This window comes from Streptomyces sp. TRM70350 (assembly GCF_019219825.1).
Taxonomy (GTDB): Bacteria; Actinomycetota; Actinomycetes; order Streptomycetales; family Streptomycetaceae; genus Streptomyces.
The window spans coordinates 114,607-171,864 of sequence record NZ_JAHUXH010000003.1 but is presented as its reverse complement, the minus strand read 5'-3'; the positions used below and the strand labels follow the sequence as shown (position 1 = coordinate 171,864).

49 protein-coding genes, 1 tRNA gene and 3 pseudogenes (2 of these 53 cut by a window edge) are annotated in these 57,258 nt (G+C 71.2%); 26 read left to right on the top strand and 27 right to left on the bottom strand.

Going from position 1 to position 57,258, the window contains the following annotated elements; genetic code table 11:
• The 4 genes from KWI83_RS40205 to arc form a co-directional block, all read right to left on the bottom strand.
• A protein-coding gene (locus KWI83_RS40205) for an endonuclease VII domain-containing protein (RefSeq protein WP_374106280.1) crosses the window boundary here: on the bottom strand, positions 1-170 show its 5' portion. 103 nt of this gene lie to the left of the window's left edge; the window shows 170 of its 273 coding nt (coding positions 1-170); the start codon lies at positions 168-170; its stop codon lies beyond the left edge, outside the window.
• A 319-nt stretch (positions 171-489) separates the two neighbouring features.
• Positions 490-708, bottom strand: coding sequence for a ubiquitin-like protein Pup (locus KWI83_RS06750; RefSeq protein WP_141309446.1), 219 nt, complete (start codon positions 706-708; stop codon positions 490-492).
• A 181-nt stretch (positions 709-889) separates the two neighbouring features.
• On the bottom strand, positions 890-2,401 hold the full coding sequence (gene dop / locus KWI83_RS06745; RefSeq protein WP_374106279.1) for a depupylase/deamidase Dop: 1,512 nt from the start codon (positions 2,399-2,401) through the stop codon (positions 890-892).
• A gap of 228 nt (positions 2,402-2,629) precedes the next feature.
• A complete protein-coding gene (gene arc / locus KWI83_RS06740) occupies positions 2,630-4,396 on the bottom strand; it encodes a proteasome ATPase (protein WP_218513363.1) in 1,767 nt (588 codons plus the stop codon).
• A gap of 244 nt (positions 4,397-4,640) precedes the next feature.
• On the opposite strand from arc, the gene KWI83_RS06735 reads away from it, so the two are divergent.
• A complete protein-coding gene (locus KWI83_RS06735; RefSeq protein WP_218513362.1) occupies positions 4,641-4,946 on the top strand; it encodes a ferredoxin in 306 nt (101 codons plus the stop codon).
• Positions 4,947-5,004: 58 nt separating this feature from the next.
• Here KWI83_RS06735 and KWI83_RS06730 read toward each other — a convergent pair whose 3' ends face one another.
• The 3 genes from KWI83_RS06730 to KWI83_RS06720 all read right to left on the bottom strand — a co-directional run bounded on the left by KWI83_RS06730 (position 5,005) and on the right by KWI83_RS06720 (position 8,200).
• On the bottom strand, positions 5,005-5,574 hold the full coding sequence (locus KWI83_RS06730; RefSeq protein WP_218513361.1) for a hypothetical protein: 570 nt from the start codon (positions 5,572-5,574) through the stop codon (positions 5,005-5,007).
• Positions 5,575-5,780: 206 nt separating this feature from the next.
• Positions 5,781-6,683 carry a tRNA (adenine-N1)-methyltransferase gene (locus tag KWI83_RS06725; protein WP_218513360.1) on the bottom strand — a complete coding sequence of 301 codons (903 nt, stop codon included), beginning with the start codon at positions 6,681-6,683 and terminating at the stop codon, positions 5,781-5,783.
• A gap of 38 nt (positions 6,684-6,721) precedes the next feature.
• Entirely contained in the window at positions 6,722-8,200 is a 1,479-nt protein-coding gene (locus KWI83_RS06720) for a site-2 protease family protein (protein ID WP_218513359.1), read from the bottom strand.
• 174 nt (positions 8,201-8,374) lie between these two features.
• Here KWI83_RS06720 and KWI83_RS06715 point away from each other — a divergent pair, with 174 nt between their 5' ends.
• Positions 8,375-9,391 (top strand): RecB family exonuclease, encoded by a 1,017-nt coding sequence (locus tag KWI83_RS06715; protein WP_218513358.1) that lies wholly within the window; start codon positions 8,375-8,377, stop codon positions 9,389-9,391.
• Positions 9,392-9,405: 14 nt separating this feature from the next.
• The gene (locus tag KWI83_RS06710; RefSeq protein WP_218513357.1) at positions 9,406-10,077 is read left to right on the top strand and encodes a response regulator transcription factor; all 672 of its coding nucleotides are present in this window, start codon (positions 9,406-9,408) and stop codon (positions 10,075-10,077) included.
• A gap of 115 nt (positions 10,078-10,192) precedes the next feature.
• On the opposite strand, the gene KWI83_RS06705 is transcribed toward KWI83_RS06710, so the two are convergent.
• The 4 genes from KWI83_RS06705 to metH form a co-directional block, all read right to left on the bottom strand.
• Positions 10,193-11,773, bottom strand: a complete 1,581-nt coding sequence (locus KWI83_RS06705; RefSeq protein WP_218513356.1) for an ABC transporter substrate-binding protein — start codon at positions 11,771-11,773, stop codon at positions 10,193-10,195.
• Positions 11,774-11,843: 70 nt separating this feature from the next.
• Positions 11,844-13,448, bottom strand: coding sequence for an ABC transporter substrate-binding protein (locus KWI83_RS06700; RefSeq protein WP_218513355.1), 1,605 nt, complete (start codon positions 13,446-13,448; stop codon positions 11,844-11,846).
• A gap of 438 nt (positions 13,449-13,886) precedes the next feature.
• Positions 13,887-14,579: an HAD family phosphatase gene (locus KWI83_RS06695; protein WP_218513354.1), complete on the bottom strand. Its 693-nt coding sequence runs from the start codon at positions 14,577-14,579 to the stop codon at positions 13,887-13,889.
• Positions 14,580-14,708: 129 nt separating this feature from the next.
• Complete coding sequence (gene metH / locus KWI83_RS06690) at positions 14,709-18,221, bottom strand: methionine synthase (RefSeq protein WP_218513353.1); 3,513 nt, start codon at positions 18,219-18,221, stop codon at positions 14,709-14,711.
• 336 nt (positions 18,222-18,557) lie between these two features.
• Here metH and KWI83_RS06685 point away from each other — a divergent pair, with 336 nt between their 5' ends.
• The 6 genes from KWI83_RS06685 (at position 18,558) to KWI83_RS06660 (ending at position 25,684) form a co-directional block, all read left to right on the top strand.
• Entirely contained in the window at positions 18,558-19,322 is a 765-nt protein-coding gene (locus KWI83_RS06685; protein WP_218513352.1) for an IclR family transcriptional regulator, read from the top strand.
• Between the two features lie 353 nt (positions 19,323-19,675).
• Complete coding sequence (locus KWI83_RS06680) at positions 19,676-20,470, top strand: MIP/aquaporin family protein (protein ID WP_218513351.1); 795 nt, start codon at positions 19,676-19,678, stop codon at positions 20,468-20,470.
• A gap of 81 nt (positions 20,471-20,551) precedes the next feature.
• A complete protein-coding gene (gene glpK, locus KWI83_RS06675) occupies positions 20,552-22,093 on the top strand; it encodes a glycerol kinase GlpK (RefSeq protein ID WP_218513350.1) in 1,542 nt (513 codons plus the stop codon).
• Between the two features lie 50 nt (positions 22,094-22,143).
• Positions 22,144-23,760: a glycerol-3-phosphate dehydrogenase/oxidase gene (locus tag KWI83_RS06670; RefSeq protein ID WP_218513349.1), complete on the top strand. Its 1,617-nt coding sequence runs from the start codon at positions 22,144-22,146 to the stop codon at positions 23,758-23,760.
• A gap of 122 nt (positions 23,761-23,882) precedes the next feature.
• Positions 23,883-24,554 (top strand): FadR/GntR family transcriptional regulator, encoded by a 672-nt coding sequence (locus KWI83_RS06665; RefSeq protein ID WP_218513348.1) that lies wholly within the window; start codon positions 23,883-23,885, stop codon positions 24,552-24,554.
• 155 nt (positions 24,555-24,709) lie between these two features.
• Positions 24,710-25,684 carry a PAC2 family protein gene (locus tag KWI83_RS06660; RefSeq protein ID WP_218513347.1) on the top strand — a complete coding sequence of 325 codons (975 nt, stop codon included), beginning with the start codon at positions 24,710-24,712 and terminating at the stop codon, positions 25,682-25,684.
• A 68-nt stretch (positions 25,685-25,752) separates the two neighbouring features.
• Here KWI83_RS06660 and mshC read toward each other — a convergent pair whose 3' ends face one another.
• The 6 genes from mshC to KWI83_RS06630 form a co-directional block, all read right to left on the bottom strand.
• Positions 25,753-26,982 (bottom strand): cysteine--1-D-myo-inosityl 2-amino-2-deoxy-alpha-D-glucopyranoside ligase, encoded by a 1,230-nt coding sequence (mshC, locus tag KWI83_RS06655; RefSeq protein WP_218513346.1) that lies wholly within the window; start codon positions 26,980-26,982, stop codon positions 25,753-25,755.
• Positions 26,983-27,098: 116 nt separating this feature from the next.
• Positions 27,099-27,917 carry an SCO1664 family protein gene (locus KWI83_RS06650; protein ID WP_218513345.1) on the bottom strand — a complete coding sequence of 273 codons (819 nt, stop codon included), beginning with the start codon at positions 27,915-27,917 and terminating at the stop codon, positions 27,099-27,101.
• A complete protein-coding gene (locus tag KWI83_RS06645) occupies positions 27,881-28,471 on the bottom strand; it encodes a DUF3090 domain-containing protein (protein WP_218513344.1) in 591 nt (196 codons plus the stop codon). The genes KWI83_RS06650 and KWI83_RS06645 overlap by 37 nt, the downstream gene beginning before the upstream one ends.
• Positions 28,472-28,592: 121 nt before the next feature.
• Positions 28,593-29,279, bottom strand: a complete 687-nt coding sequence (locus tag KWI83_RS06640; RefSeq protein WP_218513343.1) for a histidine phosphatase family protein — start codon at positions 29,277-29,279, stop codon at positions 28,593-28,595.
• Between the two features lie 131 nt (positions 29,280-29,410).
• Complete coding sequence (locus KWI83_RS06635) at positions 29,411-30,199, bottom strand: ferritin-like domain-containing protein (RefSeq protein ID WP_218513342.1); 789 nt, start codon at positions 30,197-30,199, stop codon at positions 29,411-29,413.
• 227 nt (positions 30,200-30,426) lie between these two features.
• Entirely contained in the window at positions 30,427-31,482 is a 1,056-nt protein-coding gene (locus KWI83_RS06630; protein ID WP_218513341.1) for an LLM class F420-dependent oxidoreductase, read from the bottom strand.
• Between the two features lie 125 nt (positions 31,483-31,607).
• On the opposite strand from KWI83_RS06630, the gene KWI83_RS06625 reads away from it, so the two are divergent.
• Both KWI83_RS06625 and KWI83_RS06620 read left to right on the top strand, forming a co-directional pair.
• On the top strand, positions 31,608-32,594 hold the full coding sequence (locus KWI83_RS06625; RefSeq protein ID WP_218513340.1) for an aldo/keto reductase: 987 nt from the start codon (positions 31,608-31,610) through the stop codon (positions 32,592-32,594).
• Complete coding sequence (locus KWI83_RS06620; protein WP_218513339.1) at positions 32,591-34,900, top strand: helix-hairpin-helix domain-containing protein; 2,310 nt, start codon at positions 32,591-32,593, stop codon at positions 34,898-34,900. The genes KWI83_RS06625 and KWI83_RS06620 overlap by 4 nt, the downstream gene beginning before the upstream one ends.
• A 95-nt stretch (positions 34,901-34,995) precedes the next feature.
• Here the strand turns inward: KWI83_RS06620 and KWI83_RS06615 are convergent, their stop codons facing one another.
• Positions 34,996-35,700 (bottom strand): hypothetical protein, encoded by a 705-nt coding sequence (locus tag KWI83_RS06615; RefSeq protein ID WP_218513338.1) that lies wholly within the window; start codon positions 35,698-35,700, stop codon positions 34,996-34,998.
• 47 nt (positions 35,701-35,747) lie between these two features.
• Here KWI83_RS06615 and KWI83_RS06610 point away from each other — a divergent pair, with 47 nt between their 5' ends.
• Positions 35,748-35,936: a DUF5703 family protein gene (locus KWI83_RS06610; protein ID WP_043499282.1), complete on the top strand. Its 189-nt coding sequence runs from the start codon at positions 35,748-35,750 to the stop codon at positions 35,934-35,936.
• Between the two features lie 95 nt (positions 35,937-36,031).
• Here the strand turns inward: KWI83_RS06610 and KWI83_RS06605 are convergent, their stop codons facing one another.
• The 3 genes from KWI83_RS06605 to KWI83_RS06595 form a co-directional block, all read right to left on the bottom strand.
• A complete protein-coding gene (locus tag KWI83_RS06605; RefSeq protein WP_218513337.1) occupies positions 36,032-36,859 on the bottom strand; it encodes a chaplin in 828 nt (275 codons plus the stop codon).
• Positions 36,860-36,972: 113 nt separating this feature from the next.
• Positions 36,973-37,206: a chaplin ChpH gene (gene chpH / locus KWI83_RS06600; RefSeq protein WP_218513336.1), complete on the bottom strand. Its 234-nt coding sequence runs from the start codon at positions 37,204-37,206 to the stop codon at positions 36,973-36,975.
• A gap of 157 nt (positions 37,207-37,363) precedes the next feature.
• Complete coding sequence (locus KWI83_RS06595; RefSeq protein ID WP_218513335.1) at positions 37,364-38,689, bottom strand: M20/M25/M40 family metallo-hydrolase; 1,326 nt, start codon at positions 38,687-38,689, stop codon at positions 37,364-37,366.
• A 154-nt stretch (positions 38,690-38,843) separates the two neighbouring features.
• Here KWI83_RS06595 and KWI83_RS06590 point away from each other — a divergent pair.
• The 3 genes from KWI83_RS06590 (at position 38,844) to KWI83_RS06580 (ending at position 44,510) form a co-directional block, all read left to right on the top strand.
• Positions 38,844-38,931: transfer RNA gene (locus tag KWI83_RS06590), tRNA-Leu, on the top strand.
• A 282-nt stretch (positions 38,932-39,213) separates the two neighbouring features.
• Positions 39,214-43,080: a Pls/PosA family non-ribosomal peptide synthetase gene (locus KWI83_RS06585; RefSeq protein WP_218513334.1), complete on the top strand. Its 3,867-nt coding sequence runs from the start codon at positions 39,214-39,216 to the stop codon at positions 43,078-43,080.
• A 59-nt stretch (positions 43,081-43,139) separates the two neighbouring features.
• Positions 43,140-44,510 carry a M1 family metallopeptidase gene (locus KWI83_RS06580; RefSeq protein WP_218513591.1) on the top strand — a complete coding sequence of 457 codons (1,371 nt, stop codon included), beginning with the start codon at positions 43,140-43,142 and terminating at the stop codon, positions 44,508-44,510.
• Positions 44,511-44,656: 146 nt separating this feature from the next.
• Here KWI83_RS06580 and KWI83_RS06575 read toward each other — a convergent pair.
• A pseudogene (locus tag KWI83_RS06575) lies at positions 44,657-44,983 on the bottom strand (peptidoglycan-binding protein); the annotation flags it as partial.
• A pseudogene (locus KWI83_RS06570) lies at positions 44,962-46,056 on the bottom strand (phage tail sheath family protein); the annotation flags it as partial. The pseudogenes KWI83_RS06575 and KWI83_RS06570, both read right to left, overlap by 22 nt.
• A 147-nt stretch (positions 46,057-46,203) precedes the next feature.
• Here KWI83_RS06570 and KWI83_RS06565 point away from each other — a divergent pair.
• Positions 46,204-46,626, top strand: a complete 423-nt coding sequence (locus KWI83_RS06565) for a YchJ family protein (protein ID WP_256361893.1) — start codon at positions 46,204-46,206, stop codon at positions 46,624-46,626.
• A gap of 5 nt (positions 46,627-46,631) precedes the next feature.
• Here KWI83_RS06565 and KWI83_RS06560 read toward each other — a convergent pair whose 3' ends face one another.
• The gene (locus KWI83_RS06560; RefSeq protein WP_218513332.1) at positions 46,632-47,333 is read right to left on the bottom strand and encodes a FadR/GntR family transcriptional regulator; all 702 of its coding nucleotides are present in this window, start codon (positions 47,331-47,333) and stop codon (positions 46,632-46,634) included.
• A 141-nt stretch (positions 47,334-47,474) separates the two neighbouring features.
• Here KWI83_RS06560 and KWI83_RS06555 point away from each other — a divergent pair, with 141 nt between their 5' ends.
• From KWI83_RS06555 to KWI83_RS06545, 3 genes and pseudogenes are all read left to right on the top strand, one after another.
• Complete coding sequence (locus KWI83_RS06555; protein WP_218513331.1) at positions 47,475-48,002, top strand: gluconokinase; 528 nt, start codon at positions 47,475-47,477, stop codon at positions 48,000-48,002.
• Positions 48,003-48,037: 35 nt separating this feature from the next.
• Positions 48,038-49,435: a GntP family permease gene (locus KWI83_RS06550; protein ID WP_218513330.1), complete on the top strand. Its 1,398-nt coding sequence runs from the start codon at positions 48,038-48,040 to the stop codon at positions 49,433-49,435.
• A gap of 48 nt (positions 49,436-49,483) precedes the next feature.
• Positions 49,484-49,805: pseudogene (locus tag KWI83_RS06545) on the top strand (SDR family NAD(P)-dependent oxidoreductase); the annotation flags it as partial.
• Positions 49,806-50,069: 264 nt separating this feature from the next.
• Here KWI83_RS06545 and KWI83_RS06540 read toward each other — a convergent pair.
• From KWI83_RS06540 to KWI83_RS06530, 3 genes are all read right to left on the bottom strand, one after another.
• On the bottom strand, positions 50,070-50,699 hold the full coding sequence (locus KWI83_RS06540) for a cytochrome b/b6 domain-containing protein (RefSeq protein ID WP_218513329.1): 630 nt from the start codon (positions 50,697-50,699) through the stop codon (positions 50,070-50,072).
• Positions 50,683-51,408, bottom strand: a complete 726-nt coding sequence (locus KWI83_RS06535; RefSeq protein WP_218513328.1) for a molybdopterin-dependent oxidoreductase — start codon at positions 51,406-51,408, stop codon at positions 50,683-50,685. Before KWI83_RS06535 ends, KWI83_RS06540 begins: the two co-directional genes overlap by 17 nt.
• Positions 51,409-51,475: 67 nt before the next feature.
• Positions 51,476-52,462 (bottom strand): hypothetical protein, encoded by a 987-nt coding sequence (locus KWI83_RS06530; protein WP_218513327.1) that lies wholly within the window; start codon positions 52,460-52,462, stop codon positions 51,476-51,478.
• A 342-nt stretch (positions 52,463-52,804) separates the two neighbouring features.
• On the opposite strand from KWI83_RS06530, the gene KWI83_RS06525 reads away from it, so the two are divergent.
• The 7 genes from KWI83_RS06525 to KWI83_RS06495 form a co-directional block, all read left to right on the top strand.
• Positions 52,805-53,713: a DMT family transporter gene (locus KWI83_RS06525; protein WP_218513590.1), complete on the top strand. Its 909-nt coding sequence runs from the start codon at positions 52,805-52,807 to the stop codon at positions 53,711-53,713.
• A 328-nt stretch (positions 53,714-54,041) separates the two neighbouring features.
• Positions 54,042-54,551 carry an NUDIX hydrolase gene (locus KWI83_RS06520; protein WP_218513326.1) on the top strand — a complete coding sequence of 170 codons (510 nt, stop codon included), beginning with the start codon at positions 54,042-54,044 and terminating at the stop codon, positions 54,549-54,551.
• A gap of 37 nt (positions 54,552-54,588) precedes the next feature.
• Positions 54,589-54,981: a DUF202 domain-containing protein gene (locus tag KWI83_RS06515; protein ID WP_218513325.1), complete on the top strand. Its 393-nt coding sequence runs from the start codon at positions 54,589-54,591 to the stop codon at positions 54,979-54,981.
• A complete protein-coding gene (locus KWI83_RS06510) occupies positions 54,978-55,301 on the top strand; it encodes a DUF202 domain-containing protein (protein ID WP_218513324.1) in 324 nt (107 codons plus the stop codon). The genes KWI83_RS06515 and KWI83_RS06510 overlap by 4 nt, the downstream gene beginning before the upstream one ends.
• Before the next feature lie 295 nt (positions 55,302-55,596).
• Complete coding sequence (locus tag KWI83_RS06505) at positions 55,597-55,893, top strand: hypothetical protein (protein WP_218513323.1); 297 nt, start codon at positions 55,597-55,599, stop codon at positions 55,891-55,893.
• Between the two features lie 197 nt (positions 55,894-56,090).
• Positions 56,091-57,113 carry a phosphotransferase family protein gene (locus tag KWI83_RS06500; RefSeq protein WP_218513322.1) on the top strand — a complete coding sequence of 341 codons (1,023 nt, stop codon included), beginning with the start codon at positions 56,091-56,093 and terminating at the stop codon, positions 57,111-57,113.
• A gap of 6 nt (positions 57,114-57,119) precedes the next feature.
• Positions 57,120-57,258, top strand: partial view of an acyl-CoA dehydrogenase family protein gene (locus KWI83_RS06495; RefSeq protein WP_218513321.1) — the 5' portion only. It continues 1,076 nt past the right edge of the window; the window shows 139 of its 1,215 coding nt (coding positions 1-139); its start codon is at positions 57,120-57,122; its stop codon lies off the right edge, out of view.

The window sequence follows — 57,258 nt, the reverse complement described above, 5'->3', positions numbered from 1 at the left end:
AACTGCCCCAGTGCAGCGTTGCAGCTGAAGCACAGTACGCCACGGACCCTACCCGTCTCATGGCAGTGATCCACATGCTCGGCCGGGGCGGCAAGGCATATACAGCAGACGCCTTGCTGCTGTGCAACCAGCGCATCGAACTCCGCTGGCGTGAGGCCGTACTTGCGCATCAGGTGACCTGCACGGTTGTCGACCGCGCGGCACGATCGGCAGCGCGATGCCAAGCCGTCCGGCGACGACTTCTTCCTGTGCCACTCAGAGTGCGGCTTGATCTCTCCGCACGCCTGACAGTGCTTGCAGCCCTCCGGGACTGCTTCGGAAGACTCAGCAGCACAGTCCCGGCAGCGGTGTTGCACACCATCAAGGTTGGCCCGCTTCGCTGCGAAGGCTGCGCGCGGCTTGATCTCACCGCACCGCGCACAGCGCTTCCCATTCGATCGATCGGCCACCATCCACCCCGCCCACCTTCAAATCGAAGGCGAAAGTAGCCTACTGGCCACCCTTCTGAACGAAGGAGCGCACGAAATCCTCGGCATTCTCCTCGAGGACATCGTCAATCTCGTCCAGAACCGAGTCGACGTCATCACTCAGCTTCTCGTGCCGCTCCTTGAGGTCCTCCGCAGCCTGCGTCTCCGCCGCCTGCTCCTCGACCTCCTCCGTGGAGCGTGTCGCCTTCTGCTGTCCGCCGCCGGTGTCCTTGGTCGCCATAACCCTCACCCCGCTCGGTTCGCCCGACATCTTCGGCATCGCTGCCGACCGGTCATGATCAGACCCTACAAGCCGGGTCTGACAATGGCCCCGCAGTTTCTCCAACGTACGGGGGCCACCTCGATGATTCCCGGGCGCCGGGATTTCCACCCTGCGCGCCCGGCCCCGCCCGAGTACCCGCTCAGCCGCCGCTCAGGACCCTGACCAGGTCTTCCGCGGTACGGCAGCGGTCCAGGAGCTCCTTGACGTGATTACGCGTTCCGCGAAGCGGTTCCAGGGTTGGGACGCGCTGGAGCGAGTCCCGGCCCGGGAGGTCGAAGATCACGGAGTCCCAGGAGGCCGCGGCCACGTCGTCGGCGTACTGCTCCAGGCAGCGCCCGCGGAAGTACGCGCGCGTGTCCTCCGGCGGCTTGGACTTCGCCCGCTCGACGTCCTCCTCGGCCAGCAGCCGCTTCATCCGGCCGCGTGAGACCAGGCGGTTGTACAGGCCCTTCTCGGGGCGTACGTCCGCGTACTGGAGGTCGACCAGGTGCAGCCGGGCGGCGTCCCAGTCGAGGCCGTCGCGGCGCCGGTAGCCCTCCATCAGCTCGCGTTTGGCGACCCAGTCCAGCTCGCCGGCCAGGCTCATCGGGTCGTGCTCCAGCCGGTTGAGGGTGTCCTCCCAGCGCTGCAGGATGTCCTTGGTCTGCTCGTCGGCGTCGGCCCCGAAGCGCTCCTCCACGTACTTGCGGGACAGCTCGTAGTACTCCATCTGCAGCTGGACCGCGGTGAGGGTCCGGCCGCTACGGAGCGTGATCAGGCGCTTGAGCGTCGGGTCGTGGGAGACCTGGTGGAGGGTGCGGACCGGTTGGTCCACCGCCAGGTCCACCGCGATGAAACCGTCCTCGATCATGGACAGGACCAGGGCCGTGGTGCCCAGCTTGAGGTATGTGGAGATCTCGGAGAGGTTCGCGTCGCCGATGATCACATGCAGCCGGCGGTACTTCTCGGCGTCGGCGTGCGGCTCGTCGCGGGTGTTGATGATCGGGCGCTTGAGCGTGGTCTCCAGGCCGACCTCGACCTCGAAGTAGTCCGCGCGCTGGCTGAGCTGGAAGCCGTGCTCGTGCCCGTCCTGGCCGATGCCGACGCGGCCCGCCCCGGCGAAGACCTGACGGGAGACGAAGAAGGGCGTGAGGTGGCGCACGATGTCCGAGAAGGCGGTTTCCCGCTTCATCAGGTAGTTCTCGTGCGTGCCGTAGGAGGCGCCCTTGTTGTCGGTGTTGTTCTTGTAGAGGTGGATCGGCTGGGCGCCGGGCAGCTGGGCGGCCCGCTCGGCGGCCTCGGCCATGATCCGCTCACCGGCCTTGTCCCAGAGGACGGCGTCGCGGGGGTTGGTCACCTCGGGGGCGCTGTACTCGGGGTGGGCATGGTCGACGTAGAGCCGGGCGCCGTTCGTCAGGATGACGTTGGCGAGGCCGATGTCCTCGTCGGTGAGCTGGCTGGCGTCGGCGGCCTCGCGGGCCAGGTCGAAGCCTCGGGCGTCCCGCAGGGGGTTCTCCTCCTCGAAGTCCCAGCGGGCCCGGCGGGCCCGGTGCATCGCCGCCGCGTAGGCGTTGACGATCTGGGACGAGGTGAGCATGGCATTGGCGTTCGGGTGGCCGGGGACGGAGATCCCGTACTCCGTCTCGATGCCCATTACTCGCCGTACGGTCATGCGGCCCTCCTTGCCCGGCGGCGGCCTCGGTCGTGGACGCCGCGCAGATACCGCTGGCGCTCGGTTGCGTGTGCGGTACCCGTCCCCGCACTGCGCGACTCGGCGGTACGGAAGAGCCTAGAACGCCTTTGCGCTGGTGGGGAGATCATTTGCTTACCTCGCGAGCGTACGCCTGAAAAACAGTCGGCTGCGGGTACCCGGTGAGGGCACCCGCAGCCGCCCTGCCTTTTACAGGTACTGACCGGTGTTCGCCACCGTGTCGATGGAGCGTCCGGTGTCCGCGCCCTGCTTTCCGGTGATGAGCGTACGGATGTACACGATCCGTTCGCCCTTCTTTCCGGAGATGCGGGCCCAGTCGTCCGGGTTGGTGGTGTTCGGCAGGTCCTCGTTCTCCTTGAACTCGTCCACGCAGGCCTGGAGGAGGTGGGAGACGCGCAGGCCCTTCTGGTTGTGTTCCAGGAAGTCCTTGATCGCCATCTTCTTGGCGCGGCCGACGATGTTCTCGATCATGGCGCCGGAATTGAAGTCCTTGAAGTAGAGGACTTCCTTGTCACCATTGGCGTAGGTCACCTCAAGGAAGCGGTTCTCCTCCGATTCGGCGTACATGTGTTCCACAGCGGTCTGGATCATGCTCTGGACCGTCATGGACTTGTCGCCGCCGTGCTCGGTGAGATCGTCGGCGTGCAGCGGGAGGCGCTCGGTGAGGTACTTGCCGAAGATGTCCTTGGCCGCCTCGGCGTCCGGACGCTCGATCTTGATCTTCACGTCGAGCCGGCCGGGGCGCAGGATCGCGGGGTCGATCATGTCCTCACGGTTGGAGGCGCCGATCACGACCACGTTCTGCAGGCCCTCCACACCGTCGATCTCGGCGAGCAGCTGGGGGACGATGGTGTTCTCCACGTCCGAGCTGACGCCGGAGCCGCGGGTGCGGAAGAGGGACTCCATCTCGTCGAAGAAGACGATGACGGGGGTGCCCTCGCTGGCCTTCTCCCGGGCCCGCTGGAAGACGAGGCGGATCTGCCGCTCGGTCTCGCCGACGTACTTGTTCAGCAGCTCGGGGCCCTTGATGTTGAGGAAGAAGCTCTTGCCGGCGGCCTGGCCGGTGACCTCGGCGACCTTCTTGGCCAGCGAGTTGGCGACGGCCTTGGCGATGAGCGTCTTGCCGCATCCGGGCGGCCCGTAGAGCAGCACGCCCTTGGGTGGGCGCAGTTCGTGCTCCTTGAACAGGTCCGGGTACAGGTACGGCAGCTCGACCGCGTCCCGGATGGCCTCGATCTGGTTGCCGAGGCCACCGATGGCCTCGTAGCCGATGTCGGGGACTTCTTCGAGGACGAGTTCCTCGACCTCGCTCTTGGGCACGACCTCGTAGACGTAGCCGGAGCGGGGTTCGAGCAGCAGGGCGTCGCCGGGGCGGATGGTGACGTCCAGCAGCGGCTCGGCGAGCCGTACCACCCGTTCCTCGTCGGTGTGCCCGAGCACCAGGGCGCGTTCGCCGTCCTCCAGGATTTCCTTGAGGGTGACGATGTCCCCGACGCGCTCGAACTCCATGGCCTCGACCACGTTGAGCGCTTCGTTGAGCATTACTTCCTGGCCGCGCCGCAGGTCGTCGAGTTCGACACTGGGGCTGACGTTCACGCGGAGCTTGCGGCCCCCCGTGAAGATGTCGGCCGTGCCGTCCTCGTTCGCCTGCAGGAAGACACCGAAGCCGGCCGGTGGCTGTGCGAGCCGGTCGACCTCTTCCTTGAGGGCCACGATCTGGTCGCGGGCCTCACGGAGCGTGTTGGCGAGTCGCTCGTTCTGTGCGGACACGCCGGCCAGGTTGGTCTGCAGCTCGACGATCCGCTCTTCGAGAATCCTCGTGTGTCGCGGAGAGTCGGCGAGCTTGCGTCGCAGGACGGCGATCTCCTGCTCAAGGTAGGCGATCTGCCCGGCCGGGTCGTCGGACCCGCGTCCCGGGCGGATGCCGCGGTTCATGTCGTCGTCGTGGGCTGCCACGGTCCTCACCTCCTCCAAGGGGAGCTGGACGCTTCCAGACCCTACCTGGGTGGGTGTCGATTGAAACCCCTAGATCACAAAGACTGTCGGGGTGTGTCCGATCTTCACCCTTGCGCTCTCCCTCACGCCAGGGAGATACCCAGCGAACGCGATACGAAAGCGAGCGAAGGTAGGCTCGAAGCGTTCAACACCCGTCAGAGCTGGCCGGATTCCCGTACGGCCGGGCGGGCACACGGCAGGAGAGGTGACCGTGCAGCAGGAGGCCGGAGTCGACGGCGAGGCGCTGGAGGTCTGGATCGATCAGGATCTCTGTACCGGCGACGGCATCTGCGCGCAGTACGCGCCCGAGGTGTTCGAGCTGGATATCGACGGTCTGGCCTATGTGAAGAGCGCGGACGACGAGCTGTTGCAGGCCAGGGGGGCCACAACGCCCGTACCGCTGCCGCTCCTCACGGATGTGATCGACTCGGCGAAGGAGTGTCCGGGCGAGTGCATCCACGTGCGTCGGATTTCGGACAGCGCCGAGGTCTACGACCCGGACGCGGAGTGACCAGTTCCTTACGGCCAGTTACGACTGTCTGATTTCTCACACACGCGGGTTGCGTGCTTCAGACGCTCCGGGCGTCGGCGGGCGACGAGCGGACGAACGTACCGTTCTTCCACTGCCACTTCGCGTCCTGCTGCAGGTCCGGGCAGCAGGTGGGGACGTCGATGGAGGAGTAGCCGTGCAGAGTCGCGAGGACGGCTTTGTCCCGGACGGTGAAGTCACTGACGGTGAACCGGTCCTTGGGGTCGACGAGCGTGGCGACCACCCGGGGCTGGGTCGCGTCGTCGCCCTGAGTGAGGACGTACACGCCGTCGGGTGGCGTGCTGATGCCGGCGTCGCAGTGCACGACGGCGACCGTTTCCGGCCGCCCGTCGCCGTCCAGGTCCCCGGACGCCTTCGTCTCCACCACGGCCCTCACGGGCCCGCATTCGAGGGGGAAGTCGACGCCTTCGGTGGCGGGCGGCGCGGCGGCCTGCCGGAGTTCGCGGCCGGGTGCCTGGGCGGCGGTCGCCGAGTCCGGCTGCAGCAGGGAGGACAGGGCGACGACACCGGCGACAGCCGTCGCGGTGGCGACCCAGTGGATGGGGCGGGTGTGCGCGTGTGCCAGTTCCGGAACGGCGGATTGCTGCACTAGGGGTGTCTCCGGTGAGGGCTGTGCCGGTGGGGGTGGCCAGCATGGTGCCACACGTCACAGTGTTGGGGAACGGCTGGGGTTGGCCCTTGTGATGGAGGCCTCTGGCGGTGCGTCAACGCACAGGCGCCGTGGCCGGGTTCCCGGTGTTGTGCGGGAACTCCGCCACGGCGCCGTCACGTTGTACGCGTCACAGGGGCCGCGGGTCAGCGGCCGATGCCTCCGTCGGCGTTGGGGCCGGAGTAGTCCTCGCCGTAGGCGCCCTTGGCGGGGCGGCGGCGGCGCATGGGCGGCTCGACGCCGTCGGCGAGGCGGCGGGCGGTGAGGAGGAAGCCGGTGTGGCCGATCATCCGGTGGTCCGGGCGGACGGCGAGGCCCTCGATGTGCCAGTTGCGGATCATCGTCTCCCAGGCGGTCGGCTCGTTGAAGCAGCCGATCTCGCGGATGGACTCGACGGTCCGGGCGAGCTGGGTGGTGGTGGCGACGTAGCAGCACAGGATGCCGCCGGGCACGAGCGCCTTGGAGACGGCCTCCAGGCACTCCCAGGGGGCGAGCATGTCGAGGATGACGCGGTCGACGTCGGTGTCGGACAGGTTGTCCTGGAGGTCACCGACGGTGAGCTGCCAGGCGGGGTGCGGGCCGCCGAAGTACCGCTCCACGTTCTGCTGCGCGATCTCCGCGAAGTCGGCGCGGCGCTCGTAGCTGTGCAGCATGCCCTGGTCGCCGATGGCCCGCAGCAGGAAGCTGCTGAGCGAGCCGGAGCCGACGCCGGCCTCCACGACGCGCGCGCCGGGGAAGATGTCGGCGAAGGCGAGGATCTGCCCCGCGTCCTTGGGGTAGACGACGGCCGCCCCGCGGGGCATGGACAGGACGTAGTCGGGGAGCAGGGGGCGCAGCGCGAGGTAGGCGACGTTTCCGGTGGTGCGGACAACGCTGCCCTCGGGAGCGCCGATCAGTTCGTCGTGCGGGAAGGAACCCTTGTGGGTGTGGAAGTTCTTCCCGGCTTCGAGCGTGAACGTGTAGTGGCGGCCCTTGGGGTCGGTCAGCTGTACCTGGTCCCCGACCTTGAAGGGCCCGCGCCTGCGGGCGGCACCGGTCGGTTCGGACATGTGACCAGCCTACCGGCGTTTGTGGGGGCCGCGGACCACTACGAGGGGCGGGCCATGGCCTTCACGAAGGCGCGCTCGACGTCGGCGGCGGACAGGACGCCGTAGATCTCGCCGGTCTCCTCGACGACCAGGTACTCGGTCGCGGGGGTGGCCCGGAGCACCTCCAGCAGGTCCTCGCCGGCCAGTTCGGCGGAGACGCGCATGCCGTCGGTGAGCTCCTGGGCGAGACCGCTGACTGCGACCCAGGGGCGGCGGTGTTCGGGTACGCCGACGATGGCGGCCTCGCGGACCAGTGAGAGGGGGGTGCCCTCGGCGTCGACGACGACCAGGGCGCGGGCGCCGGCGGCGTTGGCGCGGCGCAGGGCCTCCGAGAGGGGGGTGTCGCTCTGCACCGGGACCGCACGCCGGGTGAGGGTGCGGGCACGCAGTTCGGGCAGGTGCTCGCGCAGGCGGGCGACGCGCAGGCTGTTGCCGGCGCCGGTCCAGATGATCGCGGCGAGGATGGCGGCCAGCAGGGCGTCCAGGACGGTGTCCATGCCGACGTTGTCCGCGGCGTCCCGGCCGAGCGCGCCGGACTGGGTGAGCAGCGGGAGGCCGATCAGGACAGAGACGGCCAGGGCGCGGCCGACCCAGGCGGCGGCGACCGTGCCGCTCATGGGCTTGCCGGTGATCTTCCAGACGATGGCGCGGAGCATGCGGCCGCCGTCGAGGGGGAGGCCGGGCAGGAGGTTGAAGACGGCCACGATGAGGTTGGAGATCATCAGGCCGGCCAGCAGGACGCCGGGGACCGTGCCGGGCTCGACGGGCTGCATGGCGAGGTAGAACAGGCCGGCGAGCACGAGGGAGAGCAGCGGGCCGACGAAGGCGAGGACGAACTCGCGGCCCGGCGTCTCGGCCTCCTTCTCGATCTCGGAGACCCCGCCGAAGAACTGGAGCTGGATACGGCGGACCGGGAGCTTGTAGCGCAGCGCGGCCACGGTGTGGGCGAGTTCGTGCACGAGCACCGAGGCGTAGAAGGCGACGGCGAAGAAGAGGGAGACCAGGTAGCGGGCGGCGCCGAGTTCGGGCAGCACACGCTCCAGTTGCCCGCCGAACACCCAGGTGATCAGCGCGGCGACGAGGAACCAGCTGGGGGCGACGTACACCGGCACGCCGAAGGGGCGCCCCATCAGCAGCCCGCCGCGTGGCCCCGGAGGGCGGTGGGGGGTGGTGGCTTTGTCGGGGGTGGAGTGGGCGAGGGTGCGGTGGGCCTGGTGCTCCTGTCCCTGCTGGGTGTCGCCCACGCGGCGGGCGGAGTCCGGCTCGGGGCGGGCCGCGGGCTCGGGATCGGTCGCGTCGGCAGGTGCCGGGTCCGGGGTCGGCGTCTCGGCCTCGGGGTGTTCGGCGGGGCCTGTGGGTGTCGGCCGGGGCGGGTCCGGGCGTGCGGGGTCGGTGGCCGGGGCCGTACGGCCTGGTTGCTGCCGGTCCACCTCGTCGGTGCCCGGCCGCGGCTGTCCGGTCCCGCCGCTCTCGTCCACGGTGTCCCCTCGTTCGAAGCGTCTCCCGCGCCTGCCGGGCGGAAGGGTCTCGGGTCGATGGTATGCGTCCGTGGGGACGCGTCCTGCCCCGGCACCCTTCTGGTTCCCCGGTCGTCGCGCCTGTCACGACCGCGACTGGGTCACTGTCAGTGGCGGGCCGTATGGTCTGTGGGCATGGACACCAGCACCGAGGGCACGGTGGAGCCCGACAGCGGCGGCAGGGCCGAGGCGGCGGACCCGGATCCGTCCGCCCTGGTCGAGCCTACGACGGAGAGCGCGATGACGGCGGTGGCGGCGGGGGCCGAGGCCGCGGCCACGACCGTGGTCACCGAGCCCGTCGTCATACCGCCGGCGTCGCTCTCCCCCTCGCGTGCCGGCGACTTCATGCAGTGCCCCTTGCTGTACCGGTTCCGGGTGATCGACCGGCTGCCCGAGAAGCCCAGCGCGGCGGCGACCCGGGGCACCCTGGTGCACTCGGTCCTGGAGCGCCTGTTCGACGCGCCCGCGGCGGAGCGCACCGCGCCGCGCGCCAAGTCCCTGATTCCCGGCCAGTGGCGGCGGCTGCGCGAGGCCAGGCCGGAGGTCGAGGAGCTGTTCGCCGACGACCCGGAGGGTGAGCGGCTGGCGAGCTGGCTGGCGGAGGCGGAGCGGCTCGTCGAGCGCTGGTTCACGCTGGAGGACCCCAGCCGTCTGGAGCCCGCCGAGCGTGAGCTGTTCGTCGAGGCGGAGCTGGACTCGGGGCTGCGGCTGCGCGGCATCATCGACCGGGTGGACGTGGCGCCGACGGGCGAGGTCCGCATCGTCGACTACAAGACGGGCAAGGCGCCCCGGCCGGAGTACGCCGAGGGCGCGCTGTTCCAGATGAAGTTCTACGCGCTCGTCGTCTGGCGACTGAAGAAGGTGGTCCCGCGCCGGCTCCAGCTGGTCTATCTCGGCAGCGGTGACGTGCTGACGTACGACCCGGTCCGCGCCGATCTGGAGCGGGTGGAGCGCAAGCTGCTGGCGCTGTGGGAGGCGATCCGCCAGGCCACCGAGACGGGTGACTGGCGGCCCCGGCCGACCAAGCTGTGCGGCTGGTGCGACCACCAGGCGCACTGCCCGGAGTTCGGCGGTACTCCCCCGCCGTACCCGCTGCCGGTGAGGGCGGTCGGGTCCGGTGCAGCGACGCAGGGCACAATGGGGCCGGACTAGCGAAGGAGACTTACGTGGCCATCCGCGTCCTACTGGTCGACGACCAGCCGCTGCTGCGTACGGGCTTCCGCATGATCCTGGAGGCCGAGCAGGACATCGCGGTCGTCGGCGAGGCCGGGGACGGCCTCCAGGCACTCGACCAGGTGCGGGCCCTGCAGCCCGACGTGGTGCTGATGGACATCCGCATGCCGCGGATGGACGGCGTGGAGGCGACCCGGCAGATCACCGGCCCGGGCCGGGACGGCCCGGCGAAGGTGCTGGTGCTGACCACCTTCGATCTCGACGAGTACGTGGTGGAGGCCCTCAAGGCCGGCGCCAGCGGCTTCCTGCTGAAGGACGCGCCCGCGGGCGAGCTGGTGCAGGCGATCCGGGTGGTGGCGGCCGGTGAGGCGATGCTCGCGCCGAGCATCACGCGCCGCCTGCTCGACAAGTACGCCACGCATCTGCCGTCCGGCGAGGAGCCGGTGCCCGACACCCTCAACACGCTCACCGATCGTGAGGTCGAGGTGCTGAAGCTGGTCGCGCGCGGCCTGTCGAACGCCGAGATCGCCGCCGACCTGTTCGTCAGCGAGACCACGGTCAAGACGCACGTGGGTCACGTCCTGACCAAGCTGGGGCTGCGCGACCGGGTGCAGGCCGCGGTGTACGCGTACGAGAGCGGCCTGGTGCGCCCCGGCGCGCAGTGACCGTACTAAGAACGAGTACGTGCAAGAACGAGTACGTACAGAACGAGTCGTACTACGCCGAGGGCGCCCGCTTCCTGAGCGAAGCGGGCGCCCTCGGCGCTGTCGTACCGGGGCCTCAGCCCTTGCTGATCTCCCAGAACCGGAAGACGGTGGAGGCGTCGAGGCAGTACTCCAGGCCGTAGACCGCCTCGCCGACGACCGCGTACTGCTTGGCCTGCCAGACCGGCAGCATGGGGAGTTCCTCGGCGACGATGTCCTGCAGCTCGCCGTACTCGTCGTCGGTGGCGGCGCGGTCGCTCTGCGCGGCCGTGCGCGGGATGAGAGTGCCGGTGATCGTGTCGTTGCTGTAGTTGTTGCCCAGGACGTTGCCCTTGCCGAAGAACGGGGCGGTGAAGTTGTCGGCGTCCGGGTAGTCGGGCACCCAGCCCTTGACGTAGACGCCGTACTTGCCGTCGGCGATGTCCTGCTCGTACTGGTCGAAGGGGATGGACTTCACGTCGGCGGCGAACAGGCCGCTGGCGTTCAGCTGGGCCGCTATGGCCTTCAACTCCTCGTCGGTGGCGGGGCCGTAGCGGGACGGGGTGGACCACAGGGTGAGCTTCACCTTGTCGGTGATGCCGTCGGCGCGCAGCGCGGCCTCCGCCTTGGCCTTGGAGGGGCGGGCGCCGTAGGTGTCGAAGAAGGCCGTGTTGTGGCCCGCGATTCCGGCCGGGATGATCGAGTACAGCGGGGTCGCGGTGCCCTGGTAGACGTCCTTGATGAGGGCGTCGCGGTCGATCAGGTGGGCGATGGCCTTGCGGACGGAGAGCTTTCCGGCGACCGGGTCGTCCATGTTGAAGACCAGGTGCTGGACCTCGGCGCTGCTGCCCTCGATGACCTTGAGGCCCGAGTCGGCGTCGGCGTTCTCGACGTCGGCGATGTCGGCCGCGCTCAGGCCTCGGTAGGCGATGTCGATGTCGCCGGCGAGCAGGGACTTCTTCAGCGCGCTGCGGTCGCCGTGGAAGAACTTCAGGGTGACGCCGGAGTTCTGTACGTCGGCGGTGCCCCGGTAGTTCTCGTTGACGGAGAAGACGGCCTCGTTCTTGGTGAACGACTCCAGCTTGTACGGGCCGGAGCCGACGGCCTTGCCGTCCTCGCGGAGCTTGTCGGCGTCGTACTCGCGGTGGTTGACGATGGAGCCGGCGCCGGAGGCGATCTTGCTGGGGAAGGTGGCGTCGGCGACCTTCAGGTGGAACACGACGGTCTTGTCGTCCGGCGTCTCGACCGTGTCGAGCATGGGGAACATGATGGCCGGGCCGGCCTCGTCGTTGATCTTCAGCATGCGGTCGAAGGAGAACTTGACGTCCTCCGACGTGAGCGGGTCACCGTTGCTGAACTTCAGCCCGTCCTTCAGGGTGCACTTGTAGACCTTGGTCGAGGTGTCCGTGAAGCTGCACCCCTGGGCAAGCTCCGGCTGCGGCTCGGTGCCGCCCTTGGGGAAGCTGAGCAGCGACTGGAAGACGTTGTTGAACAACAGCCAGGAGCCGGGGTCGTAGCCGGACGCCGGGTCGGTGGCCAGGACGTCGTCGGACATCCCCATGACCACGTTGGAGCCGTTCTCCCCGGAGTCACCGGACTCGGAACCGCATCCGGTCAGCAGGCCGGAGGCCAGACCGGCCACGATCGGCAGGACCGGCCACTGGTTGCGCATGTTCACGTGCGTGCCTTACGTCGTTCTCGAAGTTCCCGGGGCCGCCGTCCAGGGCCCGGGCGCGTGCTGGGAGGTGTCAGCCGCTCACACCACGGCCGAGCTCCCACAGCTGGAGGGTCGCGGAGGAGTTGAGCGCGTAGGCGACACCGGTGATGTCGTCGCGCGCCGCCACGTACTGCTTGCCCTGCCACAGGGGCAGCACGGGTACGTCCTCGGCCACGATGTCCTGAATTCTGTTCAGGGTCTCGGAGGCGGCGAGACGGTCGGCCTCGCGCCGGGAATCCGGGATCAGGGTGTTGCGGATCTCGCTGTTGGCATACGGCGACTTGAGGAAGTTGTCCTTGTCCAGGAACGGGGCGACGAAGCTGTCGGCGTCCGGGAAGTCGGGGAACCAGCCCATCCCGAAGACGTCGTACTCACCGGCCCGTTCGGCCGGGACGAAGGTGTCCCAGGAGGTGCCCTCGATACCGACGTCGAACAGGCCGCTGTCGTTGAGCTGCGCCCGCAGCACCTCGAACTCCTTCTTGGTGGCGGCGCCGTAGTGGTCGGTCGTGTAGTGCAGGGTCAGCTTCACCGGGGTGGTGACGCCGGCGTCGGAGAGCAGGGCCTTGGCCTTGGCGACGCTGGGGTCGCCGTACTTGTTGAAGAACGCGTTGGAGTGGCCGGTGATGGAGGCCGGGACGAGCGAGTACAGGGGTTGGGCCTGGGAGCCGTAGACCTCGGAGACGAGTTGCTGACGGTTGACGAGCTGCGCCATGGCCTGGCGTACGGCCTTGTCCTTCACCGTCGGGGCGTCGGTGTTGAAGGCCAGGTAGCGGATCTCCAGGCCGGGCACGTCGACCAGGTCGACATCGCTGTCGGAGGCGGCGGCGAGCTTGTTGATCTGCTCCGGCGTCATGGTGCGGGTCATCACGTCGATGTCGCCCTTGTCGAGGGCGGCGCCCATGGCGTCGGCGTCCTTGTAGGAGACCATGTCGACCTCCTCGTTGTTCACCTTCAACGCCCCCTGGTAGTGGGTGTTCCTGGTGAACACGGCCTTGACGAGCTCGCCGTCCTTCTCCTCGGCCTTGAGGACGTACGGGCCGGAGCCGTCGACCTGGAATCCGTCGCGCAGCTTGTTCTTCTCGTAGTGGTCGGGGTTCACGATGCCCGCGACCGGGGTCGACAGCTTGTACGGGAAGGTGGCGTCGGCGGTCTTGAGGTGGAAGATGACCTCGTTGTCACCCTTGGTCTCGACGGTGTCGATGGTGGACAGCAGGGCGAAGACACCGCTGTCCGCCTTGAGGGCGAGGGCCCGGTCGATGGAGTACTTCACGTCGGCCGCGGTGATGGGGTCGCCGCTTGCGAACTTCAGGTCCGGGCGCAGCGTGCAGGCGTAGCGCTCGTTGCCGGTGTCGGTGAAGCCGCAGCTCTCGGCGGCGTCGGGGACGGGGGCGCCCTCGCCGCGCGGCTGGACCATCAGGGTCTGCACGGTCTGGCGCAGCACGTTCCAGGTGCCGACGTCATAGGCGTACGCCGGGTCGAGGGGCGCGGGGGCGTCCTTGGTGGCGAGGAACCGGTCCGTGGTGCCGACGACGATCTGACCACCGCCGTCGCCGCCGGCGCCCGACCCGCCGCAAGCTGCGAGCGCCGGCGCGAGCAGGCCGACCACGGCCGGCAGCACCAGGGTCTTGCGGTTCATGCTCGGAAATCTCCACAGCTGTCGGGTCCGTGTATCCGGCATGCAGGGGTGTCGCCGCGGATCACGGGGGGCGGGGGTGAGGTTCTCGCGATGAGATTAGTGCGCGCCCGTGACGGTGTTCGCGGCCACCGGAGTTGAGCGTCCATCACGCTGCGAAACCGGGCGTGGACGCACTGAAAACCCGACAGGGGAAGGATTAGTGCAGCGTCCCATGAATCGGGACACAAAGGCGGGGCAACCGCCCCGTTATGGGACCGAGCAGCACATCTGCGTCACCCTGTCGACCCCTTCCGGCGTGGCGAACGTCACACCGCCAACTGGGTGTGGGTGTACCGGAATTCGGCCATCCGCGCGATTCGAATTCCTCCGCTTCCTCCGCGATGAATTGCCGTTCCCGCACCGGCGCACGGTGTGTGAACGCTTCGCGCATTTGTGTCATCAGTTCAGCAGAGCGCGCAGAAATGCAAGATCGACCTCTTCGAGGGAGTCCACCACGGTACGCCGGGCGGCGGGGGCGATCGGCGCCACCGAGGGCACGGCCACCACATGGCAGCCCGCCGCCTCGGCCGCGGCCACGCCGGTCGCGGTGTCCTCGACGACCGCGCATCTGGCCGGGTCCGCGCCGAGTCCGGCGGCGGCGAACAGGTACGGGTCCGGGTGCGGCTTGGTGCGGGCGACCTCGTCGCCGGCCACGGTCAGGGCGAAGTACTGGGGTCCGAGGGAGCCGAGGACACGGTCGATGATGCGCCGGTGGGAGGCCGAGACCAGGGCCGTCGGGATCTCGTGCGCGGCGAGTTCGGCCAGCAGCCGGGCGGCTCCCGGCATCAGCGGCAGCGTCCGGTCGATCCGGTCCTCGAACCCCTGGTTGAGCAGGACGGTGAGCTCGGCGAGGGTGATGTCGGCGCCGGTGGCCTCGATCAGGAACCCCGCGCTGCGGGTCATCGGGCCGCCGACCACGACATGGCGCCAGGAGTCGTCCAGGGTGTGCCCGAGACCGGCGAAGACCTCGCACTCCACGTCCCACCAGAAGCCCTCGGTGTCCACCAGGGTGCCGTCCATGTCGAGGAGCACGGCCTGCAGGGCGGAGCCTTCGGCCGTGCGGGTGCCGATTGCGGGGACCGTCGTCGTCATCCGGCGTACCTCCTGGAGGGACGAGCAGGCCGGTTCCCGGGTCGGGAACCGGCCTTCAATGGACCGACCAGTGTACGACTATTCCGATCAGTGTGCGGTGCGGAGTGTCACGGTGAGTCGTGCGCCACGTCACCGTGCGTTGAAGTACTTCGCCTCCGGGTGGTGGATCACGATGGCGTCCGTGGACTGCTCCGGGTGCAGCTGGAACTCCTCGGACAGCCGCACGCCGATCCGCTCCGGCTCCAGGAGGTCGGCGATCTTCGCCCGGTCCTCCAGGTCGGGGCAGGCGCCGTAGCCCAGCGAGAAGCGGGCGCCGCGGTACTTCAGCGCGAACATGTCCTCGATGTCCGCCGGGTCCTCCCCGGCGAAGCCCAGTTCGGCGCGCACCCGCGCGTGCCAGTACTCGGCGAGCGCCTCGGCCAACTGCACGGACAGGCCGTGCAGTTCCAGGTAGTCGCGGTAGGAGTCGGACTCGAACAGCCGGGCGGTCTCCTCGCCGATCCGGGAGCCGACGGTGACGACCTGGAGGCCGACGACGTCCGTCTCGCCGGACTCCTCCGGGCGGAAGAAATCGGCCAGGCACAGCCGGCGGCCGCGGCGCTGGCGCGGGAAGGTGAAGCGGGTGCGCTCGTTGCCCGCCTCGTCGAGGATGATCAGGTCGTCGTCCTTGGAGACGCACGGGAAGTAGCCGTAGACGACGGCCGCCTCCAGCAGGTTCTCCCTCTGGAGCCGGTCCAGCAGCCCGCGCAGCCGGGGCCGGCCCTCGGTCTCGACCAGTTCCTCGTAGGACGGTCCCTCACCGGTGCGGGCCTGCTTCAGGCCCCACTGGCCCTTGAACAGGGCGCCCTCGTCCAGCCAGGACGCGTACTCCTTGAGCTGGATGCCCTTGATGACCCGGGTGCCCCAGAAGGGCGGCTCGGGGATCGGGTTGTCGGTGGCGACGTCGGAGCGGACGTGGCCCTCCTCCGGGCGCTCCTCGATCTCGGCGGTGGCCGCCCGCACCCGGCGCTGCCTGAGTTCCGGCAGCTTCGCCCCCGGCACGCCCCGCTTGACGCCGATCAGCGCGTCCATCAGGCGCAGGCCCTCGAAGGCGTCCCGGGCGTAGCGGACCTCGCCCTCGTAGATCTCGTGCAGGTCCTGCTCGACGTACGCCCTGGTGAGCGCGGCGCCGCCGAGGATGACCGGGTAGCTGGCGGCCAGGCCCCGGGCGTTGAGCTCCTCCAGGTTCTCCTTCATGATCACCGTGGACTTCACCAGGAGACCCGACATGCCGATGACGTCGGCCCTGTGCTCCTCGGCGGCTTCCAGGATCGCGGAGACGGGCTGCTTGATGCCCAGGTTGACGACGTTGTAGCCGTTGTTGGACAGGATGATGTCGACCAGGTTCTTGCCGATGTCGTGCACGTCGCCGCGCACCGTGGCCAGCACGATCGTGCCCTTGCCCTCGTCGTCGGTCTTCTCCATGTGCGGTTCGAGATAGGCCACCGCGGCCTTCATCACCTCGGCGGACTGGAGCACGAACGGCAGCTGCATCTGGCCGGAGCCGAACAGCTCGCCGACGACCTTCATGCCCTCCAGGAGGGTGTCGTTGACGATGTCCAGCGCGGGACGGTCCCGCAGGGCCTCGTCCAGGTCCTGCTCCAGGCCGTTGCGCTCGCCGTCGATGATGCGCCGCTGCAGGCGCTCCTCCAGCGGCAGCGCGGCGAGTTCCTCCGCCTTGCCCGCCTTCAGTGACTTCGCCGTGGCGCCCTCGAACAGCTCCATCAGCTTCTGCAGCGGGTCGTAGCCCTCGCGGCGACGGTCGTAGATCAGGTCGAGGGCGGTGGTCACCTGCTCCTCGTCGAAGCGGGCGATCGGCAGGATCTTCGACGCGTGCACGATCGCCGAGTCCAGGCCCGCCTTGACGCACTCGTCGAGGAACACGGAGTTGAGCAGGATGCGGGCGGCCGGGTTGAGGCCGAAGGAGATGTTCGACAGGCCCAGCGTGGTCTGCACGTCCGGGTGACGGCGCTTCAGCTCGCGGATCGCCTCGATGGTGGCGATGCCGTCCCGGCGGGACTCCTCCTGGCCGGTGCAGATCGTGAAGGTGAGGCAGTCGATGAGGATGTCCTCCTCGCGGATGCCCCAGGTGCCGGTCAGGTCGGCGATGAGCCGTTCGGCGATCTCGACCTTCTTCTCGGCCGTGCGGGCCTGGCCCTCCTCGTCGATGGTGAGGGCGATCAGCGCGGCGCCGTGCTCCTGGGCCAGCCGGGTGACCTTGCCGAAGCGGGAGTCGGGGCCGTCGCCGTCCTCGTAGTTGACGGAGTTGATCACCGCGCGGCCGCCGAGCTTCTCCAGACCCGCCCGGATCACCTCCACCTCGGTGGAGTCCAGCACGATCGGCAGCGTGGAGGCGGTGGCGAAGCGGCCGGCCAGTTCCTCCATGTCGGCGACGCCGTCCCGGCCGACGTAGTCCACGCACAGGTCGAGCAAGTGCGCGCCCTCGCGGATCTGCTCGCGGGCCATCTCCACGCAGTCGTCCCAACGGCCGTCCAGCATGGCCTCGCGGAACTTCTTCGAGCCGTTGGCGTTGGTGCGCTCGCCGATGGCCAGGTACGAGGTGTCCTGGCGGAACGGCACCGACTGGTAGAGGGAGGCGGCGCCCGGCTCCGGGCGCGGGTCGCGCTCGGTCGGGGTGAGGCCGCGGACCCGCTCGACGACCTGGCGCAGGTGCTCCGGCGTCGTACCGCAGCAGCCGCCGACCAGGGACAGGCCGTAGTCGCGGACGAAGTTCTCCTGGGCGTCGGCCAGTTCCGGCGCGGTCAGCGGGTAGTGGGCGCCGGCCGCGGTCAGCACGGGCAGACCGGCGTTCGGCATGCACGACAGGGGGATGCGGGAGTGGCGGGCGAGGAAGCGCAGGTGCTCGCTCATCTCGGCGGGGCCGGTCGCGCAGTTCAGGCCGATCATGTCGATGCCGAGCGGCTCCAGCGCGGTCAGCGCGGCGCCGATCTCGGAGCCGAGGAGCATGGTGCCGGTGGTCTCGACGGTCACCGAGACGATCAGCGGTACGTCGTAGCCGGCCGTCTCCATCGCCCGGCGGGCGGCGACGACCGAGGCCTTGGTCTGCAGCAGGTCCTGCGTGGTCTCCACGAGCAGCGCGTCGGCGCCGCCCGCGAGCAGGCCCTCGGCGTTGCGCTGGTAGGCGTCGCGAATGGCGCCGAAGGTGGTGTGGCCGAGGGTGGGCAGCTTGGTGCCGGGGCCCATCGAGCCCAGCACCCAGCGCTGCTGTCCGGTGCGCCGCGTGTAGTCGTCGGCGGTCTCGCGGGCGATGCGGGCACCGGCCTCGGACAGCTCGCCGACGCGGTGGGCGATGTCGTACTCGCCGAGGGCGGAGAGGTTCGCGCCGAAGGTGTTGGTCTCCACGCAGTCCACGCCCGCGTCGAAGTAGGCGCGGTGCACGGAACGCACGATGTCCGGGCGGGTGACGTTCAGTACCTCGTTGCAGCCCTCAAGGTTCTGGAAGTCCTCGAGCGTGGGGTCCTGCGCCTGGAGCATGGTGCCCATCGCCCCGTCGGCGACGACCACACGGGTGGCGAGTGCCTCACGGAGGGCGGACGCGCGGGTCCGGCTGTCGGTGGAAGGGGACTGCGGCGACGACGCCATGAAGGGGCTCCCTGGAGTGCGACGGCTGTCGGCTTTGCGCTTCCCTCGGATGCTCGTCCGGAACGTCCCGGGGAAGAGCGCACGCGGCCAGGGTAGCCGGGACCGGGCTCCTATGGTCAGGGGCGTCCACGAGGCGGACCAGGAAGGGCGTCCACATCAATCCCGGGGGACGCCTGGGGGGCGCCTGGGGGCGAGGATCACAACAACTACCGACCACCCATTGGCGGGAGGTCGGCATGGACCGGTAGTGTTCGGCATTGCCGAACAGTGGACATTGCCGTACGGCGGCAGCGACGTCGCAGCTCGACGGTCGAAGGGGACGGAGGCAGGACGGCGATGGCACGGAACATCCAGTCGCTCGAACGGGCGGCCGCGATGCTGCGGCTGCTCGCGGGCGGCGAGCGGAGGCTGGGCCTGTCGGACATCGCCTCCTCACTGGACCTCGCCAAGGGCACCGCCCACGGCATCCTGCGCACCCTCCAGCAGGAGGGCTTCGTCGAGCAGGACGAGGCCTCCGGGCGCTACCAGCTGGGCGCGGAGCTGCTGCGCCTGGGCACCACCTACCTGGACGTGCACGAGCTGCGCGCGCGTGCCCTGGTGTGGACGGACGATCTGGCCCGCTCCAGCGGCGAGAGCGTCTACCTGGGCGTGCTGCACCAGCAGGGCGTGCTGATCGTGCACCACGTGTTCCGGCCCGACGACAGCCGGCAGGTGCTGGAGATCGGCGCCATGCAGCCGCTGCACTCCACGGCCCTGGGCAAGGTCCTGTCGGCCTACGACCCGGTCGCGCACAGCGAGGCGCTGGAGTCCGACCGCAAGGCCTTCACGGACCGCACGGTGTGCGACCTCGACGCCTTCGAGCAGATCCTGGACGTCACCCGCGCGCGGGGATACGCGGCGGACGTCGAGGAGACCTGGGAGGGCGTCGCCTCCATCGCCGCGCCCATTCACGACCGGCGGCGCATGCCGGTCGGCGCGGTCGGCATCACCGGGGCGGTGGAGCGGCTGTACCGGGACGGGGAGCTGCGGCCCGAGCTGATCGCCGCGGTACGGGACTGCGCCCGCGCGGTGTCGCGCGATCTGGGCGCCGGGCGCTTCTGAGCGGCGCGTACGCAGGGCTTCAGAGCAGCGCATAGGGGGACATCCGCAGGGAGGGCACCGGGACGCCGTACGGCGTCCCGGTGCCCTCCCTGCGTTGGGACGGTCATATCTGGAATATCCGGATCTACATGATCCATGGGCCCCATAAGTCAACACAATCAACCACCATCGCGCTTTCGCCAAGAGAACTCTTGACGGGCGCGTAACGCCGAAGCAAGACTCCCGTCCATCGGTCGGCATTGTCGAACAGCTACCGGCAATACGCGCTAGAGTGTGACAACGCCAAGGGCCGACTGACCTCCGTAGGGACGCGGGGTTCAGCTCCCCCTGGACGAAGGACAAAGGAGTCGCGGGTGTCCAGCTCCGACATCTTCATCGGCGAGACCATCGGTACCGCCATACTCATCCTCCTCGGCGGAGGCGTTGTCGCCGCCGTGGTTCTCAAGGGCTCCAAGGCCCGCAACGCCGGCTGGCTCGCCATCACCTTCGGGTGGGGTTTCGCGGTGCTCACGGCCGTCTACATCGCCGGGCCGCTGTCCGGCGCACACATCAACCCGGCCGTCACCCTCGCCCTGGCGATCAAGGACGGCACCTGGAGCAACGTCCCCTTCTACCTGGGTGGACAGCTGCTCGGCGCCATGATCGGCGCGGCCCTGGTCTGGGTCGCCTACTACGGCCAGTTCCAGGCACACCTCACCGACAAGGAGATCGTCGGCACCGCGGACGCCGAGTCCACCCAGCCCAAGGCGATCGAGGCGCGGGAGAAGGGCGCCGGCCCGGTGCTCGGCGTCTTCTCCACCGGACCGGAGATCCGTAACCCGGCGATGAACCTCGCCACGGAGATCATCGGTACGTTCGTGCTGGTCATCGCCGTCCTCACGCAGGGCCTGAACGACAACGGCAACGGTCTCGGCATCCTTGGCGGTCTGATGGTCGCCCTCGTCGTGGTCGGCATCGGCCTCTCCCTCGGCGGCCCCACCGGTTACGCCATCAACCCGGCCCGTGACCTCGGTCCGCGCATCGTGCACGCCCTTCTGCCCCTGCCCAACAAGGGTGGTTCCGACTGGAGCTACGCCTGGGTCCCGGTGGTCGGCCCGCTCATCGGCGCCGCAGCCGCCGCAGGCCTCTACAACGTCGCTTTTGCCTGAGAAGCGGGTACGTCCGCTCTTGCAGCCGCACGCATCACGCCGTAACCAGCCCCAGACCACACGGACTTCCAGGAGCACACAGTGACCGACGCCCACACCGCCGGCCCCTTCATCGCGGCCATCGACCAGGGCACGACCTCCAGCCGCTGCATCGTCTTCGACCGGGACGGCCGCATCGTCTCCGTCGACCAGAAGGAGCACGAGCAGATCTTCCCCAAGCCGGGCTGGGTCGAGCACAACGCCACCGAGATCTGGACCAACGTCCAGGAGGTCGTCGCCGGAGCCGTCGAGAAGGCCGGCATCACCCGCGACGACATCAAGGCCATCGGCATCACCAACCAGCGCGAGACCACCGTGCTGTGGGACAAGAACACCGGTGAGCCCGTCCACAACGCCATCGTCTGGCAGGACACCCGCACCGACGCCCTGTGCCGGGAGCTCGGCCGCAACGTCGGCCAGGACCGCTTCCGCCGCGAGACGGGCCTGCCCCTCGCCTCCTACTTCGCCGGCCCCAAGGCCCGCTGGCTGCTCGACAACGTCGAGGGCCTGCGCGAGCGCGCCGAGGCCGGGGACATCCTCTTCGGCACCATGGACACCTGGGTCATCTGGAACCTGACCGGCGGTGTCAACGGCGGCCACCACGTCACCGACGTCACCAACGCCTCCCGCACCCTTCTCATGAACCTGCACACCATGCAGTGGGACGAGAAGATCGCCGAGTCCATCGGTGTCCCGCTGGCGATGCTGCCCGAGATCCGCTCCTCCGCCGAGGTGTACGGCGAGATCACCGGCGGCAAGCTGGGCGACCTGCTCGGCGGCATCCCCGTCGCCTCGGCGCTCGGCGACCAGCAGGCGGCCCTGTTCGGGCAGACCTGCTTCGCCGAGGGCGAGACCAAGTCGACGTACGGCACCGGCACCTTCATGGTGATGAACACCGGTGACAAGATCATCAACTCCTACAGCGGGCTGCTGACCACCGTCGGCTACCAGATCGGCGGGCAGGAGCCGGTCTACGCCCTGGAGGGCTCGATCGCCGTCACCGGCGCGCTGGTGCAGTGGATGCGCGACCAGATGGGCCTGATCTCCACCGCCGCCGAGATCGAGACGCTCGCGCTGTCGGTGGAGGACAACGGCGGTGCCTACTTCGTGCCGGCCTTCTCCGGCCTGTTCGCCCCGTACTGGCGCTCCGACGCCCGCGGTGTGATCGCCGGCCTGACCCGGTACGTCACCAAGGCGCACCTCGCCCGCGCCGTGCTGGAGGCCACCGCCTGGCAGACGCGGGAGATCGCCGACGCCATGACCAAGGACTCCGGCGTCGAGCTGACGGCCCTCAAGGTCGACGGCGGTATGACCTCCAACAACCTGCTGATGCAGACGCTCGCCGACTTCGTGGACGCCCCCGTGGTGCGCCCGATGGTCGCCGAGACCACCTGCCTCGGCGCCGCCTACGCCGCCGGTCTCGCCGTCGGCTTCTGGAACAGCACCGACGACCTGCGCGCCAACTGGCGGCGGGCCGCCGAGTGGACCCCCCGCATGGACGCGGCCACCCGCGACCGTGAGTACAAGAGCTGGCTCAAGGCCGTCGAGCGGACCATGGGCTGGCTCGACGAAGACGACAGCTGATTCGACGAGAGCTGACGTACTGTCAGCCTGACGAGGAGTTAACACCCGACATGACCAGCCAGTCCACCCTGCAGTCCGTGCCTGCCCTGGGCACGCGCCCGGCCTCCGGCTCGAACCCGAGCCGCGCCGAGACCCGGGAGCAGCTCGCCAAGGCGTCGTACGACCTTCTCGTGATCGGCGGCGGCATCCTGGGCATCTCCACCGCCTGGCACGCCGCGCAGTCCGGCCTCAGGGTGGCGCTGGTCGACGCCGGCGACTTCGCCGGCGCCACCTCCTCCGCCTCCTCCAAGCTGCTCCACGGCGGTCTGCGCTACCTGCAGACCGGCGCGGTGAAGCTGGTGGCGGAGAACCACTTCGAACGCCGTGCGGTCTCCCGCCAGGTGGCCCCCCACCTGGCGAACCCGCTCACCTTCTACCTCCCCGTGTACAAGGGGGGCCCGCACGGCGCCGCGAAGCTCGGCGCGGGTGTGTTCGCGTACTCGATGCTGTCGGCCTTCGGCGACGGTGTCGGCCACCTGCTCTCCCCCGCCAAGGCGCAGGCCGACGTGCCGGAGCTGCGCACCGAGAACCTCAAGGCCGTGGCCGTGTACGGCGACGACCAGATGAACGACGCCCGGATGGCCCTGATGACGGTCCGCGCGGCCGTCGAGGCCGGTGCGGTGGTCCTCAACCACGCCGAGGTCACCGGCCTGCGCTTCACCCAGGGCCGGGTGACCGGCGCCGAGCTGAAGGACCGCCTGTCCGGCGACGAGTTCGGCGTGGGCGCCCGCCTGGTACTGAACGCGACCGGCCCCTGGGTCGATCACCTGCGCAGGATGGAGGACCCCAGTGCCGCGCCGTCCATCCGCCTGTCGAAGGGCGCGCATCTGGTCCTGAAGCGCACCTCCCCCTGGAAGGCCGCGCTCGCCACCCCGATCGACAAGTACCGCATCACCTTCGCCCTCCCCTGGGAGGACATGCTGCTGCTCGGCACCACCGACGAGGTGTACGAGGGCGATCCGGCCGACGTGGCGGTCAACGACAAGGACATAGCCCAGATCCTCGACGAGGCCGCGTTCTCCATCCGCGACCAGCAGCTCGACCGTGACCTGATCACGTACGCCTTCGCGGGCCTGCGCGTGCTGCCGGGCGGTCCCGGCGACACCGCCAAGGCCAAGCGCGAGACGGTGGTGACCGAGGGCCGGGGCGGGATGCTGTCCGTCGCGGGCGGCAAGTGGACGACCTTCCGCCACATCGGCCGGACGATCATGAAGAAGCTGGAGTCGCTGCCGGGCCGCCCGCTCGGCGAGGACTTCGAGCCGATCGCCTCGCTGCCGAAGAAGCTGCCGCTGCCGGGTGTCGCCAACCCGCGCGCGGTCGCCCACCGCCTGCTGACCGACCGCCCGGCGCCGGGCCCGCGCATGGCGGCGGACACCGCCAGGCACCTGGCCACGCACTACGGTTCGCTGGCCTTCGACATCGCCCGCCTGGCCAACGAGAACGCCGAGCTCGCCCAGCGCGTCCACCCGGACGCCCCGGAGATCTGGGCGCAGGTCGTCTGGGCCCGGGACCACGAGTGGGCCGAGACCGCGGACGACGTGCTGCGCCGCCGCACGACGCTGACGATCCGCGGCCTGGCCACGGACGACGTCCGTGCGAAGGTCCAGGACCTGCTCGACAAGAAGTAGGCGAATGCCCCGGACGGGGCGGCTCCACGCCGACGGAGCCGCCCCGTCCGTACGTCGTTCCCCCTGGTGAGCCCGCATAATGTACTGAGACATCGGAGGTCTGGGCGACTGGGAGGGCCGGGATGGCAGTCACGGACGAGGCGATCGAGAAGATCAAGGACATGATCGTCTCCGGTGCGCTGCGGCCCGGCGACCGGCTGCCCAAGGAGAGCGAGCTCGCCGCCGACCTGGGCCTGTCGCGCAACTCCCTGCGGGAGGCCGTGCGCGCGTTGTCGCTGATCAGGATCCTGGACGTACGGCAGGGCGACGGCACGTACGTCACCAGCCTGGACCCGCAACTGCTGCTGGAAGCGCTGAGCTTCGTCGTCGACTTCCACCGCGACGACACCGTGCTGGAGTTCCTCGCCGTACGCCGCATCCTGGAGCCGGCCGCCACGGCGATGGCGGCCGCGCACATCGGCGAGCGGGAACTGGACGCGCTCACGGCGCGGTTGGAGGCGCTCGGCACACAGCCCTCGGTCGAGGAACTCGTCGCCTGCGACCTGGAGTTCCACCGCAGCATCGTGCGGGCGTCCGGCAACTCGGTGCTGTGTTCGCTGCACGACGCCCTGTCCGGGCCGACCACCCGGGCCCGGATCTGGCGCGGGCTCACACAGCAGGACGCGGTCAGCCGCACCCTGCACGAGCACCGGGCCATCCTCACCGCCCTGCGCGCCCGGGACGCGGAGGCGGCCCGCTCCTGGGCCACGGTGCACATCGCGAGCGTGGAGGAGTGGCTGCGGTCCGCCCTGTGAAGGAGCTGTGACAGCTCGGACGAATCGTGGGTGTCCCGGGGTGACGAACGGGGCAGTGATCCGTTCACTCCCCCGTGCAAGGGGGCTGCGGGCGCCCCCTCCGCACGCCGTAAGGTTGGGGCGTCAGGCGAGGGCACGTCGGAAGGAGGCACTGGGTGATCGAGCTCGAGGGGGTTCCCGAGCTGATCGACCCGGTCATGGTGGCCGCGTTCGAGGGCTGGAACGATGCCGGCGACGCCGCCTCCACCGCGGTCGCGCATCTGGAGAGGGAGTGGAAGGGCGAGGTGTTCGCGGCGCTCGACGCCGAGGACTACTACGACTTCCAGGTGAACCGGCCCACGGTGTGGATGGACGCCGGCGTCCGCAAGATCACCTGGCCGACGACAAGGTTGTCGGTGGTCCGGGTCGGTGGCGAGAAGCCGCGTGACCTGGTGCTGGTCCGCGGCATCGAACCGTCCATGCGCTGGCGCTCGTTCTGCAACGAGCTGCTCGGCTTCGCGCACGAGCTGGGCGTGGAGCTGGTGGTGATCCTCGGCGCCCTGCTCGGCGACACCCCGCACACCCGTCCGGTCCCGATCAGCGGGACCACGTCCGACCCGGACCTGGCCCGCCGGATGGACCTGGAGGAGACCAAGTACGAGGGCCCGACGGGCATCGTCGGCGTCCTGCAGGAGGCGTGCACGCACGCGGGCGTCCCGGCGGTGTCGCTGTGGGCGGCCGTACCGCACTACGTGTCGCAGCCGCCCAACCCGAAGGCGACGCTGGCCCTGCTCAACCGCCTGGAGGACCTGATCGACGTGCGTATCCCGCTGGGCGAGCTGCCCGAGGACGCGCGGGCCTGGCAGGTGGGCGTGGACCAGCTGGCCGCCGAGGACAGCGAGGTCGCGGAGTACGTGCAGACGCTGGAGGAGGCCCGGGACACCGCGGAGCTGCCGGAGGCGTCGGGTGAGGCGATCGCCCGTGAGTTCGAGCGGTATCTGCGGCGCCGGGACGGCGGCACCCCGCCCACGCCCGGCGGGCACGCGACGGCGGACGGCGGCGACATACCGCCGTTCCTGCGGGACAACCCGAGCGGCCGGACCCGCCCGCCGAAGCCGGGGAACGACGACGAGGACTCGTCCGAGGAGTGATCGCAACGCTGTGGGCCGCTGCCTCCTGAGGGAGGCAGCGGCCCACAGGCGTTTGTGCGAAGTGGCTGCTACAGAGCCACGCCCAACAGCGCGTCCACAGCACGGGTTACGACGCCGGGGGCGCCCGTGTCCGTACCGCCCCGCTCCTGCTGCCGATCCGCCCAGCGGTCGACCGCGGCGAGCGCGGCCGGGGCGTTCAGGTCGTCGGCGAGGGCCTCGCGGATCTCCTCGACCAGCGTGTCGGCGCTCGGCCCGTCGGGCCGGGAGACGGCGGAGCGCCAGCGGTCGAGCCGGGCCAGGGCGTCCTGGAGCACCTGGTCGGTCCACTCCCAGTCGGCCCGGTAGTGGTGGGCGAGCAGGGCTAGCCGGATCGCGGCCGGGTCGACGCCCTCGCGCCGCAGCTGGGAGACGAAGACCAGGTTGCCCTTGGACTTGGACATCTTCTCGCCGTCGAGGGCGACCATCCCGGCGTGCACATACGCCTTGGCCATGGGGAACGCGCCGGTCAGCACCTGGGCGTGCGAGGCGCCCATCTCGTGGTGCGGGAAGGCCAGGTCGGAGCCGCCGCCCTGGACGTCGAAGCCCATCCCGAGGTGGTCGAGGGCGATGGCCACGCACTCGATGTGCCAGCCGGGCCGGCCACGGCCGAGCGAACCGCCGTCCCAGCTCGGCTCGCCCTCGCGGGCCGCCATCCACAGCATCGGGTCGAGGGGGTTCTTCTTGCCCGGCCGGTCCGGGTCGCCGCCCCGCTCGGCGGAGAGCAGCCGCATGGCGGCGGCGTCCAGGCGGGACACCGTGCCGAAGTGGGGGTCGGACTCGACGGAGAAGTAGATGTCGCCTTCGAGTTCGTAGGCCGCGCCCATCTCGCGCAGCCGCTCCACCAGCGGCACGATGCCGGGTATCGCCTCGACGGCTCCTATGTAGTGCTGCGGGGGCAGCATCCGCAGGGCGGTCATGTCCTCGCGGAACAGCGCGGTCTCCCGCTCGGCGAGGGCGACCCAGTCGATGCCGTCGCGGTCCGCCCGCTGCAGGAGGGGATCGTCGACGTCGGTGACGTTTTGGACGTACTGGACCTGCCGCTTGGTGTCGAGCCACACGCGCTGCACGAGGTCGAACGCGTTGTAGGTCGCCGCGTGACCCAGGTGGGTCGCGTCGTACGGGGTGATGCCGCAGACGTAGATACGGGCGACGGGACCGGGGTCGAGGGTGACGAGTCCACCGGTCGCGGTGTCGTGGATCCTCAGGTCGCGGCCCTTGCCAGGCAGGGCGGGGACCTCGGAAGCGGGCCAGGCATGCATGTGTTGAGCCTAACCGGACTGGAGTTCCGTATACGAACCGGACCAGGCCGGATGGCCGGGAAGGCACCCTTGCGCGATCTCCCCGGACGTGCCCGTCACGACGGCGTCCATGGCCGTCACACCGGCGGCCACGGAATCGCCGGCCACTCCCCGCTCGGCTCCGGGTGTGTCCCGGTGGCGAGCAGTACGTCGACACGCGCGCGCGTGGCGTCGATCTCGGCGTCGGTGATCAGCGCGCCCAGCCGCTCGGCGAGCCGCCCGTCCGCCTTCAGCTCCCGCTGGAGCCGCTGGAGGACCTCCACGGCCTCCGCGGTCAGCGGCTCGCCGGCCCAGCCCCACAGGAGCGTGCGCAGCTTGTTCTCGACGTTGAAGGTGACGCCGTGGTCGATGCCGTACAGCCGCCCGTCCCCGGTCGGCAGCAGATGGCCGCCCTTGCGGTCGGCGTTGTTGATCACGGCGTCGAGCACGGCGAGCCGCCGCAGCCGCTCGTCGTCGGCGTGCACCAGCAGCGCGGTCCTCCCGTCGCCGACTTCGGCGAACCCGATGGCCTTCCAGCCGGGGGCGGGCTCCTCCGCGTCGACGAGGGCGAGCAGCTCGGCGTCCGGCCGCGCCTCGATCCACAGCTGGCACATGCCCTCGCCGTGGGGCCCGTCACGCAGCACGGTGGGTGGGACCAGCCCCCAGCCGGTCGCCTCGGAGACCTCGTACGCGGCGACCTCGCGCTGGGCGAGGGTCCCGTCGGGGAAGTCCCACAGGGGCCGCTCCCCCGCGACGGGCTTGTAGACGCACGTGGCCTCCTGGCCGTCGTGTCCGACCGTGCAGTACAGCGCAGCGTTGGAGGCGTCACGGATGCGTCCGCGCACGGTCAGCTCACCGGTGGCGAGCAGCTCCTCGGAGGTCATGCTCCGCGGCGGTATCCGTTCTGGCGCGGACATACGTGTCCTTCCGGGTCGAGCGGCAGACTGCACAGCGGGCACGGTGGCCGGCCGGCGTTGACGACGTCGAGGGCGCGCTTGGCGAAGGCGCGGGCCTGCGCGCCGGTGAGCCGGACCCGCAGCATCGGGGGCCCGTTCTCCTCGTCCTGGAGGAGCCGCTCCTCGGCCTCGGCGAGGTCCTCGTCGGTGTCGGCGTCGAGCTCCACCAGCGCCTGCGCCTCGACGATCATGCGCTGTTCCTCGCCGTCCCAGGCGAGGGCCATGGTGCCGACCCGGAACTCCTCCTCGATGGGGGTCTCCAGGGGGGCGGTGTCGGCGATCTCGGCGGGGGCGACAGCCGGTACGGCGGCGTTGCCGCCGCTGCGCCGGACCACCTCGTCGAGCAGCTCGTCCATGCGCTCGGCGAGCGCTGCGACCTGAGTCTTCTCCAGGGCCACGCTGGTCACCCGGGAGCCGGCGGTGGCCTGGAGGAAGAAGGTACGGCGCCCGGGCAGTCCGACCGTACCGGCCACGAAACGGTCCGGGGGGTCGTAGAGGAACACCTGACGGGACACGTCCTGTCTCCATTGATCGTGGGTCGACATCGACTTCGGGACCGACCTGCCGCCGTGCGGACGCTCGGCTGCGGACAAGTACGGCGTTACTGCGACCGCTTCACCCTACTGCGGCCGACGATCACGGTGCGCCCGCACCGCCCCCGACCGGTGCGTCCTCGCCGGGCGGCTCCTCGCGCGGCACCAGGGACGCGAAGTCGCCGGTGTCGCCGAGGCGCACGAGGAACGGCCTGAGACGGGTGTAACGGATGGCGGTGATGGAACACGGTTCTACGGAAATCCGCTGGAAGAGGTCCAGATGAAGTCCGAGTGCGTCGGCGACGAGGGCCTTGATGATGTCCCCGTGCGAGCACATGAGGTACACGGCGTCGGCGCCGTGATCGCGCTCCACGCGCGCGTTCCACTCCCGTACCGCCTCCGCGGCCCGGTGCTGCATCGCCCGCATCGACTCACCGCCCGGGAAGACGGCCGCCGTCGGATGCGCCTGCACCACCTCCATCAGGGGTTCGTCCTTGAGCTCGGCGAGCTTGCGCCCGGACCAGTCGCCGTAGTGGCACTCCCCGATCCGCTCGTCGGTGTGCGCGCGCAGCTCGGGGCGGGCGTCGAGCAACGGCCGGATGGTCTCCTGGCAGCGCTGCAGCGGGCTGGTGACGATCTCGGCGATCGGCAGCTCGGTGAGCCGCCCGGGCAGCGCGGCGGCCTGCGCGGCGCCGCGCTCGTCGAGGGCGACGCCGGGCGTCCAGCCGGCGAGCAGTTCTTCGGTGTTGGCGGTGGAGCGTCCGTGCCGGACGAGGATCAGCGTGGGCATGCGGCCCAGGGTAGGCGCAGGGAGGAGCGTGCCGAGTCTTCGAGCGGCAGCTCACTGCTGCCGCAGTTCCGCCGCGCCGTACGTCCGCGGCCCCTCACGTGGGCGGACCCGTACAGCGCGGCGGTACGCGCTCAGGCGAACTCGGGGGCGGCGGTGGCCGGGCCACCGAGGGCGTTGCGGCGGTCGGGCATCTTCAGGGTCACCATGCGCCGCCGGCCGCCAAGCCGCTCGTAGCAGTACAGGGCGTGGATGCCGAACGCGAGCAGCGCGGCCCTGGGCCGGGACCAGCCGAGGATGCGGCCCATACGGGCCATCACCGCGAGGCTGACGTCCCGGTAGACGCGGATCTCGGCGAGCGCGGTCTCGCGCAGCACGCGCTGGATGTGGCGGCCGTGTCCGGCGGAGGCCAGGCGCAGCAGTTCCTCGTGGGCGTAGGCGAGGTGGTTGTCCTCGTCGTTGGAGATCATCCGGATCGCCCTGCCGACCACCGGGTGGTCCACGAAGTGCTTCTTCAGCATCGCCATCTGGTCGGCGGCGCGCTGTTCGGTGACGCGGCTGTGCGCGAGGTAGGTGATGATGTCCTGCACGGTGAGCGGCTGGTCCGCCTTGAGCTTCTCGTGGGCGAGGCCGATGCCCTGCTGCTCCAGCAGCATCGTGTAGTCGGTGTCCGGCGGGACCTCGACGGGTTCGAGACCGCGCTTCTTCAGCAGCGCGTTGAAGATCCGCCCGTGCTTGTCCTCGTCCGCGCCATGGCGGGTGATCTTGGGGGCGAGGTCGCGCTCGCTCGCGGGTACGAGCGCGGCGATCCGGGCGTTCTCCCAGCCGCCCTGTGCCTCACCGCTGGCGGCGATGGAGCAGAACAGCCGGAACGACTGGTCGTTGTCGAGGATCTCCTGGAACAGACTCTTGGCCGAAAGCATCTGAGAGCACCTCTCTGCAGAATTCCGCAAAGAACGAGTCAAATGCTCGCGCCCCGCCCACGGCAACAGTCGTGCCGGACAACTCCGCGAAAGGTGGACTGACGGGGGCGCGTCGGGAGCGTAACCGCGCGCGGGTCGGCGCGTTGTTCCCGGTGACGGCCGTGGCGGGGAAGACCCCCGAGCCCCCACCACGGCCGTAGAGACTCCTGCGGCGGCGCTACGACGGGTTACGCGAGCCCGGCCCGCTCCAGCGCCTCGGAACCCGCCCGCAGCGAGGCGAGCCGCTCGTCCAGCGTGAACCCCGCGGGCGCCAGCGACAGCGTCGTGACCCCGGCCGCCGCGTAGGCCTTCATCCGGTCGGCGATGCGGTCCACGGAGCCGAGCAGCGTGGTCTGGTCGATCAGCTCGTGCGGTACGGCGGCCGCGGCGCCCTGCTTGTCGCCGGAGAGGTACTTGTCCTGGATCTCGGCGGCCTGCTGCTCGTAGCCCATGCGCCGGGCGAGCTGGTTGTAGAAGTTCTGCTTGGGGCTGCCCATGCCGCCGACGTACAGGGCGGTGTAGGGGCGGAAGGCGTCGGCGAGGGCGGTCACGTCCTTGTCGTCGCCGACGGCCAGCGGCAGGGTCGGGCAGACGTCGAAGCCGTCCATGGTCTTGCCGGACTTCTCGCGCCCGGCGCGCAGGTGCTTGATCGCGGTGTCCTCCAGGTGGTCGGCGGACGGGAAGATCAGCAGGGCGCCGTCGGCGATCTCGCCGGTCTGCTCCAGGTTCTTGGGGCCGATCGCGGCGATGTACAGCGGGATGTGCTCGCGCTGGGGGTGGACGGTGAGCTTGATCGGCTTGCCGGGGCCACCGGGGAGGGGAAGCGTCCAGTGCTCGCCGTCGTAGGTGAGCCGTTCGCGGGTCATGGCCTTGCGGACGATCTCGACGTACTCGCGCGTGCGGGACAGCGGCTTGTCGAACGTGACGCCGTACCAGCCCTCCGAGACCTGCGGGCCGGAGACGCCGAGGCCGAGGCGGAACCGGCCGCCGGACAGCGAGTCCAGGGTGGCGGCGGTCATCGCGGTCATCGCGGGCTGGCGCGCCGGGATCTGGAAGATGGCCGAGCCGACGTCGATGCGTTCCGTCTGGGCGGCGACCCAGCTGAGCACGGTGGCGGCGTCGGAGCCGTACGCCTCGGCGGCCCAGCAGACGGCGTATCCGAGGCGGTCGGCCTCCTGGGCCACGGCGAGATTGTCCGCGTCCATTCCGGCGCCCCAGTAGCCGAGGTTGATCCCGAGCTGCATGGCCTTCCCCTTACTGATCAGTAACGTGCCTTGTGACGTCGACCTTAGCGTGGGGGCCGGATCAGGGAAATCGGTTGTCCACAGGCAACCCACGGCACCAGTTCTGGCCAGTAATCTCGGCGGACATGGAGCAGAGGCATCTCGGCCGTACCGGCCTGCGTGTGTCCCGGATCGGACTCGGCACCCTGACCTGGGGGCGGGACACCGACGAGCACGATGCCGCGGACCTGCTGAAGACGTTCTGGGAAGCGGGCGGGACCCTCGTGGACACCGCGGACGTCTACGGGGACGGCGAGGCCGAGTACCTGCTCGGGCGGCTCATGGAAGGGCTCGTGCCGCGACGGGATTTGGTGCTGTCGACGAAGGCCGGGAGCGTGCCGGACCCCGACCGTCGGTTCGACGGGTCACGGGGGCATCTGCTCGCCGCGCTCGACGCCTCGCTCGCCCGGCTCGGCACGGACCACGTCGACCTGTGGCACATCCACGCCTTCGACCCGGACACCCCGCTGGAGGAGACGCTCCAGGCGCTGGACCTGGCGGTGAGCAGCGGGCGGGCGCGGTACGCGGGGGTGTCCAACTTCTGCGGCTGGCAGCTGGCGAAGGCGGCGACCTGGCAGCTGGCGGCGCCCGGGGTGCGGACGAGGCTGGCCAGTGCGCAGATGGAGTACTCGCTGCTGCAGCGCGGCGTCGAGCGGGAGGTGCTGCCGGCCGCGCTGGACCTGGGCATCGGGCTGTTGCCGTCCTCGCCGCTGGGCCGGGGCGTGCTGACCGGCAAGTACCGGGGCAACGCCCTGCCGCCGGACTCGCGGGGCGCCTCGGAGCATCTCGCGCCCTTCGTCGAGCCGTACCTCGACGACACCGCGAGCCGCATCGTGGACGCCGTGACGACGGCGGCGGACGGGCTGGCGGTCACGCCGCTCCAGGTGGCCCTCGCGTGGGTGCGGGACCGGCCCGGCGTGGCGGCGCCGATCGTCGGTGCGCGCACGGCGCAGCAGCTCACGGCGGCGTTGTCAGTGGAGGCGCTTAGTCTTCCTGACGAGATCTGCCGGGCGCTCGACGATGTGTCGGCGCCTGTGCACCGCTATCCCGATCACGACTGGAGCACGCTGTGAGCACGGAGCCGGAGACCACCGGGGACGCCGAGCCGAGGAAGCCGGACGCCGCGGAGACCGAGGCTGCGGACACGGGGGGCGGTGAGGGGTTGGGGGCGGCTGCGGGCACCGGGGGCGGTGAGGTGTCGGGGGCGGCTGCGGACACGGGGGGCGGTGACGTGTCGGAGGCCGCGAGCGCTGGGGGTGGGGAGCTGTCGGGAGCCGCGAGCACCGGCGGGCGTGAGCTGTCTGAGGCGGCGGTCGGGGCCGAGGATGCCGCTGCGGACCCCGGGCGGGGCGAGCAGTCCGAGCCCGGAGCCGAGGCCGCGGACGCCGGAGCGCGTGAGCTGTCCGAGGCCGAGGCCGAGTTGGCCGCTCAGCGGGTGGAGCGGGAGCGGATCGAGCGGCGCAAGGCGGAGCGGCAGGGGCCCGTCGAGGCCGGTGCGAAGCTCAGCGGGAAGGCCGCCGAACTGCTCGCGGCCGTGCGTGCGGTGGAGAGCGGGGAGAAGCCGCCCGCGACCGTGTTCGAGGAGCCGCCACCCCGGCGGCAGGCCCCGGAGCCGGTACGACGGACGCAGCCCGTGGTGCCGGTCGCGGTGGGCGCGCCCGCGCCCGAGGTCGTCGAGGGCGTGCGACGGGTGCTGAGCGAGGGCGGTGCCCCAGAGGCGCTCGCCGCGCAGGTCGCGACGGTGCTGGGTGAGGGCGCACAGGAACGGCTGCGGGCGGATCCCTGGCAGTTGCTGCGGGTCAGTGGGGTGCGGCCGGAGCAGGCGGACGGGTTCGCGCGGACGCTGCTGGGGGCGGAGTGCGGCCCCGACGACGAGCGGCGGGGGCGGGCGGTCACCGTGTGGCTGCTGGAGCAGGCGGCGCTCGCCGGGCACACCGCGCTGGAGATGCCGACGCTGACCGCCGCGCTGGCGCAGCGGGAGGTGCCGGATCCGGAGGCGGCCGTGCAGGGGGCGCTCGCCGAGGGCGATGCCCTGGCCTTCCAGGACGGGCTGGAGGACGGCGACGGCGAGGGTGACGAGGGTGAGGAGCGTCCTGTCCGGGTCCTCGTCGGGCTGGAGCGGTACGCGCTCGCCGAGGAGAGCCTGGCCGACGGTCTGGCCCGGTTGATCAACTCCGCGCCGAAGGAAGGCGGTTCGGCCGAGGCGTGGGAGCGGGCGGCGGGCGGCGCGCAAGGGACGGCCGCCGAGCTGATCCGGGCGGTCGCCGGGCACGGGCTGGTGCTGCACACCGGCGGGGAGGCGTCCCGGGCCGAGGCTGCGGAGCTGGTGCGGGCGGCACGGGGGCTCGGGCTGCGGGTGTGGGCCGCCGTGCACAGTCCTGTCGGCCGGGGGCGGTTCGCGGCGCTGGTGGGCGGGCCGGAGGCCGGGGTGACGACGGTCGCCGGGCTGCTGTCCGGGGCGGAGGGGCCGGGGCGGGACGCCGATGGCGCGCTCGACCTCGATCTGCTCGTCGTGCTCGACGCGCCCCAGCTCGATGTGGAGACGGGGGCGCTGCTGGTCGAGTCGCTGCCGGACGGGGCGCGGCTGGTGCTGGCCGGGGATCCGGGGGTGCTGTGGTCCGTCGGACCGGGGCGGGTCTTCGCGGATCTGCTGGCGGTGCGCAGGTGTCCCCGCATCGCCTCGCGGCGGCCGGATCCCGGCCCGCTGGGCGAGCTGGTGTCCGGGATCGGCGTGGGCGAACTGCTCCAGGTCCAGGCACCCGGCAAGGAGGTCGTGATCGTGCCGGTGCGCGACGCGGGCGAGGCGGTGCACCGGACCGTGCAGCTCGTCGCCGACTCGGTGCCGCGGGCCATCGGCGTCCCCCCGGAGCAGACGGTGGTCATCACGCCGGGGCACGGAGGCGCGGCGGGGACGCGGGCGCTGAACGCCGCGCTGAAGGAACGGCTCAACCCCGGCCCGGGACGCTTCGGCGGCTTCGACCCCGGGGACCGCGTCGCCTACTCCCCCGCGCCGGGCCGTACGCTCCCCGGCCACGTGGTCAGGGCCGACGCCGAGGGCCTGCACCTGTCGTGCGCCGGGGACGCCGTGGTCGTACCGAAGGAGCGGGTCGAGCACTCCGTCCGCCACGGCTGGGCCCTGACCGCACACCAGGCGGTGGGCACCCGCTGGCCCGCGGTGGTCACGGTCCTGCCCGGCGACGCCGCGCAGGCCCTGAGCCGCCCGTGGGTGTACACGGCGTTCAGTCGCGCGGAACGCCACCTGTCGGTGGTCCACGGCGTGGAACAGGCCCTGCCGAAGGCGGTCGCGGAGATCCCGGCGAAGCCGCGGACGACTCGCCTGCCGGTGCTGCTGGGGGCGCAGGTGGCGAGGGAGGGCTGAGCCGGGCCCCGTGATCCGGGAACCGGACCCGACAAAAGGCGGCGGCCGCCGGGGGGTGCCCCGTGGCCGCCACCTGCCGTTCACCGCGTGCCTGGTCAGCGGCGGTCCGCGTCCAGGGGTTCCAGGTCCTCGTCCTCGTCCAGGTCCAGGTCGTCCTCCAGATCGTCGGGGTCGTCCTCGTCGTCCGGGTCGTCCGGCTCGTCGTCGAAGACGGCGCTGACGTCGAAGCGGCAGACCACGCTCTGCGGGTCGATCGTCTCGAACGGGGCCTCCAGCCATTCGCCGGGATCGGCCGGTTCCTCCGCCGCCGTGACCCACAGCGTGGAGTCGCCCTCCTCCAGGCCGAACTCCTTGTGCCGGGAGGCGATCTCGTCCGGTTCGAACTCCCCGAAGAGGATGCCCAACGCGCCGTGGATCGTGCTCGCGCCCTCCGCGTCCGTGCTGTCCTCGTCCGCCGCCTCGATCCGCTGGGCCTGCGCCAGCAGTCGCTGTGGCTCCGCCACCGCGTAGTCGCGGCGGATCAGCACGCTCAGGGCGTTCGGTTCCTCGGGCCCGGTGTACGGCGGCAGCGTGTCCTCCGCGCCGGGGATCTCGAAGGGCGTGACCTCGTCATAACGGTCGTAGAGCAGTTCGTCGTACACCTCTGCGGCCGCGGCCAGCTGGTTGAACGCCTCGTAGACGGCCGGGTCGTCCTCCCCCGACCTGCGTTCGACCGCCGCGAGATGACGGTCGAGCGCGGTCTTGACCGCCTCGGCGGCGGCGCGTACCTCGGCAGCGGTGGGCTGCGCAGCATCAGACATAGGGCAGACGCTATCCGTACTGGGCCGTTGCCCGCACAATAGATGCGATGCCGGAATACGAATTTGTCGACGTGTACGTACCGCGCGGGGTCTCCCGCAAGGACGCCACACGCCTGCTGACAGACCATGCAGAGTACGGACACTGGGAGTTGCACCGCCTGAGCCTGCTGCGTGACGGCAGCCGCAGGGTGCGGCTGCGCCGGCGGATCATCCGCCAGGTGAGGGCCACGTGGTGAGCTGAGGCGGCGCAACGGAACGGAGCGGGCCCCGCCGGGTGCGGGGCCCGCTCCGTTTCCGCTGACGGTGGGCGGGTGCGCTGCCGCCGGATGCGCTACGCCGAGGCGCGCGCCCTGCGGTACAGCACGGCGCCCGCCAGCAGCGTGCCCACGCCCAGCGCCGCGGCCGCGCCCATCGGCAGCTCGCTGCCGGTCTGGGCGAGCTGGGAGTCGTCGCCGAGCTGGGTGACGGACGAGGCGCCGGGGCGGTCGTCGTTCCCGCGGCCGGAGCCGCCGTCGTCCCCGGAACCGGAACCGGAGCCGGAGCCGTTGCCGCCGTCACCCGGCGTGCTGGGCTCCTCGGGATTGCCCGGGTTACCCGGGTTACCCGGGTTGCCCGGATTCCCCGGGTCGCCCGGGTTCCCCGGCGGGGTCGTACCGCCACCTCCCCCCGGCGGCGTGGTCTGACCGTCGTCCGCGCCGCCGCCGTTCACGCAGTCGTTGCCCTTGGCCGCGTTGCCGACGCCGACGACGTTGACGCTGTTGCCGCAGACGTTGACCGGCACGTGCACCGGCGCCTGGACGTGGTTGCCGGAGCCGATGCCGGGCGAGCCGTCGGCCTTCCCGTCCGCGTGCGCCCCGGAGGAGCCGTGGCCACCGGAGCCGTCCTCGCCGTAGCCGCCGGACGAGCCCTTGCCCCCGCCCTCGTTGGCGCAGGAGTTGCCGATCGCCGGGTTGAGGACGCCGACGACGCTGACGGTGTTGCCGCAGACGTTGACCGGCACATGCACCGGCGCCTGCACGGTGTTGCCGGACAGCACGCCCGGCGAGTTCGAACTGGAGCCGCTCGCGCCCGAGTCGGCGTGGGCGTGGCCGCTCGCGGCGGCGATCACGCCGGTCGCCGCCGCCACGGTCATCAGTCCCTTGCGGGTGCCCTGTCGCATTGGTGAATCCCTGCCTTCCCCCTCTTGTACCTACGTGAAAAGACCGGTCGGTCCCGGAGTGCAGGGCGTGCGCTCCGGGACCGACGGCGTGGACGAACCTCAGAAAGGCAGCGTCACTTGTTGATGCAGGTGTTGCCGAAGGCGGGGTTCAGCAGCCCGATCACCGAGATCGTGTTGCCGCAGACGTTCACGGGGACGTGCACGGGAGCCTGAACAACATTGCCGGACAGGACGCCCGGGGAACCCACGGCGGCGCCCTGGGCACCGGCGTCGGCGACGGCCATGCCCGCGCCCGCGAGAACCAGCCCACCGGTGGCAGCCGCAGCAGCGACGACCTTCTTGATCATTATTCCTCCTTGTTGGCAATGCGATCACAAGTAGCTGATCGCATCACCTGTAACGAGGAGGAACTAATAGGGCTACGAGCCTATGAGCGCGTTCACCCTCCCCGGTCAAGCCCAGCACACACGGGCGATTACCGATGTGTCGTTTCACCGGGTCAATTCAGGACGCATCGATGAACCGGTCGAGCACCCGCACGCCGAACTTCAGGCCGTCCACCGGCACGCGCTCGTCCACGCCGTGGAACATCCCGGCGAAGTCCAGCTCCGGCGGCAGCTTCAGCGGCGCGAAGCCGAAGCAGCGGATGCCGAGGTCGTCGAAGGACTTGGCGTCGGTGCCGCCGGAGAGCATGTACGGCACGGCCCGCGCGATCGGATCCTCGGCGCTGAGCGCGCTCTGCATGGCGTCGACGAGCTTGCCGTCGAAGTCGGTCTCCAGCGCCTTGTCGGCGTGCACGTCCTCGCGCCGCACACGCGGGCCGAGCAGCCGGTCGAGGTCGGCGAGGAACTCCTCCTCGTGGCCGGGCAGGAACCGTCCGTCGACGTGCGCGGTGGCCTGGCCGGGGATGACGTTGACCTTGTAGCCGGCGCCGAGCATGGTGGGCGCGGCCGAGTTGCGCAGCGTCGCGCCGATCATCTTGGCGATGCCGCCGAGCTTGGCGAGGGTCTCGTCCATGTCCTCGGGGTCGAGTTCCACGCCGAGCGCGTCGGAGAGCTCGTCGAGGAAGGACCGTACGGTCTTGGTGACCCGCACCGGCCACTTGTGCCGGCCGAGTCGCCCCACGGCCTCGCACAGCTCGGTGATCGCGTTGTCCTCGTTGGTCATCGAGCCGTGACCGGCCGTGCCGTCCACGGTGAGCCGCATCCAGTGCATGCCCTTCTGGGCGGTCTCGACGAGGTAGAGCCGCAGCTGCTCGTTGACGGTGAAGGAGAACCCGCCGACCTCGCCGATCCCCTCGGTCACGCCCTCGAACAGCTCGGGGTGCTTGTCGACCAGGTATCGCGCGCCCCAGGCGCCACCCGCCTCCTCGTCCGCGAGGAAGGCGAGCACGATGTCGCGCGGCGGCCTGCGTCCGCTGCGCAGCCGGTCGCGGACGACCGCGAGGGTCATCGCGTCCATGTCCTTCATGTCGACGGCCCCGCGGCCCCACACGCACCCGTCCGCGACCTCGCCGGAGAAGGGGTGGTGGGTCCAGTCGGCCGCGTTGGCCGGTACGACGTCGAGGTGGCCGTGGATGAGCAGCGCGGGCCGGGACGGGTCCTCGCCCTCGATCCGCGCCACCGTGGAGGCGCGGCCCTTGTGGGACTCGATGATCCGCGCGTCGAGGCCCACCTCGGCGAGTTTGGCGGCGACGTACTCGGCCGCCTTGCGCTCCCCCGGCCCCGAGTGGTCGCCGTAGTTGCTGGTGTCGATCTGGATCAGCTCGCGGCAGAGGTCGACGACCTCGTCCTCGCCGGTGACGCCTTCGGCCGTGCCCGTGTCGCTCACGCCGCTTCCTTCCGCAGTCGCCGCTGGTGGTCTCCCTCATCCTCCCCCGAGCCCGGTCCCGCCCCAAGACCGCGCGGGTGTGATCAGCCGTCCCCGAAAGCCTGGTAATGTTTACGTCGTCGCCGCGGGGGAAACCCAGCGCGGCAGACACCTTGTCCGGGTGGCGGAATGGCAGACGCGCTAGCTTGAGGTGCTAGTGCCCTTTATCGGGCGTGGGGGTTCAAGTCCCCCCTCGGACACCAGCTCAGACCCCTGTTCACCAGGGGTCTTTTTGCTGTGCCGGGTGGGCTTCGGGCCCTGTGTGGGCCATCTCTCCCCCGCCGCGAAGATCCCGAGGTCACAGCCCCCAACACCCGCTGCGGTACGGCCGGAACGGCGTCTCCCGGATGGCCGCCGAACGACGACGAACGTGACCTCGTACTAAAATTTCCGGCTTGTTACGGAGCTGGAGCCGGACAACCCCAGGCAGACCTGCGGGCCCGCCAGCGCCCCGGAGGCTTCCGGGATCGAGACGCGAGGACCCGATGGCAGCCACACACGAGAGCGGTGCTCTCGGCCTGCTCGACGAAGAGATCCGTGAGCGGTTCGGTGACAGGGCACGTTTCTCCGGGGGGCCGGCCGCCTCCCCGCGCACGCTCGTGGACGTCTTCGAGGCGTCCGTGCGGGCGCATCCGGACGAACTCGCCCTGGACGACGGGGCGGTCCGGCTCACGTACCGGGCGCTCGCCGTGGAGGTGGAGCGGCTGCGGGCGCGGCTCGCCGCGGCCGGGGTGGGGCTCGGGGACCGGGTGGGGGTCCGGGTTCCGTCGGGGACCAATGATCTGTACGTGGCGATTCTCGCCGTCCTCGCGGCCGGGGCCGCCTATGTGCCCGTGGATGCCGAGGATCCGGACGAGCGGGCCGAGTTGGTGTTCGGGGAGGCGGGGGTGCGGGCCGTCATCGGGGCCCGGCACGAGCTGACGGTCGACGGGCGGTCCGGGGTTCCGGCCGCACGGCCCGGTGTCGGGCATGACGCCTGGATCATCTTCACCTCCGGGTCCACCGGGAAGCCCAAGGGTGTCGCCGTCAGCCATCGCAGTGCCGCCGCCTTCGTGGACGCCGAGGCCGCGCTGTTCCTGACCGAGGAGCCGATCGGGCCGGGCGACCGGGTCATGGCGGGGCTGTCGGTCGCGTTCGACGCGTCCTGCGAGGAGATGTGGCTGGCCTGGCGGTACGGGGCCTGTCTGGTGCCGGTGCCGCGGGCGCAGGTACGCGGCGGGGCCGATCTGGGGCCCTGGCTGGTCGAGCAGGAGATCACGGTCGTCTCGACCGTGCCGACGCTGGCCGCGCTGTGGGAGCCGGAGACCCTCAACGACGTACGGCTGCTGATCTTCGGCGGTGAGGCCTGTCCGCCCGAGCTGGCGCAGCGGCTGGTGACCGAGGGGCGCGAGGTCTGGAACACGTACGGGCCGACCGAGGCGACCGTCGTGGCCTGTGCCGCGCTGATGACCGGCGAGGAGCCCATCAGGATCGGGCTGCCGCTTCGCGGCTGGGAGCTGGCCGTCGTCGACGAGGCCGGGGAGCCCGTGCCGATGGGCGGCAGTGGGCAGTTGGTGATCGGGGGCGTGGGGCTCGCCCGGTACCTCGATGCCGAGAAGGACGCCGAGAAGTACGCGCCCCTTCGGTCGCTGGGGTGGGAACGGGCGTACCGGAGCGGTGATCTGGTGCGGGCCGAGCCCGAGGGGCTGGTCTTCCTCGGGCGGGCCGACGAGCAGATCAAGCTCGGTGGGCGGCGGATCGAGCTGGGTGAGGTGGACGCCGCGTTGCAGGCGCTGCCCGGCGTGGCGGGTGCCGCGGCCGCCGTACGGACCGCGCGGAGCGGCAATCAGCTGCTCGTCGGGTATGTCGTCACCCAGGACGGGTGGGACGCGGGTGCGGCGGTGGAGCGGCTGCGGGCGGAGCTGCCCGCGGCGCTGGTGCCGTTGCTGGCGCCGGTCGGCGAGTTGCCGACCCGTACGTCCGGGAAGGTCGACCGCAACGCCCTGCCCTGGCCCTTGGAGAGGCTGGAGACCGGGGGTGAGGCGGAGCAGCTGTACGGCACCGAGGCCTGGCTCGCCGAGCAGTGGACCGAGGTGCTCGGGATTCCGGTCACGGCGGCCTCCGACGACTTCTTCGCGATCGGCGGGAGCAGTCTCGCCGCCGCTCGGCTGACCACGCGGCTGCGGACCCGTCATCCGAGCGCGGCCGTGCTCGACATCTACCAGCAGCCCACGCTGCGGAAGTTGGCGCGGCGGCTGGAGGAGTCGGCGCAGGACGACGGCTCCCGGCGGACGATCGTCCCCGTGCCCAGGCGCGCCCAGGCGGTCCAACTCCTGGCCCTGCTGCCCCTGTTCGCGTTGGCCGGGCTGCGGTGGACGGTCGTCCTGGCCGCCCTGGGGAATGTGCTGAGCGGGTACGCGTGGCTGCCGACCGCGCCCTGGTGGGCCGTGGGGGCCGGGGCCGTGCTGTTGTTCAGTCCGCCGGGGCGGCTCGCCGTCGCCGCCGGTGGCGCGCGGGTGCTGCTGCGGGGCGTGCGGGCGGGGCGGTATCCGCGCGGTGGGAGTGTGCATCTGCGGCTGTGGGCTGCGGAGCGGCTGGCCGAGGTCAGTGGGGCGACCTCGCTGACCGGGGCCTGGCTGCAGCGGTACGCGCGGGCGCTGGGCGCCAAGGTCGGGCAGGACGTCGATCTGCACTCGCTGCCACCGGTCACCGGCATGCTCAAGCTGGGGCGGGGCGCGGCCGTGGAGTCCGAGGTCGATCTGTCCGGGTACTGGCTGGACGGGGACCGGCTGGAGATCGGCCCGGTGAAGGTCGGTGCGCACGCCGTGGTCGGTACGCGCAGCATGCTCTTCCCGGGGGCGCGGGTCGGCAAGCGGGCCGAGGTGGCGCCGGGGTCCGCCGTCGCCGGGCAGGTTCCCACCGGGCAGCGGTGGGCCGGGGCGCCCGCGGTCAAGCTCGGCAAGGCCAAGCGGAACTGGCCGAAGGAGCGGCCCGCGCGGGGGCTGTTCTGGCGGGTGATGTACGGGGCTTCCGGTCTCGCGCTGTCGGCCGTGCCGGTGGTGGGCGCCGGGGCCGCGCTGGGGGTGGCGCGCCTGTTCGTCGCCCCGGGCGACGGGCTCGCTGCGGCCCTTCGGGGTGCCGCGTTCGCGCTGGTGCCGGGGACGCTCGCCTTCGGGGCGGCGTACGCGCTGCTGACCCTGGCCGGGGTGCGGCTTTTGAGTCTGGGGCTGCGGGAGGGCACGTACCCCACGCACAGCAGGGCCGGGTGGCAGGCGTGGACCGTCACACAGCTGATGGACCGCGCCCGGGAGACGCTGTTCCCGCTGTACGCCGGGCTGGTCACGCCGGTGTGGCTGCGGCTGCTCGGGATGCAGATCGGGCGCGGGGCCGAGGTGTCGACCGTGCTCGCGCTGCCCAGCCTGACGACGGTCGGTGAGGGCGCGTTCCTGGCCGACGACACGCTGACCGCGCCGTACGAACTCGGCGGCGGGTGGATGCGGATCGGGCGCGCGGAGATCGGGCGGCGGGCGTTCCTCGGGAACTCCGGGATGACCGCGCCGGGCCGCAGCGTGCCGGACGGTGGGCTGGTCGGGGTGCTGTCGGCCACGCCGAAGAAGGCGAAGAAGGGCAGCTCGTATCTGGGGCTGCCGCCGGTGAAGCTGCCGCGCAGCGCGGCCGACGGGGACCAGAGCCGCACCTATGATCCGTCGGCCCGGTTGCTGTGGGCGCGGGGGCTGGTGGAGCTGTGCCGGATCGTGCCGGTGTTCTGCTCGGCGGGGCTGGCCCTGGTGACCGTGGCCGCGCTGTGTGCGCTGGGCGGCTGGGCCTGGCTGCTGGGCGGGGTCGTGCTGCTCGCGGCGGGTGTGCTCGCGGGCCTCGTGTCCGTCGTGGCCAAGTGGGTGCTCGTGGGGCGGCATCGCCGTGGGGAGCATCCGCTGTGGAGCGCCTTCGTGTGGCGCAACGAGCTGGCGGACACCTTCGTCGAGGTGCTGGCCGTGCCGTGGCTGGCGGGCGCCGTGCCGGGGACGCCGGTGATGACCACGTGGCTGCGCGGGCTCGGGGCGCGGATCGGCCGGGGCACCTGGGTGGAGAGCTACTGGCTGCCGGAGGCGGACCTGGTGACACTTGAGGACGCGGCCACCGTGAACCGGGGCTGTGTCCTGCAGACCCACCTCTTCCACGACCGGATCTTGCGGACGGATACTGTGGTTCTCCGTGAGGGCGCGACGCTGGGCCCTGGCGGAATCGTCCTGCCCGGCAGCACCGTCGGGGCCCGCAGCACGCTGGGTCCGGCGTCGCTCGTGATGGCGGCGGAGTCCGTCCCCGACGACACCCGGTGGCTGGGCAACCCGATCGAGGCATGGCGTCGGTAGGCGCGGCTCCCCGGTGGACGAGCGGTGGTACGAGCATGGCGCAGGGAGCGGACGCGGCAGTGGCGGTTCAGCAGGCAGTGGGTCCGGACCCGTACTTTCCGGCCAACGGTGATCACCGGTACCGGGTGCACCGCTACGAACTCGCGCTGGACTACCGGCCGGGGCCGAACCGGCTGGCGGGCACGGCCCGGATCAACGCCATCGCGGGGCGGGCGGCGCTCGCCGAGTTCCAGCTCAATCTCGCCGGCTTCAAGGTCGGGCGGGTGCGGGTGGACAACCGGCAGGCGCACTACACGCATCGGGGTGGCCGGTTGCGGGTGCGGCCCGGCAAGGCGGTGCGGGCCGGGGCCGCGTTCACGGTCGAGGTGCAGTGGTCGGGCAATCCCCAACCGGTGAACAGCCCCTGGGGCGGGCTCGGATGGGAGGAACTGGTCGACGGGGCGCTGGTGGCGAGCCAGCCGGTCGGGGCGCCCTCCTGGTACCCGTGCAACGACCGGCCGGCCGACAAGGCGTCGTACCAGCTCTCGGTCACCACGCCGTCCGCGTACGCGGTGGTCGCCGGTGGGCGGCTGCTGACGCGTACGACGAAGGCCTCGACGACCACGTGGGTGTACGAGCAGCCGGCGCCGACGTCGAGTTATCTGGTGGGGCTGGCCATCGGGAAGTACCAGACCGTGCTGCTGGGCGACCCGGGCCCCGACGGCGTGCCGCAGCACGGGCACATTCCGGCGCATCTGCTGCCGGAGTTCTCGCGGGACTTCGCGCGGCAGCCCGCGATGATGGAGCTGTTCCAGGAGCTGTTCGGGCCCTATCCGTTCGAGGAGTACGCCGTCGTGGTGACGGAGGAGGAGCTCGATGTGCCGGTCGAGGCGCAGGGGCTGTCGCTGTTCGGCGCCAATCACGTCGACGGGGCCCGGGGGTGGGAGCGGCTGATCGCGCACGAGCTGGCGCACCAGTGGTTCGGGAACAGCGTTTCCATCGCGGACTGGCGGCACATCTGGCTGAACGAGGGGTTCGCGAAGTACGCCGAGTGGTTGTGGTCGGAGCGGTCCGGTGGGCCGACGGCGCAGCAGCACGCGGCCGCCGCGCACCGGCTGCTGTCGGGGCAGCCGCAGGATCTGAAACTGGCCGATCCCGGGCGCAAGCTGATGTTCGACGACCGGCTGTACCAGCGGGGTGGGCTCGTGGTGCACGCCGTGCGGTGCGCGTTGGGCGAGGAGGCCTTCTTCCGGATGCTGCGGGGGTGGGCGGCGCTGCATCGGGGTGGTGCGGTGACCACGGCGGCGTTCACGGCGCATGCGGCTCGGTACGCCACCGAGCCGCTGGACGAGTTGTTCCGGGCGTGGCTGGAGGAGAAGGCGCTGCCGCCGTTGCCCGAGCAGGAGTTGCGGATTCCTGTGCGGCCGTCCCTTCCGCCGAGCGGCGCCTGAGAGCGCTCGGGTCGGCCCCCGGGCTCCGCGCCCCCCGAAGGGCGCGGAGCCGTCGGCGCGTCCGAGTCGGCGTGTCTCTGTCGGCGTGTCTCTGTCGGTGTGTCTCTGTCGGTGTGTCTCTGTCGGTGTGTCTCTGTCGGTGTGTCTCAGGAGTTGGGGACCTTGAGCTTGTCCCAGCTGTACTTGCCCGGGATGCCGTCCGCGTCCTTGCCCTTGAAGCCCAGCTTCTGCTGCCAGGCCTGGTAGGAGCGGCGGTCGGCCTCGGTCCACTCGGGGCCGGGGCCCTCCTCGTAGCGGCTGCAGCCCTCGGCGACCAGGCGGCGGCCCATCGCGGTGATGACGGGGGATCTCCGGCCGACGTGGAAGAAGCCGCTGCCGGGGAAGGGTTCGTACGTGGGCTTGGGCTGGGGCCGCGGCTTGGGGTCGGGCGGCTGGGGTTTGCCGCGGAGCCGGTCGGCGATGCGCTTGCGCATGCGAAGTAGGCCTCGCGCGGCGTGCTGCCCTTGAAGGCGCCCTGGCGGAAGAGGGTGTGCAGATACGAGGAGGCGCTGAGCCGGATCTGCTGCCACAGCGACTCGTCGTTGGGCTCGAACACCACCCACTGCAGGCCGCGTTGCAGGCTCTCCTCCACGTGCAGCGCGAGCCGCCGCACCGGCACGTACTTCCACTCGCTGTCGAGGACGTCGGAGCCCTGCAGCGTGCGCGCGCCCCAGACCAGCGGGCCGGTGAGCGGGAAGGTGCGCAGGCAGTTGACGCCGAGCGGGTTGAGCAGCCCGCTCTCGCGGTCGGTGAGGTCGACGGTGAGCGAGTGCACGCCCACGAGCCGTGCCTCGGTGCCGGCCGGGGCCTTCCACACGCCGCGCTCGGAGTCGGTGCGGGCGATGACGCCGGTGATCGCGCCGGACGGCGGGAAGGCACGCAGCCGCCCGGTGAGCGGGTCGGTGAGCTGGAGGTGCGGGAAGTACAGACCGGCGTGGTTGCCGCGCACGGCGTCGAACGCGGCGACCCCGGCCCGGGCCGTGTCGACGCTCACCCAGGTGCTGGGCGCGTCGACGAGGAGGAAGATCCGCCGCTCCTCGCACAGCCGCTGCGCGGCCGAGACGACGGTGAGCATGTCCTCGGTCTTCTCGTACGACGCCGGCTCCGGCAGTGACAGCAGGTTGACGTCGGCCACGCCGCGCAGGGCCTGGATGCCGGTCTTGTCGGCCTCGGAGCCGATGAGGTCGCGCGGGCCGGGCGCCGCGCCGTCCTCGCCGCCCTCCAGCGGGAACACCGGCGGGTTGACGGAGGCCTCCAGGCCCAGGTCGTTGGCGCACTGGCCGAGGAAGCGGACAACGTCCTCGGGGTCGGTGGAACCGGCCACGACCTGGATGCGCCGGCCGAAGGGGGTGGCCTCGGCGCCCGCGAAGGCGTGCTTGCCGGGCGCGTCGGGCAGCGCCCGCAGCTTGCGCTCCAGCAGCAGCGCCAGCTCGGCCACGGAGCACGGGGCCTCGCCGTCGCGGTCGGGGTCGTAGAGCCGGAACTCGCGCTCCACGTCGCCGATCTTGGGGTGTTGACCCAGCAAGGCGGGTTCACGCCAGGCCTGGGGGAGTTTCCATGAAGGGCGGCGAACACGACTCGCACACGATGTGCGCGTGTCGGGACAGGTGATGCACACAACACCCACAGGCCGTGGTGCAGCAGAATGGAGCGCATGTCCCGACGCACCGGCGGATCCCGCCGCCCACGCCCCGCCGCCCCGGCGCACAACCCGGAATGCCCGTGCGGTCTTGCGGAGACATACGACATGTGCTGTGGCCGATTCCATCGGGCCGCGGCCGCCGCACCGACCGCCGAGGCGCTGATGCGCTCGCGCTACAGCGCTTTCGTCCGGCGCAACGAGGGGTACCTGCTGCGCACCTGGCATCCGCGCACGCGCCCGGCGCACCTCGATCTGGACCCCGGGATGCGCTGGACGGGACTGGAGATCCTCGGCACGACCGAGGGGTCCGCGTTCCACAGCACGGGGACGGTGACGTTCCGGGCGTCCTTCAGGGGAGGTGCGCTGCACGAGCGCAGCCGGTTCGAGCGGGTCGACGGGGCGTGGGTGTACGTCGACGGGGAGTTCCTGGCGTAGGGCCGCTACGGCGCCAGGATGTCCAGTTCCTGCAGCGCGCCGATCGTGATCTCCCGGATCAGCCGTTCCGCGCGCTCCGCGTCGCGCTCGCGTACGGCCTCCGCGACCTGGACGTGCAGGGTGACGGCGGCCGGGTCGGGGTCCTCGAACATCACGTCGTGATGGGTGCGGCCCGCGAGGACCTCGGCGACGACGTCACCGAGGCGGGCGAACATCTCGTTGCCGGAGGCGTTGAGGATCACCCGGTGGAAGGCCACGTCGTGGAAGAGGTAGCCCTCCAGCTGGTGTCCACGGGAGTTGGCGACCATGCCCAGGGCGCACTCGGTGAGTTCCGCGCACTGCTCGGCCGTGGCGTTCTTCGCGGCGAGCCCCGCGGCGACCGGCTCGACGGCCGAGCGCAGCACCGTGAGTGAGCGCAGCTGCCGCGGGCGGTCGGCGCCGGCCAGCCGCCAGCGGATGACCTGCGGGTCGTAGACGTTCCACTCGGACTGCGGAAGGACCGTCACGCCGACCCGGCGGCGGGACTCGACCAGGTGCATCGACTCCAGCACCCGCACCGCCTCGCGCATCACGGAGCGCGACACGTCGAAACGCTGCGCCAGTTCGTCCGTGCGCAACACGCTGCCCGGGGGGTACTCGCCCGCCGTGATCTCGGGGCCGAGGGTGTCCAGTACACGGCCGTGCAGCCCCCGGCCCATCGTGCTCATGCACACAGCGTACGGGGTGGATCACGGACACAAAAAGTCAGACTTATTCATCACAGAGTCTTGAATTCGTCGTACCTAAAAGGTTTCATTTGGCCGACGTCGGAAGCGACGTCGTATGTCGAGGAAGACAGCGAGGCAGTCATGCGTACCCCCCACGTCGTCGTGGTGATGGGCGTCTCGGGCACGGGCAAGAGCACGATCGGTCCGCTGCTCGCCGCCCGGCTCGGCGCCCCCTACGCGGAGGGCGACGACTTCCACCCGCAGGCCAACATCGCCAAGATGTCGGCCGGGATCCCGCTCGACGACGAGGACCGGTGGCCGTGGCTGGACGCCATCGGCGCCTGGGCCCACGAGCGGACCGGACTGGGCGGGGTGGTCAGCAGCTCGGCGCTGAAGCGGTCGTACCGCGACCGGCTCAGGGCCGCCGCACCCGGGATCGTGTTCGTGCACCTCGCGGGCGACCGGGAGCTCATCGAGAGCCGGATGGCGCAGCGGCAGGGCCACTTCATGCCGACCGCGCTGCTGGACTCGCAGTTCGCCACGCTGCAGCCGCTCCAGGCGGACGAGGCCGGAGTGGCGGTCGACATCACCGGCACGCCGGAGGAGATCACCGCACGCGCGGTGGCCGCGCTGGACGCCCTCGACTCCACGTCGCCCTCGGCGCCGTAACCCCTCCCCCATCCCCGTATCTGCAAGGGAACCCCGTGACCAGACTCAGCGTCGAGATGCTGGCGGCGGACCCCGTCGGGCCGATCACCTCGGCGGGACACGCTCAACTGGGCATCGCGGTACTGGCGGGCATCGCCGCCATCGTGCTGCTCATCACCAAGTTCAAGCTGCACGCCTTCCTGGCGCTGACCATCGGGTCACTGGCGCTGGGAGCCTTCGCGGGGGCGCCCCTCGACAAGGCCATCACCAGCTTCACCGCCGGACTCGGCTCCACGGTCGCCGGCGTCGGCGTGCTGATCGCGCTGGGCGCGATCCTCGGCAAGATGCTCGCCGACTCCGGCGGCGCCGACCAGGTCGTCGACACCATCCTCGTCAAGGCAGGCGGGCGCTCGATGCCCTGGGCGATGGTGCTGATCGCCTCGGTGATCGGTCTGCCGCTGTTCTTCGAGGTCGGCGTCGTGCTGCTGATCCCGGTCGTGCTGATGGTCGCCAAGCGCGGCAACTACTCCCTGATGCGCATCGGCATCCCCGCGCTCGCCGGTCTGTCCGCGATGCACGGCCTGGTCCCGCCGCACCCCGGCCCGCTGGTCGCCATCGACGCGGTCAAGGCCGACCTCGGGGTGACACTGGCCCTCGGCGTGCTGGTCGCCATCCCGACGGTGATCATCGCCGGCCCGCTGTTCTCCAAGTACGCGGCCCGCTGGGTGGACGTCCCGGCCCCCGAGCGCATGATCCCCAAGCGCACCTCCGAAGAGCTTCAGAAGCGTCCCGGGTTCGGCGCCACGCTGATCACGATCATGCTGCCGGTCATCCTGATGCTGTCCAAGGCGCTGGTCGACATCGTCATCGACAACCCGGAGAACACTGTTCAGCGGGTCTTCGACGTCATCGGCTCCCCGATGATCGCCCTGCTCGCCTCCGTCCTCCTGGGCATCTTCACGCTGCTGCGCCCCGCCGGGTTCGCCAAGGAGCGCGTCTCCGGGCTGGTGGAGAAGGGGCTCGCGCCCATCGCGGGCATCCTGCTGATCGTCGGCGCGGGCGGCGGCTTCAAGCAGACGCTGATCGACACCGGGGTGGGCCAGATGGTCCTGGACATCTCCGAGGACTGGTCGATACCGACCCTGCTGCTGGCCTGGCTGATCGCGGTGGCGATCCGGCTGGCGACCGGTTCGGCGACCGTGGCGACGGTCTCGGCGGCCGGTCTGGTCGCGCCGCTCGCGGTCGGCATGTCGACCGGTGAGACCGCTCTGCTGGTGCTGGCCATCGGCGCCGGTTCGCTCTTCTTCAGCCATGTCAACGACGCCGGATTCTGGCTGGTGAAGGAGTACTTCGGGCTGACCGTCGGCCAGACGATCAAGACCTGGTCCGTGATGGAGACGATCATCTCGGTGGTCGCGGGCGCGATCGTCCTCCTGCTGTCCCTCTTCATATAGGTCCCTAGGTCCCGTGGGGAGTCACACAGGTCCCATGGAGTTACGACGATGACAGCTCACCCCCTCTTCGACATCGGCGGCCGGATCGCCCTGGTCAGCGGCTCCGGCCGGGGCAGCGGACGAGCACCGGCCCGCGGGCTGCCGGAGGCAGTCGGTGGCCGCCGGGATCGCCGAGGTCGAGGAGCGGGTGGGCCCGCTCGACATCCTGGACACCAACCTCACCAGCGCGTTCCTGGTCGGCCGGGAGGCGGCCCGGCGGATGACGGAACACGGCCACGGCAAGATCGTCAACATCTGCTCGCTGCAGAGCGAGGTGATCCGCCCCGGCATCGCGCCCTACACCGCCACCAAGGGCGCCCGGAAGATGCTCCGCGCCCTTCACCGCCAGGCGCGCACAGGAGATGTCCGGCCCCTCACCACCAAGCGCGCCACACGAGATGCTCCGCACCCTTCACCATCAGCGCGCCATGGGAGATGTCCGGCCCCTTCACCATCAAGCGCGCCATGGGAGATGTCCGGCCCTTTCACCGCCAGGCGCCACAGGAAATCTCCGGCCCCATCACCACCAAGCACGCCACACGAGATGCCCGCACCCATCACCACCAAGCGCGCCACAGGAAATGCTGCGTGCCCTTCACCGCTCAGTGCGCCACAGGGAGTGCTCCCGGTCCGCCCACTCGCGGCTCACCGTCCCCGTGCGCATCCCCCGCCGCGCCTCCGGGTCGCCCAGCGCCATGCCGATGTGGCCGGCCAGGACGATGCCCATGGTGAGGGCCAGCCAGTCGTGCACGAAGGTCGCGCTGGTCCGCCACACCAGCGGGGTGAGGTGGGTGAACCACATGATCAGGCCCGTGCCCAGCATCACCAGCGTCGCCCCGGCGATCCAGGCCGCGTAGATCTTCTGCCCGGCGTTGAACTTCCCCGCCGGACGCGCCGCGTGCCGCTTGTCCCGGCGCAGGGCGGCCCGCAGCCAGAGGCGGTCGTGCGGGCCGAAGCGGTTCAGCAGCCGCAGGTCGGCCCGGAAGACGCGGGAGGCGAGGCCCAGCAGGACCGGCACCGGCAGCGCGAGGCCCGCCCACTGGTGGACGGTGACGACGAGGGCGCGGCGGCCGACGAGCTGGGCGAGCTGGGGGACGTACAGGCAGGCCGCCGTCAGCACGCACACGCCCATCAGGAAGGCGGACGTGCGGTGCACCCACCGTTCGGCCCGGCTGAACCGGCGGACGTGGGTGGCCCGGGCGGGCGCGTCAGCTCGTGGGCTCATCGTCCCGTCCGTTCGAGCGGCCGACCCAGGCGTCGATGTCGTAGCCCCGTTCCTCCCAGTAGCCCGGCCGCACGTCCTCGGTGACGGTGATGCCGGAAAGCCACTTCGCGGACTTGTAGAAGTACATCGGCGCCACATAGAGGCGGACGGGGCCGCCGTGCGCGTGGCTGAGGTCCTCGTCCCGCATGCGCAGGGCCACCAGGACGTCGGCGCGGCGGGCCTGGTCGAGGGTGAGGCTCTCGGAGTAGGTGCCGTCGAAGCAGGTGAAGCGGATCGCCCTCGCGGTGGGGCGCACCCCGGCCGCGTCCAGCAGCGCCGACAGCCGTACGCCCTCGAAGGGGGTGTCGGGGACACGCCAGCCGGTGACGCACTGGACGTCCCGGACCAGGCGGGTCTGCGGCAGGGCGCGCAGCTCGGGCAGCGTGTAGGTGCGCGGCCGGTCGACCAGGCCGTCGACGGTGAGGCGGTAGGTGGTGGCGTTCTTCTTCGGGACGGAGGCGGCGACGGAGTAGTAGCGGAAGCCGCCGCCGTTCGGGAGCAGGCCGGTCAGGCCCGTGGGGTCCTTGTCGGCGGCGCTGCCCAGGAAGGACTCCAGTCCGCGTTGCAGGGTGGGCGCGGCGGCCACGCCGAGGGCGCCCAGGCCGAGGGTGCCGAGCAGGACCCGGCGGCCGATCGGCCGGCCCTCCTGCTCGGGTTGTCCGGAGTTCACACGCCCATTCGAGCACCGGCGGAGGCGGTGGGACCAGTGATCGGGGGTGGCCGTCAGGATTCCGTAATCACGACTCCGGTCCCGGGACGCTCCAGCCGGGTCCGAAGCCCACGCCGAGCGTGCTGTCGCGGGCCTCCTGGAACGCCACGCGCGGGTCCCGGCCCGGGTACGACCAGGGCTCCGGCGTCGCGTGCTCGCCGATCCGCTGGAAGAGCGCGGCGGCCTCCGCGCCGCGTCCCTCGCAGCACTTGGCGTGCGCGAGGTAGTTGAGGTCGACGAGGCGTCGGGGGTGGCCGTCCTGCTCCCATTCCAGCCACCAGTCGAAGGCGGCCCCCAGCGCCTGCCGGGCGAGGCGGCCGCTCCAGTGCGCGGAGGCGGCCGGGTCGGCGGGTTCGAATCCGGCGGCGGCCAGTACGCGGTACCGCTCGGCGTGCGCGACGACCGGCAGGACGGCGAGCGGGGAGTCGGCGGGCGCCTGCTCGGCGGCCCAGTGGGCGAAGTCGTACACCTCGTGCAGCGGGTCCGGTCCGGCGGCGGCGCGGCGCTCGGCGAGCCGGGCGACCATCAGATGGTGGGCGTGGTGGTGGTCGGCGTACCGCGCCCGGACCTCCTCGAAGATCCGCACCACCTCCCGCTGGCCGCCCAGCGCCCGCTCCAGCATGAGCAGGCCGAGCCAGGGTGTGGGGTCGGCGGGCGCGAGCGAGGCGGCGCGGTGGCAGGCCTCACGGGCGCGGGCCGGCTGGTCCTTGCCGCGCAGGGCGCGCCGTACCAGCGCCAGGGCGAGCAGCGCGGTGGCGTCGGCCGAGTCCGGCTCGGCGATCAGCCACTCGGCGGCCCAGGCCGCGCTGTACGGTTCGAGCGCCAGGACCGTGATCCGGTGTCCACGCCGGTCCCAGTCGTCGCCGGTACGGGCGAGCAGGGAACGGGCGGCCTGCCACCGCCCCCGCGTCGGCGCGACGCACGCCGCGGCGAGCTCGGTGTCGTCGAGAGCCGCGTCGAAGGCCACGTCCGCGGGCCTGCGTGCACGGCCGGGGGGTGGCGGGGGTAAGGACAACGCGGGACTTTCCTCGGGCAACGGTGCTGGTCGTCGGCTGATCCCGGACAGCAAACCCATAGCCAAGGCCTATCGTCAAGCTTTTCGGCGCCCCTGACTCGCGGCAACCTCGCCTCCTGGCACGGCAGTTGCCTCAAACCCGACACGGGTGGGCAGCCAGCCTCGGGATGGAACGTGACGTACGTCATAGCGCCACGGCGTCGGGCCCCTGACCATTACGGGAACGTCACGCCGCCGCCCCGGCCCCCGCGCCGACCGCCGTGACCCGATGCGACCGCCTGGCACGGTCCCCGCACCGCCCCACGCGGTCCCCCCCCCACGATGATCTTCGAGGTAGGCAGCTTGTCGGTCCTGGTCCTGGTTCTCGCCGTGAGCGCCGCCTGCTGCCTGGGGTTCGGCTTCGTCCTCCAGCAGGACGCGGCCCAGCAGGCGCCGCGCGGCGACTTCCTCTCCCCCCGGCTGCTGCTGGACCTGATGAAGGTGCCGAGCTGGCTCGGCGGCATCGCGCTGATGGTGGTCGGCATGGCCCTCGGCGCGGCCGCGCTCAGCCAGGGCCAGCTCTCCCTGGTGGAGCCCCTGCTCGCGACCAACCTGCTCTTCGCCCTCGCCCTGTCCCGCCGCCGGACCCGGCAGCCGCTGGGCCGCCAGGGCTGGGCGGGCCTGGCGCTGCTCGCGGGCGGCGTGACCGCGTTCCTCGTGGCCGGCGAGCCGCGCGCCGGGGCTGCGGTCGCGGATCCGTCGCGGCTGTGGCTCATCATCGGCGGGATGGTGGGGCTGGCGCTGCTGCTGACCGTGCGCGCCAAGCGCACCCGGCTGGGGTCGGGCCCGGTACTGCTGGCGCTGGCCGCCGGCCTGCTGTACGGCGTGCAGGACGCGCTGACCCGGGTCAGCGGCGAGCGCTTCGCCGCGAGCGGCATGGGCGGGCTGCTGACCTCCTGGCAGCCGTACGCCGTGCTGCTGCTCGGCGTCACCGGGCTGATCCTGGTGCAGAGCGCGTTCGAGACCGCGCCCCTGCGCAAGTCCCTGCCCGCCCTCACCGCGGCCCAGCCGCTGGCGGGCATCATCTGCGGGGTCGGCTTCCTCGGCGACCGGCTGCACACGGACACCGGCGCGCTGGCCTGGCAGGCGGCGGGCCTGACGGCCGTCGTGGCGGGCATCGTCGCCCTCGGCATGCACCCGGCGATGCCACGCGGCACGGTGATACCGACCACCGTGCCGGTGCCCGCCCTGCAGGGCGCGGCGACGCGCTGACCGGGCCGGGGCGGCCCGGACGGCCCCATGAGCGCGGCTGCCGAGAGGGCTGCCCGGACAACCTGGACGCATCACCCGGCGACTGCCACAGGACATCCCGGCACACCGCCCACCCGACGCCCCCGCACGGGCTGCTCGAACGCCCCGGAACACACCACTCATGCGACTGCCCGGACAGCCCGGCACGCACAACCCACGCGACGCCCCCGACAGGCCGGCACGCACCCCCACAGGGTTGCGCCCGGACACCCCAGCACGCCCGCCCCCACCCACGGGGCCGCCCGGGCACCCCAGCACGGCGCCCCCGCGCGGCTGCTTGGATGGCCCCATGAGCGCTGCTGACGAGATCCTCGACGTCGTCGACGAGCACGACCAGGTCATCGGCCGGTCCCCGCGCGGCGAGGTGTACGCGCGCGGGCTGCGGCACCGGTGCGTTTTCATCCAGGCCCGGGACGCCGAGGGCCGCGTCTTCGTGCACCGCCGCACGCCCACCAAGCTGGCCTTCCCCTCCCTGTACGACATGTTCGTCGGCGGCGTCGTCGGCGCGGGCGAGTCCTACGACGACGCCGCCCTGCGCGAGGCCGAGGAGGAACTCGGCGTCAGCGGCCTGCCCCGGCCCTCGTACCTCTTCAAGTTCCTGTACGACAACGGCGACGGCCACAGCTGGTGGTCCGCGGTGTACGAGGTCCGCTGCGAGCTTCCGGTCAGCCCGCAGGCCGAGGAGGTCGCCTGGCACGACTTCCTGCCCGAGGAGGAGGTACGGCGGCGGCTCGGCGAGTGGGAGTGGGTGCCGGACGGCCTGGCGGCGTACCACCGGCTGGCGGCGTTCCGGCGCTGACCGTGCCCGGAGCGCCGATCCCGATAGGGTCGTGCGTGTGATCGAACTCGTACGAAACGTCCGGCTGTGGTTCGGGCCCCAGCGGATCCGGGAGGAGGGCGACACGCCCGACTACCGGTTCTCGCTGGCGAACGAGCGCACGTTTCTGGCGTGGCTGCGCACCGCGCTCGCGCTGATCGGCGGCGGATTCGCGGTGGACCAGTTCCTGCCGGACCTGACGTGGGGCTGGCGGGTCGGGCTGGCGCTCGCGCTGCTCGGGGCGGGCGTGCTGTGCTCCCTGCGGGCGGTCAATCACTGGATGCGCTGCGAGCGCGCGATGCGTCGGGGCGAGGATCTGCCGGTGTCGCGGTTCCCGGCGCTGCTGAGCCTCGTCGTCACGGTGGTGGCCGTGGCGATGGTCGTCGTGGTGCTGGTGGGGTGGGAGGGGTGAGTGCCGCCGACGCCGGGGAGCGGGATACCGGGCTCCAGCCGGAGCGGACCCACCTCGCCTGGCGGCGTACGACCCTCTCGTGCACGGTCGCCGCGGTGCTCGCGGCCCGCACGACCCTGCACGGCGGCCTTTCGGCGCCCCGGGTCATTGCCTGTGCCCTGTGCTGCGTCCTCTGGCTGGGCTTTCTGCTGGCCGCCCACCGCCGGATCCGCATGCTCGCGGCGTCCGACCGTCCGGCGGCCCTGACACCCGGGTACGCCGCCGCGGCGGCCCTGTGCACGGTCGCGCTGGCGGTCTGCGCGTCGGCGCTCGTCTTCTAGTAGCCGACGCCCTTCCGGTCCCAGCCGACGCCCCTCCGGTCCCAGCCGACACCCCTCCGGCTCCAGCCCCGCCCCTCCGGTCCCAGCCAACGCCCCTCCGGCTCCAGCCCCGCCCCTCCGGTCCCAGCCGACACCCCTCCGGCTCCAGCCCCGCCCCTCCGGTCCCAGCCGACACCCCCGGTTCCCGCCGACGCCCCCAGGGAACTCCGACGCCACGAAGCACCGGATGCCCGCATATGTCCGATTCCCGTGGCAGCCTGTCGCTCGTCCACCCCCGCACCCGAAGGTGAGCGCCATGACCACCCTGCACCAGGAACACACCACCCACCCGCACGCCCACGGCCCGGCCTGCGGGCACGCCGAGGTCCCGCACGGCGACCACATCGACTACGCGCACGACGGCCACCTGCACCGCGCACACGACGGCCACTGGGACGAGTGCGAACCCTCCGGGCACACCGCCCACGACGGCCACGACCACCAGCACGGCGAGGACTGCGGCCACATGCGGGTGCAGCACGGCGACCACGTCGACTACCTGCACGACGGCCACCGGCACGCCGAGCACGACGGCCACTGGGACGATCACTGACGATCATCGACGATCACTGACGTACCGAAAAGGCCGGACCTCCCGGCCGACCATCGCCCCTCGACAGCTCCCCGCCTCCCGCGCGGGGAGCTGTCGGCCTATCGTGGCGCCGATCACGTTCGGCCGACGCTCTGGACGGCATACCGACCGGTCGGCATCATTAGTCGGGTCCTGTTCACATGTCCGTAGGAGCGACGATGGCTTCCGACCACCCGCCAGGCCTCGATCCCGTCCGGCTGCGCGGCCTGCTCGACCGTGAGCGGCCCGGTCTGGTGCGCGGCCCGCTGACCGGCCGGCTGATCGAGGGCGGACGGTCGAACCTCACCTACGCGGTCTCCGACGGTGTGTCGTCGTGGGTTGTACGCCGACCTCCGCTCGGCCACGTCCTGGCCACCGCGCACGACATGAGGCGCGAGCACCGGGTGATCAGCGCCCTCGGTCCGACGAAGGTCCCGGTGCCGCGCACGGTGCTGCTGTGCGAGGACGAGGAGGTGCTCGGGGCGCCGTTCTACGTCATGGAGTTCGTGGAGGGCACCCCGTACCGCACCGCCGACCAGCTCGCCCCGCTCGGCCCCGAGCGCACCCGCGAGGTGATCCTGTTCCTGGTGGACACGCTCGTCGACCTGCACGCGGTGGACCCCGAGGAGGTCGGTCTCGCCGACTTCGGCCGCCCCGAGGGCTTCCTGGACCGCCAGCTGCGCCGCTGGGGCAAGCAGCTCGACGCCTCCCGCAACCGCGAGCTGGCCGGCATCGACGAACTGCACGCGGCCCTCGGGCGGGCCCTGCCCACCTCCCCCGCCCCGGCCGTCGTGCACGGCGACTACCGCCTCGACAACGTCCTCATCGGGGCCGACGACAAGATCACGGCGGTGCTGGACTGGGAGATGTCCACGCTGGGCGATCCGCTGACCGACCTCGGTCTGCTGGTGATGTACAGCATCCCGCTCGGTACGGCGGACTCCCCCGTCTCCACCACCGCCGAGGCCCCGGGCCACCCGGCACCGGCCGAGCTGATCGAGCGGTACGCCGCCCGCTCCGGGCGCGATGTCTCCGCGGTCTCCTGGTACACGGCGTTCGCCTGGTTCAAGCTCGCCGTGATCCTGGAGGGCATTCACTACCGCTACACCCTGGGCCAGACGGTCGGCCGCGGCTTCGACCGCATCGGCGACCTGGTCCCCGTCTTCATCGAGCACGGTCTGACCACTCTCCAGGAAGGCTGACGGACCATGGACTTCGCGTTCGACGCACGCACCGAGGAGCTGCGTGCCAAGCTGCTCGCCTTCATGGACGAGTACGTCTACCCGGCCGAGGCGGTCGCCCATGAGCAGCGGGCCCGGCTCGCCTCGCCGTGGGACACCCCGCCGG

Coding starts and splice junctions, on each gene's coding strand:
- mshC (WP_218513346.1), bottom strand. CDS start 26,982: ATGCATGCCTGGCCCGCTTCCGAGGTCCCCGCCCTGCCTGGCAAGGGC.
- KWI83_RS06615 (WP_218513338.1), bottom strand. CDS start 35,700: ATGTCTGATGCTGCGCAGCCCACCGCTGCCGAGGTACGCGCCGCCGCC.
- metH (WP_218513353.1), bottom strand. CDS start 18,221: ATGGCGTCGTCGCCGCAGTCCCCTTCCACCGACAGCCGGACCCGCGCG.
- KWI83_RS06555 (WP_218513331.1), top strand. CDS start 47,475: ATGCGTACCCCCCACGTCGTCGTGGTGATGGGCGTCTCGGGCACGGGC.
- KWI83_RS06610 (WP_043499282.1), top strand. CDS start 35,748: ATGCCGGAATACGAATTTGTCGACGTGTACGTACCGCGCGGGGTCTCC.
- KWI83_RS06505 (WP_218513323.1), top strand. CDS start 55,597: ATGACCACCCTGCACCAGGAACACACCACCCACCCGCACGCCCACGGC.
- chpH (WP_218513336.1), bottom strand. CDS start 37,206: ATGATCAAGAAGGTCGTCGCTGCTGCGGCTGCCACCGGTGGGCTGGTT.
- KWI83_RS06700 (WP_218513355.1), bottom strand. CDS start 13,448: ATGAACCGCAAGACCCTGGTGCTGCCGGCCGTGGTCGGCCTGCTCGCG.
- KWI83_RS06635 (WP_218513342.1), bottom strand. CDS start 30,199: ATGCTTTCGGCCAAGAGTCTGTTCCAGGAGATCCTCGACAACGACCAG.
- KWI83_RS06670 (WP_218513349.1), top strand. CDS start 22,144: ATGACCAGCCAGTCCACCCTGCAGTCCGTGCCTGCCCTGGGCACGCGC.
- KWI83_RS06540 (WP_218513329.1), bottom strand. CDS start 50,699: ATGAGCCCACGAGCTGACGCGCCCGCCCGGGCCACCCACGTCCGCCGG.
- KWI83_RS06630 (WP_218513341.1), bottom strand. CDS start 31,482: ATGCAGCTCGGGATCAACCTCGGCTACTGGGGCGCCGGAATGGACGCG.
- KWI83_RS06625 (WP_218513340.1), top strand. CDS start 31,608: ATGGAGCAGAGGCATCTCGGCCGTACCGGCCTGCGTGTGTCCCGGATC.
- KWI83_RS06685 (WP_218513352.1), top strand. CDS start 18,558: ATGGCACGGAACATCCAGTCGCTCGAACGGGCGGCCGCGATGCTGCGG.
- KWI83_RS06650 (WP_218513345.1), bottom strand. CDS start 27,917: ATGTCCGCGCCAGAACGGATACCGCCGCGGAGCATGACCTCCGAGGAG.
- KWI83_RS06605 (WP_218513337.1), bottom strand. CDS start 36,859: ATGCGACAGGGCACCCGCAAGGGACTGATGACCGTGGCGGCGGCGACC.
- KWI83_RS06500 (WP_218513322.1), top strand. CDS start 56,091: ATGGCTTCCGACCACCCGCCAGGCCTCGATCCCGTCCGGCTGCGCGGC.
- KWI83_RS06520 (WP_218513326.1), top strand. CDS start 54,042: ATGAGCGCTGCTGACGAGATCCTCGACGTCGTCGACGAGCACGACCAG.
- KWI83_RS06750 (WP_141309446.1), bottom strand. CDS start 708: ATGGCGACCAAGGACACCGGCGGCGGACAGCAGAAGGCGACACGCTCC.
- KWI83_RS06725 (WP_218513360.1), bottom strand. CDS start 6,683: ATGTCCGAACCGACCGGTGCCGCCCGCAGGCGCGGGCCCTTCAAGGTC.
- KWI83_RS06565 (WP_256361893.1), top strand. CDS start 46,204: ATGTCCCGACGCACCGGCGGATCCCGCCGCCCACGCCCCGCCGCCCCG.
- KWI83_RS06715 (WP_218513358.1), top strand. CDS start 8,375: ATGGACACCAGCACCGAGGGCACGGTGGAGCCCGACAGCGGCGGCAGG.
- KWI83_RS06665 (WP_218513348.1), top strand. CDS start 23,883: ATGGCAGTCACGGACGAGGCGATCGAGAAGATCAAGGACATGATCGTC.
- KWI83_RS06585 (WP_218513334.1), top strand. CDS start 39,214: ATGGCAGCCACACACGAGAGCGGTGCTCTCGGCCTGCTCGACGAAGAG.
- KWI83_RS06640 (WP_218513343.1), bottom strand. CDS start 29,279: ATGCCCACGCTGATCCTCGTCCGGCACGGACGCTCCACCGCCAACACC.
- KWI83_RS06560 (WP_218513332.1), bottom strand. CDS start 47,333: ATGAGCACGATGGGCCGGGGGCTGCACGGCCGTGTACTGGACACCCTC.
- KWI83_RS06695 (WP_218513354.1), bottom strand. CDS start 14,579: ATGACGACGACGGTCCCCGCAATCGGCACCCGCACGGCCGAAGGCTCC.
- dop (WP_374106279.1), bottom strand. CDS start 2,401: ATGACCGTACGGCGAGTAATGGGCATCGAGACGGAGTACGGGATCTCC.